Origin of the sequence: Flavobacterium aquidurense, assembly GCF_002217195.1 — a bacterium.
GTDB lineage: Bacteria > Bacteroidota > Bacteroidia > Flavobacteriales > Flavobacteriaceae > Flavobacterium > Flavobacterium frigidimaris.
In genome coordinates, this window is the sequence record NZ_MUGR01000042.1 from 1 (window position 1) to 46,990 (window position 46,990).

A 46,990-nucleotide genomic window follows, 5' to 3' on the forward strand; every position below is an offset into this window, starting at 1 on the left:
ATGATTACCGTATAATAAAATTAGAAACTGAGGAAAGAATAAACAGGCTCGAAGTAAAATTAACCTCTGGAATTAAAGGTACTGCAAACGTGGAACCCCTACTGAATAAGGCTATCAGTAATATTTCTCAACTTGCAACATTATACGTAGAAGGAACAACAGCAAGGAAAAGAAAGATTATAGGTTCGATTTTTCCTGAAAAACTCACTTTTGAAAATAATCAGGTTCGAACCACCAGAATTAATGAAGGATTGAGGCTAATGCTCTTATTTTACAAGGGCTTAGACAATAAAAAAAAAGGGACAAATCAGAAAAATTCTGATTTGTCCCAAGAGGTGACTTAGAAGGAGCGAATATGAACCTTTTACTTGAAGATTTAAAAATTTTAGCCGACTCATTTGAGGATATTTTGTGATATAATGTTTTAAAAAATAACTAATTAAACTTTTCGATAATGATATATCCCCTTACATAAATTTAGTGACTTCTACTTTCAAGATGTCTAAAAAATAATATATATATAAGTTAATTTTAGACTAAAATTATTGTCTTAATTAATACGAAAGATGATTCACAGAAGCTCTTTTTTTTTGGAAGAAATACTTTATTTTTTTTTAGACTCTGTACTAGGTGACTCTTTTTTGAGAAATTTTGAATACCTAAAACAAAGAGATCAGATTGAGAATTTCCACAGTTTAGTGCTCTATACATATAAAAAAAAATACTTAGAGTTTTGTGGCAGATTCGTGGCAGAGGAAGTCATTAATTTTATGCTAGAATTGAGGTCCTATTAAAAATTCCACACGTATTTAGCAGACTTTTTACTAGGATATTTTACTGCTATATCATGCAGTACCCAAACGATATCATACCAGCTAGAAACGTTCTGGCTCTTTGAAGTGGGAGTTAAGAAAATCTAGAGCATCCTCACCGTCGCTAAAAAAATAGAATTTTGTTTGGGTGGGAAAGTTTATCAAGTACTTCTTTTAGTATCTCCTGATCGTCTTGATCATCTTCAATAATGATTATTATGCCTTTTCTGTTCATTTCAATTGAATCTAAGATTATTTTCATGATGAAAATACATTTTTTTTGTAATAAAAACTGCTAAAAGGTTGATATTATAAAATACCTACCAAAGTTTAGGCTCACAACTTTATTAAACTGCTACAGTAAGACTTTCTTTTAGTATAGTTACATAAAGTTTATTGGTTTTCAGATATTGGTATTCACCGTCAATCTGCACATCAATGAATATTTTCTTTGGTACAACAATATTCATTGTATCACATTTTATCATTGTAGCTTTCTTAAAGCTCTCTGTAGTTCCTTTAAGAATGCTGAAAGCAAGATGTAGTTTTCCAAAAAAATTGATTTTTGGAACTATAAAAATATCCAATTTTCCATCGGTAAGACTGGCCCTCGGAGTAAGGCTCATACCGTAGCCCATTTTATTGGAATTGGCAATAAAAAGCAGCATTGGGTTTATCCACATATTCTCACCGTTAATATTCAAAAGAGTTTCTGCCGTGCGGTATTCAAAAGCAGCAACAATAGATGCCCATACATAAGACATCAGCTTTCTTCTTCTGGACTTTTCATATTTTTTAATAATCATACCATCCATAGCGATACCCATATTGCTGAAAAAATAATAATGATTGACCTTTCCTGCATCAATTCGTATGGTCCTGCCTTTGGAAATAATTTCCATAGCCTTATTAATCTGTTTGGGAATCTTCAGGTGCGAGGCCAGTCCGTTACCTGAACCTACCGGGATAATTCCCAGCATGATTTTAGATTTCACCAGACACGAAGCAACCTCATTGACTGTGCCGTCTCCTCCGCAGGCCACAATACAGTAAGGGTCATTTTGCATAGCGGCGGTGGTCAGAGCCATGGCATGTCCCTTATACTGAGTGTATTCCACTACTACATGTTGGTTGGGAAAAAAATTTCTAATCATTTGAACATTTATGTTATGGGTACCGCCGCCCGAAATTGGATTGACGATAAAATGAATATAGAGTGAAGCCATGATTTTAATGTAATAATTTATTGGTAAATAGATAATCCGCGGTCTGGTACCAGGCAATAGTTTCTTCCAGCATATTTTGGTCAATATCTACCGGTGAAAGGCTGTTGTCTTTCTTATCCCATAAATACGCCGACTGCTTTTTCTGGTCTGAGAGTATTACCACCTTATTTTTCTTCATTAAGGTGAGTTTTCTATAAGTACCCACAAGGGCGCGCTGTTCATAATTGGAATTTAAAATATCATTCCCAAAAAAAATGGAGTTATAATTCCAATGCATAAGAGAAAATAAGGTGGGAAAAAAATCAATCTGTGAGCACTGTTTTAGCACTTTGCGATTTTGATCTTCAGGCATGTTGACAATAAATGCCGGAATATGATAGTTGGCTATGTCAATTTCATCCTTACCCGCGCTACTTGCACAATGGTCAGCAATCACTACAAAAATTGTATTTTTGAACCATGGTTTTTCCTTGGCCTTACGGAAAAATTCGCGTAGTGCATAATCGGTGTATTTCACCGCCCCGTTTCTCCCAGTTCCAGAAGGTATATCAATGGTATTATCAGGATAGGTATATGGTCTGTGATTGGAAGTGGTCATCACAAAATTAAAAAAAAGCTCTTTTTTACTGTAATGCAAATCAGCCGTTTTTAGCATCTTGCTATAAATATCACCATCACATATGCCCCATGCATTTTCAAAAGTCACTTCTTTGTCTTCAATGTTGTTGCGGACTGTTTTAATTTTATCACTTAGCACACTTCCTCGGCCACGGTCATAAATGGTAAAGCCATTCCCTCCAAAAAAGGCATTCATATTATCAAAGTATCCGTCCCCTCCATAAAAGAAATTCGTAGCGTATTTCTTTTTTCTGAATACTGATCCAATAGTAAAAAGATCACTGTTTTCCGGTCGCTTGACAATGCTCTGGCCCGGTGTTGGAGGGATACAAAGTGTAACAGCCTCCATTCCCCTTACCGTTCGCGTTCCGGTAGCATACATATCACTAAAAAAAATACTTTCCTGAGCCAGACTGTCCAAAAAAGGTGTAATATTTTCCTTATTGCCGAATTCTTTCATAAATCCTGCGCTGAAACTCTCTACTAATATAAAAACAACATTCTTTCGCTGTTCTTCCTGCCCGCAGCTGTCAATTATTTTACGGCTGACAGAGCGCATGGTTTTCCCACCACTATTTCCACTTCCCTGAAGTTTGCTTCTTACCAGGGCAAATGCCTTATCGTCATCAATAGAACTGTAAAATTGCTTATATTCCATCTGGTTATTGCGAAAGGCAGCAACAAAAGAATAAATTCCTGATTTGGAAATCTCAGAATTATACCGGTTGGCAGACCATTCAGCCATGTCATTGCGCACAAAGCAGGTAAATATCACTGATATTGAAAGTAATAATGAAAACAAAACAAAACGAGATAACGGTGAAGCAGATACTGAAAGCGTATTTGTAAGGGCACCCCTTTTGAGGAAAATAAAGATAAAAAGTCCCGTGATCAAAAGCATGCTGCCAATTAATATGGGCAACGGATATGATTCCTGGATATTGGCCAATACCTCATGGGTATAAATCAGGTAATCCACCGCTATGAAATTAAATTTAGATTTAAACTCGCCCCAGAATATAATCTCTGCAAAAAAGGTAAGCACCAGAATGAATATGGAAAGTGCAGTAAAGAAAAGTATAATTACCGTGTCGGCTAAACTCCCCACCCATCTCGAAGGCATAATCATGTAATAGAATGATGCAGGCAGAATAATAAAGCTTACCGTTCCAAGATCGTAGAATAGTCCGGTAAGGAGTGTTTGGATCAGGTCAGGCAAAACCAAGGATACGTCCTGATATTCAAGTAAAAGAAAAGCAATACGAAGCAGCAGAGAACTGAATATAAACCAAACTGTAAAATGAAGCAGCAGGTCAAATCTGCCAGCGGATTTGAAATTTGTAAACATAGGTACTGAAATTTTGGAACAAACTTCAGTATGAATTTAGAAGATATTTAGAAGATTAGAAATCCAAGCAGAAAAAATGTTGTTTTTCTTCGAATCTGTAGGAGAAATTCCATCCATTAAGAGTAGCAATCCTGCTGACGATAGAAAGACCCAGTCCGCTTCCCTGGGAGCTGGTGCTCGCTTTAGTAAAACGATTAAAAATACGAAGCTGGTCAAGTGGTCCCGATTCACCTGAATTGCTGAAGCACAATGAATCTTCTTTGAGTAGTATACTTATTTCCCCTGCCTCAATATTATGCCTAATAGCATTGTTAAAGAGATTGTTGATTACAATTTCAAGTAAGACAGCATTAGCTGAAACATACAGGACTGCCTGAGGAGTATACCGTATCTCCAGGTTTTTGGCTTGTGCCTGTTCTGTAAAAAAAGGCAGGTGGCGCTCAACAATAGCGTTCACTGTCATACCTTGGGTAATATCAAACTGCTTGCTCTCAAGCCTTGAAAGCAGCAAAAGGTTCTTATTAATTTTGCCGAGCCTGGAAGCGGCTACATTTACATTTTCCAGAATTTCAAACTGACCCTGGGTAATATCATCACGTTGTTGAAGTGTCTGAAGCATTCCCTTAAAAATAGCCAGAGGTGTCTGGAGTTCGTGTGAAGCATTTTCAATAAATTCACTTTGACTTGCATAGATACTTGTATTTTTTTCCATCAGCCTGGATATTGCCGTATTTAACCTTTCGAATTCTTCTATATCAACATTGGGCAGTTCAGGCTGGCTTACTTTATCAATTTCGAAACGCTCCATTTGCTGCAGTGTTGTGTAAAAGGGCTTCCATAAACGGATTGAGAGAAATCTGGTGATGATAAATAAACCCGTCAGCAGCAAAAAGCCAATAATAGCAAAGAGACGGACTATTCCTATTATCAAAGCTTCATCTTTAATTAGATTAATCTTGGCAGAAAAAATATAATTTTTACCAAGAATATTTACTGGAGAATGCAAAACCCTGTAGCGTTCGTAAGTTTCACTCAGGCAGTTGTAATAACTGTGGTAAAAAAAAATATCATTGGCAAGCTGTTCATCGTTATCCCTAATCTTAAGATCACGGTTAAACTCATTCCAGGCAGCAATTTTATCTGGTTTGAGCGCAGGGAGAGAAAGACTTACAAATTCTTTTTTGAGAATTAAAAGTTCCCGGTCTGCATTATTGAGATAAAGCAAAGTCCCGAAGAAGTAAAAAGCGATGCCCGCAATAATTAGCATTGTAATTGAAAATACCATATAGTATTTAAGGGTCTTGACCAGCAGCTTTTTACTCATTTTTCATCGTCCATTTATAACCCATCCCATACATGGTCTTGATGTAATCATCATAACCTGCGTCAACAAGCTTTTTCTTAAGATTTTTTATATGAGCATATACGAAATGATGGTTATCAAGCATATCTGCCATGTCGCCTGAAATATGCTCAGCGATCGTACTCTTGGACAGTACCTTATTTTCATTGGCAACCAGATACAGCAGCAAATCTATTTCCGTTTTAGTAATGTCTATAAAGATGTTTCCTACTTTAACTGTTCTGGCAAGCATGTCTATAGCGATTTCATTGTAAAGGACAATGTTATTTCCATTAAACTGCTTTCTGCGCACCAGTGCTTTGATACGCACCATTAATTCTGCCAGTTCAAAAGGTTTAGTAAGATAGTCATCGGCTCCGCTGTTAAATCCTTCGATCTTATTTTCAAGTGTGATACCATTAGCGGTGATAATAATCACGCCCTCATTTCTATTCTGTTCTCTGAGTGCCAAAAGAAGCTCTAATCCGCTGCCATCAGGAAGTCCCAGATCAAGCACAATACAATCGTACTGATAGTCTGCAATTTTTTCAAGTGCAGATGCTACTTTGTCTACGCATTGGCACAGAATTCCATTGCCAGAGAGATAATCTTTGATGCTTTCGGACAAAAATTGCTCATCCTCAACTAATAAAATTTTCATACTATCACTAAGCTGCTTTAAAAAATCCTACATTACAGCTGATCAACGCAAAGATAAGATATACTTGCAAATATTATTTGTATTTATCTATGTAAAAAAATACCAAATCCTGAAATTTAGTAAGTCGCGACATAAAATAATCGTATATATGGTATTTTAAGATATCAAAGTAACAAACTGTAAAGCACTATTGAAAAAGATAACTTTACGTCTTTTGTATATTGCACTATACTATAATCTTATGCATGAAATATAAATTTTCCATAATTTTATTGGAAGGTTAAAAATAATTATTTACTTTTATTGCGTGAAAATACTAAGCTTTATACTAACTTTCTATCTGCTAAGCCTCTCAGGTATTACCTGCGCTGATACCGAGGCGTATAGTGCTGTTATAAAATCTACTGAGATATCACAATCCAATCATAATGATAGTAATTCACACAAAGGAGAAAGAGACTTATGCTCTCCTTTTTGTAGTTGTGCCTGCTGTGGAATTCAGGTAGTTAACAACTTAAATACCATTTCATTTGATTTCCCCGCTAACATTCAGGAAATTTCTCCTAAGGTATCACAATACCAATCTATCTTAATATCAAGCTTCACTGGAAGCATTTGGCAGCCCCCTCAGATTAATTCATAATATTATTGCGACCCAGGCAACTTCACATTTGTGATGTATTGTCGTATCATAATAGTATCAATTAATTATGTCAAAATGATAAAATCAAAAAAGAAGGCTGTACAGCCTAAAAAACCCTATGCGGTTTTGCGAACAATTATCACTGTTCTGATTTGTCTTTTACTGCTTTTGGGAGTCGGTGCAAGAATTTACCACTTCTTCACTGTACACCGTCCTTAAAAGACCAGGCAAGTTCATCAGTATACTGCACTTAGATCGCAGTGCTCACCCCATTTCCATTTTTTTAGCAATGCCCATTATATGGCATGCTATTAATAATGCAGATAAAACAGGGAGAGAACATCAAAAACCGCTTTTATACATTTAATTTACAACAAGATAATGTTAGATAAAATAATTCATTTTAGTATCAATAATAAGTTTATTATTGGACTATTCACTCTGGTACTTATAGCTGTAGGGAGCTATTCGCTTTACACGCTCCCGATCGACGCATTACCGGATATAACCAACAATCAGGTACAGATTATCACCAGCTCCCCTACACTTGCCACTCAGGAGGTGGAACAATTCATCACTTATCCAATTGAACAGTCTGTAAAATCAATCCCCAGAATGGTTGAACTTCGTTCAATCAGTCGCTTCGGACTGAGTGTCGTGACAGTGGTATTTGAGGAAAACGTTGATATATACTGGGCACGCGCCCAAATTGCAGAAAGAATAAAAGAAGCAGAAAACACAATACCAAAAGGTGTAGGAGTTCCCGAAATGGCTCCCCTTAGTACTGGATTGGGAGAAATTTACCAATACGTGGTATTCCCTAAAAAAGGGTATGAAAACAAATTCAATGCTACTGAATTAAAGACAATTCAGGATTGGATTATCAAGCCCCAGCTTATCGGAACAAAAGGAGTTGCCGAAGTCAACACGCTGGGAGGCGTGCTTAAACAATACGAGATTGCTGTTCAGCCTGACAAGCTCAAAAGCATGAATACCACGATAACGGAAATTTTCGATGCGCTGGAAAACAACAATGAAAATACTGGAGGTGCATATATCGATAAAAAGCCTTATGCCTACTTTATCAGAGGTATCGGTATGGTTAATAATATCGATGACATTAATAAGATCGTAGTGAAAAACCAAAATGGAATTCCTATCCTTATTCGTGATGTAGCCAAGGTTCAGATTGGCGCGGGAATTCGTTACGGAGCTGTTACCAAAGATGGTAAGGGCGAAGAGGTTTCAGGGATGGTGATGATGCTGAAAGGTGAAAACAGCGGTGAGATTGTAAAGATCGTTAAAGAAAGAATGGAGCAGATTAAAAAATCACTCCCTGAAGGCGTAGAAATTGAACCTTTTATGGATAGGACTGTACTGGTAAACAAAGCCATATCAACTGTCGAAAAAAATCTTATAGAAGGTGCCCTTATTGTAATATTCATCCTGGTACTGTTGCTGGGCAACTGGAGGGCCGGACTTGTCGTAGCTTCTGTTATTCCCCTGGCATTGTTGTTTGCAATCACAATGATGAAATTATTTGGTGTAAGCGGTAACCTGATGAGCCTTGGAGCTATAGATTTTGGTCTTATTGTAGATGGTGCCGTTATCATCGTTGAAGCTATTATACATCGACTCCAGGTTAGCAATAAAGGCAAGCTCAATACAGCAGAAATGAACGAAGAAGTATATCAGGCGTCTTCTAAAATCAGAAGCAGTGCCGCCTTTGGGGAAATCATCATTCTTATTGTTTATCTGCCAATTCTTGCCCTTGTCGGCATTGAAGGAAAAATGTTTGGACCTATGGCACAAACGGTTTCTTTTGCGATTCTGGGTGCTTTCATACTCTCACTGACTTATGTTCCAATGATGTCTGCCCTGGCTCTTAAAAAAGAAACCGGGCATAAGAAAAACATTAGTGACAAAATAATCGATTCCATTTACCGCTTCTACAGCCCTTTATTGGAAAAAGCGCTAAAAGTAAGGGCCGCCGTAATAGGCGTAGCGTTGGCTATGTTTGTTGTTGCCCTGCTTGTTTTTAATTCACTGGGAGGTGAATTTATCCCGCAGCTCGATGAGGGAGATATTGCTACACACCTTATTATCGCATCAGGAAGTTCGCTTACACAGGAAATAGAAGCCACCACAAAGGCAGAAAAAATACTGAGAGCTAAATTTCCTGAAATCAAAATGATCGTTACCAAGATTGGTAGCGCTGAAATTCCGACAGATCCGATGCCGATTGAAGCGGGTGATATGATCATTACACTAAAAGATAAAAGTGAATGGACTTCGGCTGAAACCAAAGAGGAATTGATGGAAAAAATGGAAGAGGCCCTTGAGGAGATTCCAGGAGCTTCAACTGAATTTTCACAGCCAATCCAAATGCGTTTCAATGAGCTTATGACTGGAGTACGAAGCGATGTTGCTATTAAAATATTTGGCGAAGATATCGACATGCTCGTTAGCAAAGGTGAAGAAGTTGTGCAGCTTATAAAAGGCGTGAAAGGCGTTGCAGATGCTAAAGCAGAACGCGTTGCGGGTCTGCCACAAATTACAATCCGCTATAACAAAGATAAATTAGCCCTTTATGGCTTGAAAATTGGCGACCTGAATAAAGTAGTCCGTATGGGATTTGCCGGTGAAGTCGCAGGTGTTGTCTACGAAGGGGAAAAACGCTTTGACATGGTTGTGAGACTGGACAACGAAAGCAGAAAGGATATTGACAACTTAAGAACACTTTTCATTACACTGCCATCGGGAAGCCAGATTCCACTGGAGCAGATTGCCGATGTAAATTATGAAGATGGTCCAATGCAGATCTCACGTGAGAACGGCAAAAGAAGAATTGTTGTCGGTTTTAATGTCCGAGGCGGCGATGTGGAAAGCATTGTAAAGGAAATCCAGGCCAAACTTGACGCTAAATTAAAATTACCTGACGGCTATTACACCACCTATGGAGGGTCTTTTGAGAACCTTATCGATGCCAGCAAGCGTCTTTCCATAGCAGTTCCTATTGCGCTTGGACTGATTTTGATTTTACTTTATTTTACTTTCAATTCTATCAAACAGTCACTGCTGATCTTTACAGCCATACCATTATCGGCAATTGGCGGAATTTTTGCCCTGTGGATTCGTGATATGCCCTTTAGTATATCTGCCGGAGTTGGGTTTATTGCGTTATTCGGTGTAGCGGTACTTAATGGTATTGTGCTTATCGGATATTTTAACCAATTAAAAGCGGAAGGCATGCAGGATGTATATGACCGAATTAGGGAAGGAACCAAAGTCAGACTGCGTCCTGTGGTCATGACAGCTGCTGTAGCGTCACTGGGATTTCTTCCAATGGCTATAAGTACCAACGCAGGTGCAGAAGTTCAGAAGCCCCTCGCAACGGTTGTTATTGGAGGACTTATCACAGCAACATTGCTGACTCTAATCGTGCTGCCGATCCTTTATTTGTATTTTGAAAAAGGTATAGGCAAGATTAAAAGTCCCGGAAAAGCGGTTCTTACTGTTTTGGTTTTGACTGTGTGCTCTGTAACAGCAAATGCCCAGGGACCTGTGCAGTCCATGAATTTAGGAACAGCCCTTGACCTTGGTTTGAAAAATAATAAAAGCATACAGGCATCCCAGCTCGATACACAGGCACAGTCACAATTGCAGCGCTCGGCGTGGGATCTTCCCAAAACCGAATTCCTTGGTACTTTCGGGAAAATCAACTCGCAGGCTAATGACAAAAATATTAGTGTAACACAGGGCATCAGCCCATTTCAAATCGGTGCTCGCAAAAAACTGCTGACCGAATACAGCAACGCAAGCCAGACAAGATTAGGTATTACTAAACAGGAAATAAAATACAGTATTCGCCAATCCTGGAACACAATGCTGTATTTTCAAAAGCAAAACCGCATTCTTGAAAAACAGAATGTGATTCTCCAGAAGTTTGTAAAGTCAGCAGCTCTTAAATTCCAGACAGGGGAAACCAACTCTCTGGAAAAATCTATTGCCCTTGCCAAACAGCAGGAACTGGAACAGCGTATTAAGGAAAACAGCACACAGCTGCAGATTGAAGTCTCCAACCTGAAAACCCTTATGAATCTTGACAGCGATTTTATGGCCTCCGATACCACTTTTGTGCAAATACCGTTTGCTGTTGCCGCTGACACTGCTCTTGTGAAACAAAATCCAGCTCTTCAGCTTTCTGAGAATCAGGTAAAAATTGCCCAGGCCAATTATAAAGTTCAAAAGTCTGTGCTGCTTCCTGATTTTTCAGCAGGATACTTTATACAATCGATCAGCGGAAGCCAGGATCTTTACAGCGCGGCCATAGAAGATAACTCGCTGCAGTTCCAAGGCTTCTCAGTGGGAGTTTCACTTCCTGTATTTGCCGGAAGCGGCACTGCCAAATCAAAAGCAGCAAAAACGTTTATAGAGGTGGAAAAAAAGAACTCAGAGTACCTCTATGCTCAGGTAAAAACTCAATTTGAACAATTGACCAAACAGCTCCAGACCTATCAGTCATTGATTGACTTTTACCAGAACACTGCAATTGCGAATGCTAATTCCATAATTCGAAATGCAACAAAGGGATATCAAAACGGCGATATTTCGTATGTCGAATATGTTCAAAGTATTGAAACAGCTTCCACGATACAATTAAACTATAATGATGCTATCAGCAAATACAATCAGACAGTAATTGCAATTCAGTATTTAATAAATCAATAATTTAAGTTATAATGAAAAAATCAAATATAATATATGCAGTAGGTGCTGCTGTAGTAATTGCAATAATCCTTTATTTTACACTTCGCAAGACAGATGCTGAAGTTCCAAAAGAAGAAGCGAAAACCGAAGAAAAGCAGGCTGCAGGAATCAAAGAAGTAGAACTAAATGAAGCTCAGTTCACGGGATCACAAATAGAGCTTGGAGGCTTTTCACAGAAAAACCTAAGTGATGTTATCAACGCTAATGGTTATACAAAACTTCCTCCGCAGAACCAGGCAGATGTATCTGTCTTTACAACCGGAATCGTCAAAAGTATTTCTGTCATAGAGGGGCAGCACGTAAATAAAGGACAGGTTATTGCTACTATTGAAAGTCCTGAATTCGCCAAAATACAAGAAGCGTACCTTACCTCTAAAAGTAATTTAGAGTATCTTAAACTGGAATTTGAAAGACAAAAAACACTAAGCGCTGAGGAAGTTAACTCTAAGAAAGTATTCCAGCAGACCAAATCCAATTATGAAATTGAAAAGGCCAGATTCAGCTCTCTTCAAAGACAGTTATCAACGTTAAACATTAACCCAAATGGAGCTGCAACCTCAACTGTGGCTGTAAAGGCACCTATTTCAGGATTTATAACTGAAATTAATATCAAATTGGGAAGCAACGTTGAAGCGGGAAAACCACTTCTTGGTATTGTAGATAATTCAAAACTGCACGTTGATCTGCTGGTTTATGAAAAAGATCTTCGTAAGGTAAAACCGGGCCAGGATGTACGTTTTATTCTGACCAATCAAGATAACACTGAAATTAAAGGGAAAATTTTCAGTGTGGGAAAATCATTTGAAAATGAAACCAAATCGGTTGCCGTGCATGCGGATATCATCAATGACAAGCAGCAGTTAATTCCCGGAATGTACATCAATGCCCTTATCGACATCGGTATAAAATCTGTCAGCGCCCTTCCTTTGGAAGCTATAGTTAAAGCGGACGGCCGCGAATTTATATTTGTTCTTGAAGAGGGACATAAGGAAGAAGAATCCCACGATGACAAGCAGGGGCACGCTCATGACGATGGAGACAAACACGAAGAGAATGAAGGCAAAACCTACCATTTCCAGCGTATTGAAGTAAAAACAGGTACCTCACAACTGGGATTCATACAAGTAACGCTGCTTCAGAAAATCGATGCTGGCTCCAAAATTGTGACCAAAGGCGCGTATTATATCCAAAGTCATTTATTAAAAAGTGAAGGCGGCGGAGGTCATGACCACTAATAAGATCATAATTATGAAAACTAAAATTTTATTTATTATTTTGATATTAAGCGCTTTAACAGCTTTTTCCTGCAGGAATAATGACCAAAAAATTTCTGCTCACGATGACCAAAAACATGAGCATAAGGATTCAGACCTGCACACACTGGCCTATGAATGCCCAATGAATTGTGAAAAGGGAAAAGTATATAAAGCAAAAGGGAAATGTCCGGTATGCCAAATGAAACTCATCAAAGTAAACGAGGAAAACCATCAGGGGCATAAGCATGATCCTAAAAACCATCAAGGGCATGAACATTAGGTTCCAGTAACCTAAAATTGTTGAAACGGCGCTGGAATAAATCTAAAATACCAGGTACGGCATATAATGTGCCTGGTTTTAAGGATTAAAAAAATTAGTGGTTGGCAATTAATTCGTAATTTACATAGACATGGATATTAATACAGAACTGGTTATACTTCTAAAACTGCTGGTTTCCTTAATTTTAGGATTCTTCATAGGCTTGGATAGGGAAAGGCACGGGCATGATGCCGGGGTAAGGACATACGCAGCTGTATCTATAGGTGCAACACTCTTTACTTCTATTACAGTTCATCTCGCAGCAGACCCAGGTGCCGCCTCAAGGGTAATAGCCAATATTATAACAGGAGTAGGTTTTCTTGGTGCCGGCATTATTTACCGAAACAATCACGGGGAATCTTCACATGGCCTTACAACTGCTGCTACAATCTGGTGCACATCGGCTGTGGGAGTAGCCGTCGGTCTGAACATGTATATAATTGCCGTGGCAAGTGCTGGTGCATTATATTTTTTACTTTCCCTCCATCACCAAAAATGGTATATCAGGTGGAAAAAAAAGATAAAATATGACCATTCAAGTCATAAGGATCTATAAATTATTTGGGATTAGTGATCTGGCTTTCCTAATAATCAATTTTATAAAAACCATAAAAGCTACTACTATGCTAGTTAAAAACAACAAAAGTTCCATAGTGTTTTTCATTAAATCGATTTGGGTTGATCTCGCCGCTATCATAACCTATGCTTTGGTAATCGGTACCCTTGACCATAATACCATACTGCGTGAAATTGCAATACCTCTTCCCATAACCAGCATAATGGGAACAATAGTAGGATTACTGCTTGCTTTTCGTACCGCGCAGTCCTATGACCGCTGGTGGGAAGCTAGAAAAGTATGGGGAGAAATTGTCAATGATTCCAGAACATTAATAAGGCAGATAAAACAGTTCCTGCCAGAGTCTGAACCTGAATTAAAAGAATTGCCCAGAGACAGGTTATCTGGTGTTTTGCTCTATCGGAAAGCCTGAGAAAGATTCCCTTTTCCAAGCGGGTCGGATCTTATCTTGAGCAGCACCATATAAAAGCAAATAATGTTCCCGCTGAGCTTTTGAACAGACATGCGGATCAGCTGGCACTTGTTACAAAAAAATTCGGGCTAAATGACAATAAACAGGTACAGATCGATACTACTATTGCCCGGCTCAACGACGCTATGGGAAAATGCGAAAGAATTAAAAACACCATATTTCCAAAATCCTACAGCTTACTGATCCACTTTCTGATTTATCTTCTTACCTCTATCCTTCCCTTTGGACTTGAAGACAGTTTTCCAGCAATTGAAATTGTTTTGACCATTATTATATCCTCAACGTTTATAGCAGTGGAAAAAACAGCCATCATCATGCAGGACCCTTTTGAGAACAGTCCCACCGATATACCCATGACGGCACTCTGCGCTGTTATAGAAAACAACATAAAGGAAATTTGCAGCGATACAGTCATACCGGCGATTCAAACAGACTCTTACTATTACATTAACTAGTTTATACAATAACCTTGCGGTATTTTCCAATACCGCCCTAAAAAACTACATTATGAGTGAAAACACCCAAAATACGGATTCTCCAAATAGAACTCCTGTTGGAGATCCAAAAGAAAACGAAAAAGTAACAGCTGTCCACAAGGAAGAGCAGCACTCGGATAGCGACGGGCACGACCACGGAGCCGAAGATACTGATTCAGGATGGAAAAGCCACTGGCAGCTTTTGCTGGCCATAGTTATACTTGTGATAATGCTTGTACTTGAATTCGGTTTTAAGTTTGTACCTCCTTTTCCAGCTGACCTAATAATATTTACTGCAGCATATCTCCTTGCCGGATATAATGTCTTATACATGGCTTACAGAAAGGCCATAAGATTTGACTTCTTTAATGAATTTTTCCTAATGAGCGTTGCTACAATTGGCGCCTTTGCCATTGGTTCCTACAGTGAAGGTGTTGCCGTGATGGCATTTTATTCAATAGGGGAATGGTTTCAGGACGCAGCTGTTAACCGCGCGAAAAGAAGCATTAAGGCACTTTTAGACATTAGACCCGATCAGGTTGCTGTTCAGAGGGACGGCGGCTTTGTAGTTGTAGACCCGAAAGAAGTAAAACCCGGTGAAATCATCCAAATAAAGCCTGGAGAGAAAGTAGCCCTAGATGGTGAACTTATTTCTGATAAAGCATCCTTCAATACAGCAGCCCTGACAGGAGAAAGCAAGCCCGATACAAAAAACAAGGGAGAACAGATTTATGCCGGAATGATTAACCTAAATACGGTTGCCGAAATAAAAGTAACTTCGCTTTTTCAGGACAGCAAGCTCAGTAAAATTCTTGAGATGGTTCAGGATGCCACCTCTCGTAAATCCCAGACACAGCTCTTTATAAGCAGATTTGCAAAAATATACACACCTATCGTTTTTGCCCTTGCCGTTGCAGTCTGCTTCGTTCCCTACCTCTTTGTAGACCCTTACGAGTTTAATGTATGGTTCTACAGGGCACTAGTATTTCTTGTGATCAGCTGCCCTTGTGCACTTGTGGTATCAATCCCTTTGGGTTATTTTGGCGGAATAGGACTTGCCTCCCGAAATGGTATTTTGTTTAAAGGTTCCAATTTCCTTGATGTAATGACTGAAATCAATGTAGTGGTAATGGATAAAACCGGAACGCTGACCGAAGGCATCTTTAAAGTTCAGGAAATCAATTCAAAAGATATAGAAAAGGATGAACTCCTTAAATATGCTGCGGCTATTGAAAGCCAGTCCACCCATCCTATTGGGCTTGCCGTGGTAGAACATGCAGGTAAGGACAGTATCAAAAGCATAGCAATTTCCAATGTTGAGGAAATTTCCGGCCATGGTCTTAAAGGAACTATAGATGGTAAAGAGGTACTTGCCGGAAATACCAAGCTGATGAAAAAATTCAACATCGAATATCCAGCTGAGGTTGATACTATTGTATATACTATTTTAGTGATTGCTATTGACAAACAATATAAGGGACACATTACAATTGCTGATAAAATAAAGGAAGATGCCTCCAGAGCCATCAAAGATCTTCATGCTTTAAATATACAAACCGTAATGCTTTCCGGAGACAAACAGACCGTTGTGGATGAAGTTTCCAAAAGTCTGGGAATTGACAATGCTTACGGGGATTTACTCCCGGAAGGAAAGGTGGAAAAAGTAACGGCATTGAAAAACGACGGTAAGAAAATTGCCTTTGTGGGTGATGGTGTCAATGATGCTCCTGTTGTAGCCCTGGCAGATGCAGGTATCGCTATGGGAGGACTTGGCAGCGACGCTACAATTGAAACAGCGGATATCGTGATACAAAATGATCAGCCTTCTAAAATTGTTACAGCCATAAAAATCGGAAAACTGACAAAGAAAATCGTATGGCAGAATATAATCCTTGCAATGGTCGTAAAGGTAATAGTTTTGGCATTAGGAGCCGGAGGTGTTGCTACACTTTGGGAAGCGGTAATCGCTGATGTAGGGGTATCGCTCTTAGCTATCTTAAACGCTGTAAGGATCCAGAGATTAAAAATGTAACAATAGCACCGGCATTACAAAACCAATATTTACAAAGCTGGAAGCTGGAGAGTTATCATTTATATCTATAGAACTACCATCTATATTTTAAAAACAGGTAGCAATCGTCATTCGATTGCTACCTGTTTTTTTTTGTATTTCCAGATACAGCTGATTGAAGAATCCCAGATTTAATTGACGCAAGAATTTACGCCGGCTGCGGAATCTTTTTCCAGTTGATATATCTAAAGCTTTTCTCTACCCGCTTTAATTGGCATAAGATTGCTTATTCCATTTCAGTTAATAAGAGGATCATATACAAATGATGAAATACTCTCAAGGCAGTTTCTCCCCTAGTTGAGGATTAAATTTGTTAGTTAAGCCGCTGGGTTTAGCTAAAGATCAACTGGAAAAGATCCTGTGCTGCACTTACTATCAGAGGGACAGCTGAAATGCTTTATCAGCCAGCATGTCTTATCACATCAAGCTTTTGTATTTTGCGTGATGCCTTTTAGATCTAACCCAAGATTATTTTTGAATCAGTCCTGCAATTATGTTAATGCTAAGAGCTAAAATAATGGTATTAAAGAAAAAAGAAAGCAGTCCATGGAGCAAAGCTATTCTTCGTATATGCCGGGCTGTAATATTAACATCTGATACCTGAAAGGTGGTTCCAAGCACAAAGGAAAAATAACAAAAATCCAGATAGTCAGGAGTATTTTCGTCAGGAAAATCAAGTCCTCCGTATACCTGTCTGCCTTCTTTCTGCTCCCCAACGGCATAGTAAAGATGAGCATATTTGAAAGTAAAAGTGGTATGTACAAGCCACCATGCAAATATGGCTGAGAAGATTGTCAATAAAATATGGGTAGTGAGTTCTGCGCCTTCCATTTTTTCTGAAGTTTTGTAAAATAAAATTATGGCAATCATGCTGATCAGAGAGGCCAGTAAGATTAAAATCATAATGAGTGATCGTCCCGAATCCTGCTTTTCAGCTATTTTGTGAAGTTCTTTGGGATGACATCCAAAAATGGTCATCCAGGATAAAAAAAGAAACATACCTGAGAACGCCAGCCAGGAAGCCATCCAGTGAATAGAGGCCTTCTCCAAATCCCCCAGAATAAAAAAAATGCCAATTCCAGTGCCTATTGAAATATACAGCCTTAGATGGCTGTCAATTTTGGTAATCCAGTTCTTTGTTAATTTCAAAATTTACTATTTTATAATTTATAATTTACGTTAAAATACTCTGTGATCGTTTTTTAAAGCCAAATTTCTACCACTTCATCAGGTTAAATTTATTGACTTAAAAAACAGTACCATTCCATACGGTTATTAGCTGAATTGATCCTGTTTTTATGACTATAATTCTTTAACAGAAGTAAAAGTTGCAGATTAATAATTTGTAACCCTAATTTTGTATATGGTCATGATCAGATTCAGATTTGGGCTTTCAGATTTCGTCAGCCATAAAGCCAATTCCCCTGATGGTTCGCAGTCTTTTGTCATCGGCATTGATACGGAGTTTTTTTCGTACGTTACTCATAAAAACATCAATGATACTTGCGTCATATTCGTAATCTATCCCCCAGACTTCCCGTATAATATCCACTCGTGAACAGACCTCTCCCTTATGCCGTACAAGGTAAGCCAGCAGAAGAAATTCTTTGCGGGTCAGCACTACTTCCCTGTCGGCTTTAAATACTTTGTAACTGCTCATATTTATAATAATATCCGAGAGTCTATATTCACGTTCTGACTTTTTATGTCCTTTTTTTTCGTACACCATGATCCTTGAAAGGAGTTCGGCTCGACCAAATGGCTTTTTTATGTAATCGTTAGCTCCGCACTCCAACCCTATAATGGTATCTTCCAGATAATCTTTTACTGTGAGAAAAATTATTGGTGTATGGATATCAGACACTCTTATTGCCTGGCATACTTCCATACCTGATGCTGATGGAAGTATCCAGCTTACCAGTATAAGATCATAGTTTCGTGTTGTTGCCCGCAGGACTCCCTCCTGTCCATCTTCGGCAGTATGGACAAAATGTCCCTCATCCTCCAGCCCAAGGCGCAAGAAATCTACATTTTTAGGCTGGTCATCAATTATAAGAATATTCATTATCAACTAGGTAATTAACGGTTAGAGATTTGCTTACAATCCTAAATAATAAGATTTATTTTGAAAGGCAGTTTAAATGCATATGCAATTAGTCTGCAGATCTAAAACTAAGCCCAGCCTTTTTAATTAGAAATTCATTTTAATTACTGATATAAGATTGTACAGACGCAAAGCAGAAACAAAATTTCCCCTGCCTTAGGTCAATATATAATTGCAGCATTTAAAAAATACTGAAATTTGACAAATGCCTCCTGAGGCACCTGCAAAAAAAAAATGAAAAGGAATTTGTGGCTATGCTTGAGCGTAACCTATCTGTGGAGGCTGCCATATACAACTAAGGTAATGGGAAGGAAAGGATCCGTACAGGTTGGAAGTACCTGCCTTAAATTGAAAAGTAAAATAGAAAGAAAGTTGACTTACCTCTGTAAGAGCAACAGCTCCTTTACAGCTTGCACACTGGCAAAACGAGCAGCAAACAGCTTTGTGATTATGACTATCGCTGCTTTTTTGAAGAGAAATGCTATACTTCTCAACAGTAGGGGGAAGCTCCACATCTCCACATGGAATTAACAGCAATGTCAGTAGACGTATTGCCAGTAAAATTACAAAAATGGATCTTTGATAGCTCATCATTGTAAAGCTACAAAAAAACAGACACATTGAAAAGTAAATAGTACTTAATACGAATTTTTCGAGAGAGCATCGTGATTAAAAAGGTGTTTTTTATTGATAATAAAACCTCCAAAACAAAAAAACGCCCCCTTATCAATAGACCAAGGGGGCGTTAAAAACATCTTTGGGGATTATTTGTTTTTTTTGTGGTGTTCACCTTCTGGATGGTGTTCTTTCTCTTTGTGATGCTCTTGCTCATCATGGTGCTCAGGATGATTTTTTCCTGCTTCACCTTCGTGGTGTTCTGGATGTGTGTGATGCTCCTTATGCTTGTCGTGTTCAGGGTGGTCATGTCCCTCTTTTTCCTTTGTGCTCATAATAAATAATTTTTAATTAATAAACTTAATACCTTGTTCAAGCGATCTTAATTAGCGCTTAACGATATGTTTATACTAAATTACTGCAATCAAAGTGGTGAATTCTTAGGATTTACTTAAGATTACATGAATAACAAAATATTAAGAATTTATACCTAATTAATTTTCAACCTTTGGCTGTTGTACAAGATTTCAAATTGTAGAAAAAATTCTACCTGGCGAAAAATTAATATCTTTATTTAAGAGTCTCAAAATGAAGTATTCTCAGGATCTAATTGAATCGCTTTACATCTAAAATATATTTCAATAATTTATATATGAGAAGAATTATCAGTTCATTGCTTTTGCTAATATCTTTTACAGTCTCTTCGCAAGGATTCAACGAAAGAGACAGTACCTTTACAGATACGGTTAAAAATATACAATTCAATTATAAACAGCTTATTATTCCTGGTATACTGTTAGGATATGGATTTTGGGGAATTGAAAGCGGACAGATTAAGAGTTTTAATTTTCAGATTCGTAATGAAATTACAGAAAACATAGACAAAAAAGTAACCATTGACGATTTTTCCCGATACGTTCCCGCTGTTTCAGTTTATGCCCTTAATGCATTTGGTGTGAAAGGAAAAAATAATATAAGGGACCGCTCTGTCATTTTAGCCACCTCTACTATTTTTACTTTAGGAAGTGTGATGGCATTAAAATCCATAACCAATATTGAGCGTCCGGATGGAACCACTAAAAATTCTTTCCCTTCCGGTCACGCTGCTATAGCTTTTGCAGGAGCGGAGTTCCTCTATCAGGAATATAAAGATCAATCTGTATGGTATGGTGTGGCGGGCTATGCAATTGCTGCAGGGACAGGATTATTTAGAATGTACAACAACAGGCACTGGCTTACCGATGTAGCAGCTGGAGCAGGAATTGGGATTTTAAGTACCAAAGCAGCATATTGGCTGAATCCATATGTGACCAGAAAAATATTTGGTGAAAAAGAACGCAAATCTACCTCCTTTCTGATGCCCTCATATGACGGAAGGCAATTTAGAATCGCATTTGTAAAATCATTTTAAAATAAGTAATTAAAAGTTTGCCAGCTGCAAATTAAAATGTTGGATACAGCACTTTCTTCGAAAGGAAATTTCTTTTGTTACTACTGTAGAAGTCGACACTTGATTAACTCCAATAAGCTTTCTGCTTTGATACCAATTTTGAAAACTTTATAGAAAGCAGATAATCTAAATTCGGGGGTTTAATATACTTTTGGGGTATGGCAATTGTTCGGCTTTCAGGACCTGAAAGCGGGTTTTATCATATGGAATATAGGGTATGAAGAAATAAGCGACTACCAAGCATTTTTATGAAATTGAGAACGAGCACTAAATTTTGAAAATAATATCAGAAGAATTTAAAGCATGGATACTATTTTACCCAGATATAACATAGATCTCAAAAATGATTTCGTATTCCTTGATGAAAATGACTTGCATGCATTCATGCTTTCGGATGTAAATGCACATAGCCACAATTATTATATCCTGAGTTTTTTGTATGAGGGTTCTGTCACCCATCTTTCTGATTTCGACCATGAATTAGTTGCATCTCCCGCAGTTTTAATGCTGGATATTGATCATGTACATACGCATCCAGAAATGAGTGGGTGCAAAATTATATCGGTGGCATTTTCGACAAATTTCATTTCAGATCAACAGCAGAAGTTTTTACAAAAGGTAAGTCATGTATTTTCGCGGCCCTTTATAAATATTTCTTCAAATGAAATTAATGAACTGGATGAAATTATTAAAATCATGGCAAGGGAAAGTATAAAAGATAAAATGGATTATGAATTACTAAGAGCCTTACTGAACGTCTTAATTGTTAAATGTTTCAAATTATCAGAGATTTATCCAGTATCTGTTCGAAATGAAAACGCGATATATAAGAATTTTAGAATGCTTTTAAAAGAAAATTATCAAAAGCAGCATCAAGTAAAATTCTACGCCGATAGCCTCAATATAAGTACACGCATACTAACTCAGTATATTAAATGCTCTACTTTTAAAACTCCAAAACAGCTTATCGATGAACATTTATTATTAGAGGCAAAAAGGCTGCTCTATTGGTCCAATATTTCGAGTAAGGAAGTTGCATGGCAACTGGGATTTGAAACTGACAGCTATTTTAACCGATTCTTTAAGAAACATACAGGCAAAACTACTAAGGAATTTCATAAAAAACAGCTTTAGGCTAAAATAGAAAAACTACTGATAAATTGAATTATCAGTAGTTTTTTGATAGTATTATTTTTTTAGTAAAAAACTCATGTCATTGTAACGGTCATAGACCATACCCTGAGCAATTTCATCAGCAAAATCTTTACCGTGAATCAGCTCGACGGCCTGCAGAGCTGTATCTATTCCTGAAGTAATTCCTGCACCGGTCAAAACTTGCCATCTGCTACAAATCGCGCCTCCTGCTTCACCTTTATTTTCGGATGTGATCTCAACTCATCTAATGACCAATGGTGTGTAGTTGCCGAATGCCCGTCAAGCAATCCTGTATTTGCAAGTATAAGGCCTCCAGTACAGACCAACATGGTGATTTGGGTCTTTTCATTTTGCTTTATAATCCAGTCCATCATATTTTTGTCTTTAGATACAGATTTGACTATCTCCGGAGAAGTTCCTGGAATAATAAGGATATCAGATTGTGATGCATCATAAATGGTATACATTGCGATCAAATTTACCGTTCCTCCATCCATAACTATTTTCTTTTTATCCGTAGCTGATACCGTATAAATATTATACTTTCCATTCATATTATTGGCCTTGATAAAAACATCGATTGGACCGCCGGTATCTACTATTTGTAATCCATCATAAACTAACACTGCAATATTGATCTTACGATCTTTTGGAATATTGAATTTACTATTTTGTGCGTTAACATCTATTGAGCAAAAGATAAACGAAAGGATTACCAGGGTAATTTGTATAATTTTCATGTTGAAATTTTAATTGATATATTAATTTAATACGCTATATCTTATGCCGGCTAAGCTATTTTTGCGCCACGACAAATGTAGATTAAGGTTAATCTATAAAAATTATACTTTTGGTATCTTTAATTGTACTTTATGTGAAAGCTATAAATAAAAGGCTTTAAGCCCATCTTTAGTCAAAGAAGAAAGGTCTCCTATACTGCAAAGCCGTTGTTATTTATGATAATCAAAGAAATTATAATTTGACAAACGCTTTAAAGAATATAATGTAAAGGATTATTATTTACTTGTTGGTGGTAGTAATTAACAAAAAGTAATTTATAATTATCAAAAAGACCCTGAATTGAAAATTTCACTTGATTGAAATTAAACATAAAAACAAAAGTAGCTGTCTCAAAACTGAGTCAGCTACTTTTTTTTAGTTTGTATTTTCATTAACAATTTTGTAAATTTAATCAGTGTTAAGTAACTGATTATATATGAGATTCAAACATTATAACCAACAACAAACGGTACTTTTGCCTTATTCGTTTGATGATTTAATTCCACAGGGACATCCGGTTCGAGTAGTTGATCAGATTGTCGAGTCAATAAATATCCAGCCTCTTTTACAAGCCTACAGTAAAGAGGGCAATCCTGGTTATCATCCCAAGATGTTACGCAAAGTGATGTTGTATGCTTATATGACTAATATTTACTCTTCGCGAAAGATAGAACTTGCACTTCGCGAGAATATTAATTTTAGTGGCTTACTTCTATGACTATTGTTGATCACAATACAATTAATAGATTTAGAAGTGACAAACTCAAAGAGAGTTTTAAAGAAATCTTCAAGCAGGTAGTTTTAATGCTTGCATCAGAAGGGCTGGTAAACCTAAAACAAATTTATACAGATGGCACAAAAATAGAAGCTCAGGCTGGTAGGTACACTTTTGTGTGGGGCAACAGCATTAAAACCAACAAAGCTAAAATGCTGACTCAGTTGGAAGAATTATGGAAATATGCCCAAAGCATCAATAATGAAGAGGATCCAAACCGGGAACCAACAGAATTCAAAGAAATCAGTAAAGAGATAATTCAGAAAACTGTAGCTAAAATAGATGCAAAACTCTCCGGTAATGAAAAGGCAAGTTCTAAAGCAAAAGCAAAATTACGCTATATAAAAAATAATTTTACTGCTAATCTTGAAAAGTATGAAAAGCAAGAAGCTATTCTAGGGTCAAATACTACATGCAGAAAAAAATTGGCTAAAAGTGGACTGATTACTCCGCCCTGAGGTGTGCCTGAGAGCGAAGGACTAAAATCTCCGTCTTTCTGTACAACGCCTGCTTTGAGCCACCTTTCTGCATACATCAGAATCCATTTATCCGAACAATAATGACCTAATGCTTTAAGCATAAGATCGTGGTCGATGTTGTCAAAGAATCCTTTGATATCCAAATCTATGGCAAAATCGTGGTTGTACGAATGGGCAAGAGCTTGTTCTACTGCCTGATGACAATTGCGTTTTGGGCGATACCCAAACGAATTCGGGTGGAATTTAGGTTCTAAAATTCGTTCTAAATGTTTTCTTGCTACTTGCTGTGCAATGCGATATAGAATTGCGGGAATGCGAAGTAGACGTTCTCCACCTCCTTTCTTAGGTATTGCAACTTGTTTGACGGGTTTTGGAAAGTAACTCCCAGAACTTAAGCGATTCCATAGTAAATAGAGTTCGGTACTTGCATTTTGTTGCAAGTATTCCCAACTCATTTTGTCTATTCCACCACTTCCAGCATTGGATTTTACTTCCTTATATGCCTGCCAAACCATTACTTTGGTTATTGGCTGTGATTTTGTCTCATAGTAATCAATCATCCCTTTTACGGTTGTAAATTGTTTTGAAACCTAACATGCTTAGCCCTTCGCTCCATTTTCATTACAAAAACTTCTGCACTACTACTACAAAGTCTGCCCCCTACATCTCAAGCACATCCTTTCTTGTCTGCTACCTCTAAATGATTTTACAGAATGATGTAGAGTTCACTTGTTCCTTAAAACAGCCTGAATACGTGTCCTGCCAACTTAACCCCGGATGCCGTGTACCCAATAATCAGGTTTCCGATACACTCTTATCATAGGTACAAACGTAACTACCCATTTTGGACATCTTTTATTGCGCTTACGAAGCTTCATCATTGGTTCACTTGCATTCAACTCACTATATTCATACCTACAGAAGTCATTGCTTCCGTTTTTCCTTATCGCTCACCACCAGCATGTTTCCAATACTAGCAGCATAAGGTGGTTTAGTAACTATTCCTGAAAATCGTCACTGAGAGACCTACTCTCATCTGTCTTAAAGCACCAATCGGAAAATTGCCGATTGTTCAAGTCACACACGTTTTGGCGCTTGGCGCAGTGGCGGATTTCGGAGCACTTCAATGTCAATATACCACAAAAGTTTATACGAGGTAGAATGTTCAATTAACCACTTCAGCCGCCATTGAGCCAAACGCCTGTTATGCCCTGTGCTTTTCTTTATTTCCACCATATTACAAACGTATCAAATGTCGCTGTGTCCGGGATTTTTGAAATGTCAATTTTCTTCTTGCTTTCGTCCCACCAATTGTCTAATAGCTGTTTTTTATTAATGCTAAATCTAGCATTAAGTTCTCCAACAGTCAAAACTATGTGTTCCAAGTCAGGAGCAATGTCTGTGATTTTATGATTGTTTTTTACGTCTGCATATGTTGAACCAAGTCCAATGTTTTTATTGGTTTTAAACCTATTGTCCAAAATTAATATTCAATTGATTTTGCTCTGAATGTCATCTCGTATAGTTGGTGTCAGTGTAAGCAAATGAGTCTTACTTGTGTCAAAATATTGATAGTCGTCATAAGAATTTTCATAGTTATCTTTGTCAACCACTTTTTTAATATGGACTTTAGGGACGATGTCCAACACTTCTTTGACAGTCATTCCTTTTTTAAATACACCAACATTATTCTCAGTCACTAAAAAGTCAACTTTGTCTGCTGGCTTATTCACGCAAGAAATTGTCAGTATTGCCAAAAAAAGTAAAGTCCGTATTTTCACTGTCTTGTTGTTTTTGCTTGTAGTCATAGCATTGGGCATAACGTTTGGCAGCTTGGCGATGTGGCGGATTAAGGAAGCCGAAACTTTCGATAAGCACTAATTTTCAGATACAAAACCAACTTCAAATTAAGCCTTAACCCGCCATATTGCCAAACGGCGGTTGGGCGCAGTTTTTATTCCTTTTCCAATGATTTGTTTTTCTTTTCTCTAATGAGATATACACTAATCAAAATTAATAATCCACCGACTGCATACCAAACTGTAAATTTCTCCTTGTCCAAAACCCCCCAAATTACCGCGACGACTGGTAATAAAAGTGAAATGGTACTTACAAAAACCGCAGAGGTATCTTGAACAAGCTTGAAAAACAAAAACATTACCAAAGTAGTGCTTATGACGGTTAGAAAGACTAGATAGCCTAGAGCCGTTAAAGTTTCATTTTGGCTGTAATCAATGTCTGTAAAAAAACCTGAAAAACTTAAAATTAAAAGAGATGGCACCATCCAAATAGTGTAAATACCTGTTGATATATCTGTCGATTTTATGTGATGTAATTTTTTTTCAATAATGAGTGCAGCAACGGCATAAAGTGACGAACCTATAACTAATAAAACCGTATAATAAAGATGATTTTCGCCATTTCCTGAATTGGAAGAGTAAACTAAAATGATAGCACCTATAAATCCAATTATTGCTCCAGCATATTGAATAACTTTATTTCTGATTCCAAACAGAATTGCTCCTAAAACGAGTGTGAATATTGGGTCTAATGCATTTATGATTCCTGCCAATGAGCTACTTACGCCCTGTTGTGCAATAGGAAAAATAAAGACCACTAAAAAGTTACCAAATAACCCTGATAGAGCAATCCAAAAAACGTCCTTTTTTGACATTCTTTTCAAAGCTGGGAATCCAATAAATGACAAAAGCAAGCCTGACAATCCTGCCCTAAAAGCTCCGATTTGATATGGGTCAAATACTGGTAGTATTTTTTTTATGAGTATAAAGGAAGAACCCCAGATTATAGCAATAAAGATGAGTAGAAAATATTTATTTTGAATGAATTGCCTCATAAAATGTATCTGCTTTTTTAATTCGACAAATTTAATCTTTTTATTTGTATATAACTATTCAATCAAGTATTTTTTTATTGACTTTCATCGATTTTTTAAATTGCGCCCAACAACACAATTAGCGAAACGTCATTTCGCTAAACCGCCTCTATACTCGTGTTGCGTAATGTGCATCTATAAAATTAGCAATATTTTTGTGAATCAGAAAGTTAACTATTTTATATTTGCTGGATAGCGAAACAAACTACTTAGTTTCTTCGTTATTAAGGTATGGATAGCGAAGCATTGATATTGGTGATGACTGAGCGTATGGCTTTGCAACGCTATTCGCCGAACACTATTAAGGCTTACAAGCAATATACTCAGGTTTTCCTACAAGCGATGTCGGTATCATGATCTCAGGATTTAAAAGGACAGGCAGGAACTGCCTGTCCTGATTGGTTAATTAAGAATCAAGGCATCCGAACCTTTAGTGGTAAAATCCAGACAAAGATTAAAAGCGGACTGTGTGCGAATCTGCGCTGTTCCACCCATCAAAAGGGAAGTTAATTTAGCCTCTTCATCTTTATAATTTCTCACATTCTGAAAATAGCCTGTCAAAGAATTGTATGCCCCAAAGACAGTTCCTTTGGTGGTTTCCATAAGCTGTGTCGGGTCGCTCATGGCATATTCAAAAGCACTGTCTACCATATTGGTAAAACAAGTCGAGAGTTCCTCTTCCTTACCATCTTGTATGGTTTTGAGCACTTCTTTACTCGGAACAAGGGCAGACTGTATAAGTTTTTTTACTTCATTGTCCGTGATGTGGATTTTTGTCCAGTGGTTAAAAATGGATTCCATCTGCGAAGACAGCATATCGGATATGCCCATTACTTTATGTGCCTGTTCCAAACGCTGTTTGGCATTGGAGGTATGACGAATGCGCACGGTATTGGTTTTATTGTTCATAGCGGCATTAAGGGTATTGTTGCATACAATTCGTATGGGCGTGAATGCTGCGGTAATGCTTCCGCTTCCGTCGTGGGAAGTGGTCAGGAAAAGATATTTTTCAATCAAATCATCGTTGCCAACCCTGATATAATCAGGGAGTTTAGCGGTTATAAAAATGCGTTCCCCTTTTCCGAGTGCCCCTGCGGTTTCGTATAGGATACCATCACCGCCTACTATGCTGTCAAAAAAAGAAAAGGCATCCCTGTTTTGTACGATTTGATAGTCTTTGCCGACCACACCGAGTACGGCTTCATTATCGGTGCGAACCGTACTGTAGTAATTTGGGACTTCTATATTATTGTGAATAATTTGCTTATCCAAAATAATTTCGGCTGAACTGGTTGTGAAAATTTTACGTTTTTCTACTTCATAATCCAAACCTGCGTGCGCAATTGCCTCGGCGCTTGTTGGGTAATCGGTAATAATCTGCCCCAAATTGTGCCATGCTTTTTGCTTCGTACTGAAAAAACTGTGTTTTCCTGACTGCTCGCTGTAATTTATATTGTGTGCCACTAGGGGATGATAAAGGATTTAAAAAAGATGAAAAACTTAAAGCCTTTGTGGATATCAGTAAAGTTAAGGACAAAGGGATACTGTACACAATACTTGTGAAAAAGAGTGCTGGTCATTTACCCGAATCAGTACAAGACATAGACTTTTCTAAAGTTATTGTCACAGACCTCCGAGAATACGATAATATGGCCGAGGTGGGAACGTTCACAAATTATGTGGGACTTCCTAACTATAGTCCTAAAGAAATGATAATTGGTGCAGCTATTGACAACAACACAACTCCGAATAATATTCAAGGAGAGAAAACCTGGGAAAATGGGGAGTATTATTTTGGTATCGTGTACACTAACAGCACACACAATATGAGTGCTCATTACTACATTCCACTTACAATTAGTGGATTCTAAGTATAGACCAAAATTTGTGGTATGTAATGAATTTTTGTTTAATAAAAAAAAAACGTTTTATTAAAATAAATGTAAAAATGACGTATTTTTGCACGAATAAATAAGTAAACAAGCAATTGAAAAGGGTAATTATCATAGTGCTTTCCATTTTAATTTTATCGCCATCATTTGGCAGCTTGTTTGTATATGGCTCATTCAAACTCAATCAGAAAGAGATCTCTAAAACCATTTGTGTGCAGCGTAAATTAGTATTTAACAGCTGTAATGGCCGATGTGAACTTCAAAAAAGCATCAAAAAATATTCTGATAACGAAAGAAAAATGCAGGACAGCCTAAAAGATAAATTAGAGCTTGTTTACGTTCAAAGCACTGCTGAAGTCAGCTTTGCACTTGTTGCTGCTGTTGAACCAAAAGAAAATACTTCTATTTTATCCGATAAGAAACCTGTCAGGGCTTCTAATCTTACTTTTCACCCTCCCCTCTGGTTGGCATAGATCAATATTTCAGTTTTTAATTTGTAAAAATTTGCTGTCATTGTAAATATTCAATGATTCAAAAAAGTGTGATGTATTTTTTTATTTGCCCTTTCTTTTTTTACTCCGGAAACTGTTGATCGTATTGCCGTATTTGAAAATATACCTGAACTGTATTATTTCAATTAAAAAAAACATCTATTCCAATTTCATGGCACTCTGGCTTGTTTTTGATTTTCAAAATCTGATCGCTTTGTGCTGTATTTTAAACAGTTTTTTTAACACTCATACCAATGAAATCTTTTAAAATTTTAGTCATTGCACTATTTTGTGTAATTACTTCCTGCACCATCGATAAAACAGATTATGAGGCCGAAACAGGCTCTGAAGTCCCGGAATATTATGAGTTTAAAGAAGCCGTTTCGTTTACCAGCGGTACTTATAAAATAAGCATTGAAGCTTTAAACGGAACATTTTTTAAGGGGTACAACGAACTTCATTTAAAAATTACAAATACGCAGACCAATCAGGATGTAAGTTCCTCTGAAGTAACTTTTTTGCCCATTCTGAGCAGCACTGATGGAGGTAAAACATCTTGTCCGCATGATTTCACGCTTCAATATGATGCGGCTACTAAATATTTCGCCGGGTATGTTGTATTTACAAGTGAAAGCGCTAGCGCAAACACCTGGAAATTATATGTGAGTTTTACTGCTGATAATCAGAAATATGACATTAGTAAAGATATTTCGGTTGAAAAGCAAAGCAACCAAAATCTCAATATGACAGCCTTTACCGGAAAGGATGACCAGCAATATATTATTGCATTGGTTTCGCCTCAAAAACCGACAGTCTCAGAAAATAAGTTAGTTGCCGGTATTTACAAATACAATACACCAACTGCTCCTGCAGGAACTTTTCCGGATCCTTCTCAATATTCTTATTCAGAGGTGAGCGGTTATACTTTAAAATTAGACCCAAGAATGCCGGAACCTTCAATGGGAAATCATTCTTCGCCAAATAATCAGGATTTGACACAGCAAAACGATGGTTTGTATCATGGAGTGGTCAATTATACAATGACAGGAAACTGGACCTTGAATTTAATTATGATGAATCAAAATGGGCTGATTATAAAAGGAACCGTTGTTCCAACAGATTTTACACCCGGAGTTGAAGGAGTGAAAAGTGAACTTTATATTGATACATTATTCTAAGAGCATGAGATATTTAAAAATGTTATTTTTTTTGGGAATGTCTGTAACTGCCCAAAATACACATGTACATCACGACACTATAAAAAACTTAGAAGAAGTGCAGGTAAAAAATGCCGCCAAAAAGAAAATCGAAACCGAAATGAAAATGGCAGTTTCTGTTGATGAATTTTTGTCGTCATCAGATAATATCAGCTTTATCAAACGCGGCGCTTATGCATGGGAACCGCTGCTAAATAATATGAGTACAGAACGTTCTACCGTGACCATTGACGGGATGCACATTTTTGGGGCTTGTACCGATAAAATGGACCCGGTAACCTCTTATGTGGAGAGCAATAATCTTTCGACTATTGATATAAAATCAGGGCAGGAAGGAAGTCTTCACGGCGCCACTGTTGCCGGAAGTATTGATTTAAAAAGAAAAAGTACACCGTTTGGCCTGGAAAAAAAATGGAACGGAGCCTACCAAAGTGGGTTTGAGTTTAATAACAAACAGTTTTTCAATCTTGGAAATGTGGCGTATTCAGCTGAAAAATTTGTAGCCGAAGGAAGTATTTCATACCGAAAAGCAGACGATTATTATGATGGAAACAACGAGGAAGTAAAACATTCGCAATATAAAAAATTCAACACTTCATTGGGTTTTGCCTATAAAACAACTGATTTATCAGCCCTAAGAGTTGATGCAATTTTTGATATGGCAAAAGATGTTGGTTATCCGGCACTGCCAATGGATTTATCGCTTTCAAGAGCACTTATTACATCTGCTTCTTATAAGCAGTTATTTGAAGAAGGAGTAGTAAAAGTGGTCGATACAAAAGTTTATTTTAATGCCATTGAACATTATATGGATGATACTACACGTCCTGAAAATCTGGTTCACATGGACATGCCGGGCTGGAGCACCACTTATGGACTGGTTTCTAAAGCCAACTTGAAAAAGAACCGTTATTCATCTGAAATACAACTCAATGCTTATGATAATCTCTCTATTGCCGAAATGAGAATGTATCCGCAGGATAGAAGTAAAAGAACCATGTTTGCCTACAGCTGGCCTTGGGTAACGACTCGTTATGGGGGACTTTCGATGAATAATTCCTGGGATATTTCAGAGAAAAGCCAGATAAATCTGGGCGGTTCATTGGGAGTTAATTATAATTACTCCAAATATGTAGAATTCAACTGGATTTTTCATCCCGGAGCACCGCAGGAAAAAACAAGGTTTCTGCCTAGTCTGCATGCAGGTTATAATCTGGATATTGATCATTTTAATTTTTCTATAGGGACAGGTTACGGGCACCGAGCCCCTTCTGTTTCTGAAGGGTATGGATATTACATCTACAATAGTTTTGACCGTTACGATTATATAGGAAATCCTGATTTGAAAAATGAGATTTCCTATGAAGGAAATGCCAGTGCAGGCTTTAAAAACGAAAAATTAAGCATTCAGGCTAAAATCAATTACTTCTATATTGAGAATTATATCATAGGAAGGGTTTTAAGTATGGGAAGCCCGATGAATTACCAATCAGTTGGAGTAAAAGGCTATACGTCATTAGATTATGCAACGCTTTTGAATATGTCTATGAATGTAAGTTATGATATTTTGCCGCATCTGCATTGGAAAGGCGTATTGACTTATGCCCGCGGAATGGATGATCAGGGAGGAAATCTTCCTTTTATACGTCCGCTTAGTTATCAGACTTCGCTTCATTTTTTACACAAAAATTTTGGCATCCAGACTTCTGTAAATGGTGATTTTGAACAGATTAATTACAGTCCCGAATACGGGGAAGACCTGACATCGGCTTATAAAATCTGGAATATTTCAGCCGATTATAATTTTAAAATCAATAAAGTTAGGACTATTTTTCAGGTTGGCGCCGAGAATTTATTAAATGAATATTACAGCACTTATGCAGACTGGGGAAATATCCCAAGAATGGGGCGCAATATTTTCACTTCTTTAAAATTCAATTTCTAATAAAAATGAAAAAAGTTTTCAGTATCACAATGACAATGCTGTTTCTGCTGGTTTCTTTCCAGCAGGCACTCATTATTGTACACTTTAAACTAGATCAGAAAAACATAGAACAGGAGTTTTGCGTCAACAAAACCAGACCGGAACTGCAATGCCATGGTAAATGCCACTTAAAGAAAGAATTAGAAAAATCAGATAACACGGATTTGGAACTGACCAGTATTGGCAAAAAAATAGACATGACTTTGATTTCGAATATTGAATTTAAAGTTCTTGTTTTAAAAGCCATAAATTCTAATAAAATACTATTTTATAGGGAATTTGGGCAAGTAGAACCCTGTTTGGAAATTTTTGTACCACCACCTATTTTGAGTTATCGTTACCCTGTATAAACTAATAAGTAGAATTACAAAAATTAAATCAAAAGAAATGCAAAATTTAAAAAAATACCTTTTATTATCCATTGCCTCATTGGCATTCGTATCGTGTTCAAGTGATGACGATAATCCCGCAGCAAACAATGTAACGTTAGAATTCAACAATACCTTCAAGAATAACACTATTGTTCTGGGCAATGCAGCTTCAGCAACAGCTACAGTAAATACATCAGCTACAGGGCAGGTGCATCATTTTTCAGAATTGAAATATGTGATCAGCAATATTCGTCTTGTAAAAGATAACGGAGATGAAGTGCCGTACAACGTAAATGATCTGGATAAAGGAGCAACAGTAATCGATCAGGCAAAAACGGCAACATTGAGTTATGTTTTGAGCAATGTGCCGTCTGCCACTTACAAGCAGATTAAATTTGGTTTGGGTATTAAACCAGAACAAAATACTTTAGATCAGGTAAGGTTTCCTAATTTCTATGCTGCGGCCGGAGCTAACGATACAGAAATGATGTGGGAATGGGGAAGCGGTTACCGTTTTACAAAAGTAGAAGGTTTTTATGATGCTGATAATAAAGCAATGTCAATTCATACAGGAAGTACAGTGGAAGGAACTGCGCCAAACTACACTCAGGGTGTGAATGCTTACAGAGACATAACTTTAAACCTGACAACAAATGCAGTTGTGGGCAGCAAAGCTCCGAAAATTAAAATTAAAGCTGATTTTGATAAATTATTGAGCGGAAAAGCAAATACAATTACTTTGTCAACCGGAACAGGGATGAATGATAATGCAACGCCAAATATTCATACTGCTGCCCAAATGGTAAAGTTTGTGGATAATTTAGCAGGAAACGGATCAAGTGATATCTCAGGAATGTTTTCTGTAACAAGCGTAGAAAACTAAATTCATATTCCAGAACCGTCTGAATTTCACAGGTCAGGCGGTTTTGTTTTTAAACTCATTTATAATGAAAAAAATAATCGGTATCCTATTACTTTCCATGTTGTTTGCATCCTGCAACAATGATGACTCTGATATGATTGCTATTGATAATCCCGAAATTTCGCTCAATATTCCATCGGGATTTCCTCAGTTTAATGCTTTTTTTAGCCAAAACAAGCCCACTAAATACGGTGTGGAATTGGGAGAAAAACTTTTTTCGGAAAAAAGGTTTAGTGCAGATAATTCTATTTCCTGTTCTACTTGTCATATCCAGGCAAATGCTTTTACAGATCATAATCCGAAGGCTGTCGGTATTGAAGGCAGAGTAGGACTTCGTAATACACCATCGCTTCAAAATCTGGCTTTTTTGAAATTTTACAATTGGGACGGAAGCAAACTGCAGCTTGAAACGCAGCCTCTGGTTCCTATTATCACCCATGAAGAAATGGATTCTTCTATTTTGGAAGTGATTGGTAAAATTAAAGACGATGTACCTTACAAAGATTTGTTTCAAAAAGCCTTTGGAGATGCCAATATTACACCGGATAGAATCTATAAAAGTATTGCGCAATTTGAGTATACTTTAATTTCTGCCAACAGCAAATACGATAAGGTAAAACAAAATACAGCCTCTTTTACAGCAGGCGAATTGCAGGGATATCAAACCTTTCAGCAAAAATGCGCCAGTTGTCACGCTGGGGAATTATTTACCGATCAAAGCTTTAGAAATATCGGTTTTCCTTTAAACACGAATACCAATGAGGCAGGACGCGGTAGAGTTACCGGAATTTCTTCTGATTTTATGAGTTTTCGCGTTCCTACTTTAAGAAATATAGCATACACGGCTCCATATGGGAGTTTTGGACAGTTTGCTGATTTAAGATCTGTTTTGGATTATTTTGATAATGGTGTTTTGGACGCTGATAACCTTGATCCGATTTTTAAAGATAACAGTAAACGAATTCCACTAACCGAAGAAGAAAAAAATAATCTTATTGTGTTTATGAAAACATTAAATGATAGTGAGTTCTTAGGAAATTAATTATAACTACAATTTAAAAGCTCGAAATGTTATTTTGATTAGTAGCCAAAATGTTTTTGATAGCCAGTATATGATCAGCAGAGATCAAAAAAGGAAATCTGTTTAAGGCAGAATACCAAAGTTCATGATCGGAATTCCTGCTTAATTTTATAGATGTATTTAAGAAATTAAATACTATCGCCAGTTTGTCTCATGGGCAGGATAACTTTAAATTCCGCTCCATTATTTTCTTCTCCTGTGGCACTAATGCTGCCGCCATGTCTTTTGGCTATTTTTCTGCAGAGTGCCAGACCAAGCCCGTTGCCTTCGTACTGGTCTTTGGAGTGCAGTCTTTCAAAGGCAGTAAAAATTTTCTCGGCAAAAGCCGCATCAAGCCCTATGCCGTTATCCTTGATTGTAATTTCTAGGGTAGCTCTGCGGTTAATATTTACCTCTGAGCAGGTGATAATAACCCTTGGGGGCTCATCGGCTTTGGAGAATTTAAGCGCATTTTGTATCAGGTTGTAGAAAAGCTGGCTGATCAGTATTGGTGCTCCTTCTATTTCCGGGAATACACTGGTGATCAGTATGGCGCCTTTTTCTTTTATGATCAGCTCCAGGTCTGTTTTTATGTTTTCAATTACTTCGTTGAGATCAATTTTTTCAATAGGCTGCATGGTTTTGTCCAGTGTTGAGTATGCCAGTATTCCCTCTATGATGTTGTTCATTCTCTGGGTGGACTGATCAATTTTATCAAAGTGTTTTTTGGAATTCTCATTAAAAACCATTACCTTTTCATTTCGCAGCAGCGTATTGAAAAATTTAATTTTACGAACAGGTTCCCTCAGGTCATGGCTCACTACATTAGCGAAATGCAAAAGATCATCATTGGATCTTCTGAGCTCCTGAGTGCTTTGATCTACCTTGTTTTTTAATTCCTCTTCAAATTCTTTCTGCTCGTGGATATCCTGGATAATGCCGATAATAGTGGAAGGGGTTTCATTCTCGTCCTTGATGATTTTACCATTGATCTTCACCCATTTAATACTCTGGTCCTCTTTTACGATGCGGGCCTCATAGCACATTTTTCCTGTTCTCTGTGCCTGGTGGTGCGCTTTCTCGCGCAGTGCCTGATCCTCGGGGTGCAGTTTTGCGATGAGCTGCTCGTTGGCTATTTCCCCGTCGATAGACCAGATCGTATTGAAATTTCCCGAAGTTTTGATTTTTTTGGTAGCAAGGTCTATTTCATAGGTCCCCATACCTGAGGAGTCAATGGCCATTCTGAGCCTTTCCTCTGCGCTTTGGGTCTGCAGCTTTGCCAGGTGCAGGTCCGTTACATCCACTCCTGTATTCATCACACCGTATATTTTGCATCTTTATTAAAAAGAGGGATAAAACTGTAGTTAAAGTAATAGGTTTGTAATACACCATCAACTACAAGATCCACTTTTTTGTCTATAGCATGAAAAGCTATTCCAGTTTTAAGCACACTGAGTGCCTGTCCAAAAAAATGCTGGTTTTTAATTTCAGGAAGTACTTCAAGGTATGTTTTTCCAATAACCTGATCTCCTTTCCCCTAGGCTTGTATCATAGCGGGATTGGCCAGTTCTATTTTTAGTTCATTACCTGTATAAACAGCTATTGGTAAGGGGGTATTATCCACAATGTCTTTTAAAAGCAACAAATTATCGTACATCGGAGAAAGATTTAGTTTTTCTTCGAATTTATTTTAAATTACATAATTTAGTATTATATTAATTTAATAGAATTTTTCATGATTCCAATATAGTTAATTAAATTCCGGACTTAAAATAAAATATAGAAATAAAGGCTTATTGATATTTTTCCTAACAACTTCTTACTTTTTTCTTGAGTATTTCCATGATATAAATTTATAGGGCTAAAATTGAATCATTAAAAAAGTGGTAATTGAAAATTTTGTCAGCCTTAAAATTAGAAGGCAACTGTCGTAATTTTTATAAATCCCTGATTTCTAATTTTGTAAAAACTCCTGTGCTACGTTCTGATATAAAAATCAAAGTGGCAATTTTTAAAACATTTGATCTTTTGTTTATATTTTAATGGATGGATTAGATTGCTTAAGCTGGGATTGCCTGTAGACATCTTTAAGGATTATTATAGATGTCTGAAAATAAAAATACTAAATACACAAACATCGTCTGCTATATTGCGATTGCATAATGAGCAATGTAGCTAACGATGTTGTTCCGTTTTTAAAGCGCCCCGCAATTGCCGACCAAAGGAAGCCCAATTGTGGGGCGGCGGGCTTTTCAGCCCACCATTACAGGTTCTAACCTTAAAGTGCCAAGATTCAGAAAAAATCCCCTTTGGGCAGTCATGCCCTCACGAAATAATTTCCATAATAACGATGCTCCCATGTTGGCAAGCGTGCTATTGATAAACAAATCCTGTTTTTCCAAGCTTTCGGCAAGGGAACAGCTCGGCTCATTGTTATCGGTCTGCTCTTCGAGCAGTTTCTTAAATTCGTCTGTAACCATCGGAAGATTGGAAACAGTCCTGTACAAATTGGAATTCGGCTGGTTGATTTCTCCAATAGTGGACAATACCGCTTGCCCTGTATTTTGGGCATTGCCAATATCTAACCAATACAAGGGTATACTGCGCTGAAAATCATGGTTTTGGGCGTCATGCTGTAAGTAATCTGCAATATTGAAACGAGCAGATACAGTATCCACACAGCTGATATAAATATTTGCCCTGCCACGATTGGGCAGGGATTTCAAGTTAGTGGTTGAGAATTGCTCGGTTACAGCTTTCCAATTCGTTCCAAAAAAACGGTTGGCACGATTGATAAGGGCTACGGCTTTGGCAAGTCCTACCTCAGCATCTGCAAAAAGCTGTCTGCCCTGATTGGCTGTGGTTACCACATCATCATCAAATAAATTGACGTGTAATCCTGCATGCCCCAAAGCGATAAGGCTGTGGTTCATTCTAGCGAGTTCTGTCAGCATCCTGCTTCCTGTTCCTCCTGCGCCAATGAGGTTTATCGTTATTGGATTGGCTGGGTTTATCAGGTAATTGGCTGTATAATGCATGGGTTTGAGCGAGTTCATGATAATAGACTTTTAATTGTTAAACCATTTTTAAGTAAGGATTTCAGAGGGAAACGTTTTTTTGAATTTACAAGATTCTGCCATAATTGGACTATATTAGTCCTGACGGTACTTGTATCCCCAATCAGGTGGCTGAAATAGCTGTTAAAAAAATACTGCTCCCATAAGTAAAGAAATTCTTCCAAGAGACAATCTGCCTTTATATTAACTGATACTGTACCGAGGCAGACCTTACCGTCTTTATACAAATTAAAAAAAGGGGCATGATAAAGAGCAGTGTTTTCGTTTATTTGTGTATCAGTGTCCATTGCATAAATGCATAAAGTGTTTTTTGAAGCTTTCCATAATAAGGGCGGTACAAAGGCTTTACCGTTTGCAATGCCTAAGCCCTCCACGAAAAACAAATCGACTTTTTGGGCAGGCGTGTACCAAACGGCATAACCGCCCTGCTCCGGATTTAGATACAGTATATTTTTGGGAAGCAGTCCCGATGGTTTTAAGAATCTGCGTGTCAGTTCTTCGGAAGTGTCCAAGGCACCCGCAAGCTGTGTACTTTCCTTAAGGCTTAAGGGATGGGCATTGATGGGAAAGCCGTTTTTATCCATGTCATAGGCTTCCACATAAATGGATTTTTCAGTGGAATTTTTCTGATAGACGACAAAGGCTTTTACAGGATTGTATAATGTTCCGAATTTTTGCGTTATATCTTTCATGGCATATTATTTAAGATGGTGCATAAATCATTTAGGAGCGGAAACAATCTGTACTCAAAATCAAGTGCCGTATTGGACAGTTCGTTTTGGGTATCATAGATTTGCAGTACTGTCGGTTCTTCCATTTCGGAGTATTCATTAAATTCGTCATTGACAACCCGTGCGATATTCTCGTACAATAATCCATCACTGTCGGCTATGAAAGAGATGTATTGTTCTGCCCTTACAATCCCTTCATCACTGTCAAATTCCCGATTGGAAGTATTCCTGAAAATAGTATCGCTCGGATATTCGCGAAGTAATGCCAATGTTTGTCTGCCAACACTCAGGCAGTCCTTTTCAAAAGAGTTGCTTGGTTTATAATTTCCTATACGTTTCTCAAAGGCTTTCAAATGATAGGGATTGTACAATTTACGGAGCACTATGTCCCCATAATAAACAGCCTTATTCAATTCTGAAACCATGCTGTTACCCGATTCAGACTCCTCATCCTGTAAATCCTCTAAAAGCCATTCTTCCATACATTCATAGTGATAATACAGATAACTGCTGTCTTCCCTGTAATACGGAATCCCTGCGATATGGTAGAGATAAGCAAAAACAGAGAGCAATACTTCAGCGGTTTGTTTCTGTTCCCTGTTTTGTAACAATCGGAATAACGGCAATACAGGAATATAATACAAAGTATTACTTGTGTTATAGATGTGATTCGTTGCTAATTTTACCGTGCCATCATCATCCTGTATTATTTTGAGCTGAATATCCTGCCCCGCTTTAATAAGCTGTTTCTGAATGTCTGCGTATACCAAGAGGATATTATACGGATAGGATTTGTTTATATCTATTGTTTCAAAACCGTACAGCCTTGTCAGGATAGCAAACGAATTGAAAAAATCATTTTCTACCTGCAATTGGTCGGGTAACTTTTTGCCTTTTTCGAACAATGGTAAAAAGGAATACCTTAGAAAACCATCGGCAGGAGTTCGAGCGGAGCTGAGCTGTTGGGGTTCTTTTTTACTTCCTGCGAGTCGGGTAATCGGTTTGTGTTTTCTGCGAATTCCCCTAGCTGTCTGTATAGTCTGCATAGCTTTTTGTTTTTAGGCAGTTGGATACTGCCTGTCCTACTTTTCGTTTTCATAGTTTATCCTTTTGTGCCGATTTGTGATATAAATTTATACTGCACCGCATCGTTGTTTATACTTGGTCCTTCTATGGTTGCCGTGGTTAAAATCGGATAGGTCTGCGCATAAAAGTTCAGTACCGCTTCAGGACTGAATGATGGCGATGGGTCGGCAAGGCAAATCTCCTGCTCTTTATCCCTGAAGATAAAGATGCGCTCTAAGGTGGTAGCTGTTAACATGGCTCTTCGGTTTTAGGGTCATTGAAAAGGTCTATGGGGAACTTGTCGGAGAGTTCGGCTTTGCGGGCGTGAATGATGTCCTTGTATTCAGGATACAGGTCAGCCTGTGGGACTTTCATCCATGCCTCTTTAAATTTACCTGCCGTTTCGAGTTCCTCTGCTTTTTTCATGACTGATTCGTACTGTTTCTGCAATTCGGATTTTTCCTTATCTTTTTTGAGAATGTTGTCTTTTTCCATCTTCGAACTCACTTTTGCCTGTTCCTTTTCTTTGAGGAACTGCTCCATATTGGCAAAAAGCTGTGCGGTATCTTGCACAGGCTCTGCGATTGCCTGAAAAAATCCATTGTCGAGTTCCTCTGCTGTACCTTTTAGCAGAATAGGCGGTACTTTTTTACGGGCATCATCGCCAATGGTATCGTTAAAAAACAATACTGATACAATGAGCTTGTCTGCCTCTTCTCTGGCTATGTTTATTTTCCAATTCCCTGCTACCTGCAAGGCAAGAATTGATTTAAAAAAATTGGTTTCCATTGCTTTACTCTTTATTTTGTTCTACATGTAAATTGCTAATCGCTACTAACTTTTCGTACATGTCCTGCCAATAGGCTTGCCGTTTTTTATCAAACTTTTCAAAGAGTTTGTCCGCATGGGCAAAATTTCTGAAATAATCTGCCTGCTCAATGGCTTGGGTTAAATTGGCAACCTCAACGTTTTCTCCGTTTTTATCTTCTATTTGTATCATGTTCTCAGGATTTAAAAGGACAGGCAGGGACTGCCTGTCCCCATTAGCTAATTAAGAATCAAGGAATCGGAACCTTTAGAGGCAAAATCCAGACAAAGGTTAAAAGCGGATTGTGTGCGAATCTGTCCTGTTCCACCCATCAAAAGAGAAGTTAATTTGGCTTCATCATCTTTGTAATTTCTCACATTCTGAAAATAGCCTGTGACTGCATTATATACGCCAAAGACAGTTCCTTTGGTGGTGTCCATCAATTGTGTGGGGTTACTCATGGCATATTCAAAAGCATTATCGACCATATTGGTAAAACAAGTGGAGAGATCCTCTTCCTTACCATCTTGTATGGTTTTGAGCACCTCCTTGTTAGGAACAAGGGCGGACTGTATCAGTTTTTTTACTTCATTGTCCGTGATTCGGATTTTTGTCCAATGGTTAAAAATGGATTCCATCTGCGCAGAAAGCGTATCGGATATGCCCATTACTTTGTGTGCCTGTTCCAAACGCTGTTTGGCATTGGAGGTATGACGAATGCGCACGGTATTGGTTTTATTGTTCATAGCGGCATTAAGGGTATTGTTGCATACAATTCGTATGGGCGTGAATGCTGCGGTAATGCTTCCGCTTCCGTCGTGGGAAGTGGTCAGGAAAAGATATTTTTCAATCAAATCATCGTTGCCAACCCTGATATAATCAGGGAGTTTAGCGGTTATAAAAATGCGTTCCCCTTTTCCGAGTGCCCCTGCGGTTTCGTATAGGATACCGTCACCGCCTACGATGCTGTCAAAAAAAGAAAAGGCGTACCTGTTTTGTACGATTTGGTAGTCTTTGCCGACCACGCCGAGTACGGCATCATTATCGGTCCGCACCGTACTGTAGTAATTTGGTACTTCTATTTTACTCAGAATGGTTTGCTTGTCCAAAATAATTTCGGCTGAACTGGTTGTGAAAATTTTACGTTTTTCTACTTCATAATCCAAACCTGCGTGCGCAATTGCCTCGGCGCTTGTTGGGTAATCGGTAATAATCTGCCCCAAATTTTGCCATGCTTTTTGTTTAGTACTGAAAAAACTGTGTTTTCCTGACTGCTCGTTGTAATTTATATTGTGTCCCATGATGCTACATTGTAAGTGATGATGCTATTATTAAAAAGGTACGTCTGCTGTTTTTTTTGCTTTCTTTTCCTTTACTGCTGAATTGGATTCAGTACTTTCTACTTTTTTTGGGAAAACCAAAATTTTAATATTGTCGGTGTGAAATGTCAAACTGCCCACCGCTACACCTTCGCTGTTATTGTATACACTTAAACCTACACGCCCAAAGAGCTGTACGAGTGTCCCTTTTTTCAGCCACTACGCTGTAGCAGTATTCAACCAATAGGAACATTCGATATAGATTACGACTTCCTTTAGCTCGGTACTGCCTTTTGGTTTGTAATTGTCATTGATGGCAATACTGAAATTGACCACTTGTTTGTCATTGTTCACTTTTTGAACTGATGCATCTGCTGTTAATCGTCCTGTGATTTCCATAATTTTAATTTTTAAGGATTACTATTATTTACTTTCTCTCTAATCCTGCTCCCACAAAAAATGTTTTCAAAACGAAAAAACGGGAAAAAAGAAAGCAAGATGCCAGTGGCTTAAGGATGGGTAAGTGCTATAAGTCCCGAAGGGTGGCAAGGGGAGCGCCGCCATTATGCGCACGAGGCATGCTTAAGTCACTATCTTAGCTGCCCTTTTAGTCCGTTTCGAGTGAAAGCTATAAGTAAATTTCTTAATGGACTTTGATTGGAATGTAAATAGGCTTTGGTCATTAATAATAATCTGTAAATTATTAATAGACTTAAAGAAGACTTGTGCAGTATTTTTTGAGACAAAAAAAATCTGACACTTTCGGTATCAGATTAGGAGGTATTTTTATGAAAGAAAAAAAATAGTATTTAGAAGCCACTAAATAATTATTTTATCCAGGCGTTTGTGTATATATGATATTGTTCCCATTACATCAAGTGCTTCGTCTTCTGTTATGATAAACTTTATCTTAGGCTCATGAGCAGTTGGGTTTCTTATTAATCCAAATATGCCCTTGATAAGATTGCACAATCCGATATGCTCACTTCTATCAGTATCATTTTGTAACTCGTTATTTTTATTAATGGAGTTGTCGTAGAAAAAGCTGTTTCCACCAATGCATTTCCGTCATTTTGAAGCCCTGTAATATCCCGTACTCTGTCTGCTATACTTTTAGCAGCTTCAAAGACAGAATGAAAATAATTTTCGACTAATAACTCAGCTTTGCAATAATCAAAGATAAAGCGATGAACATTTCTGGTTTCTAACTTATGTCTGAAGCGATTTGCTCTTTCTTCTGCTTCAGAAATGGTAGTTGATTTATTAATGTTTCTATATTTTCCAGTTTCTGTCAACTCAAATCCAACGAATGAAAGTCTCTTATTTAATTCTATTCTTCTGTCTTGAAATACAGCCTCTTTTCCTATGTATCTCACAGGCTGCATAGCGACTTGAATAAATTTTAAGATATGATTTGAACATTGATTTTTATTCTGCCACTGGGCAAATGCATTATACAATCTTTTCCATTTAGTATTTGAAGGATCTACATCGATCATATCACAATTACGTAATGTTTGACCAATTTCCGGACCCGTTAATCCATCATTTGTGTGCCCAATTGTTTTGCAAATACCCTCTAAAATATGAGGTTCAAACACTGGTCACTGGTCGTCGTATAACTGTTTTGTCCATAATTTTTTAGATTTAATAAAGTTTCGTTAATAACTGTTTTTAAAGACAAAAATATTTTCAAGGCTGTTCTATTTAATTATCCGGCAACTTGTAAAATAGAAGAATCTCTTATCCGGCAGTATCCGGTTTTAGAAACGACAACAAAAATAACATAAATGCTTGATTTTTAATATTTTTTTATTTGTTTAGAATAAGTAGCTGTTGGTCACTTACCAATTTTGGACATTTAGAAAAAGATTATTTTATACTAAAGAAATGGAGTTTAAGTAAATAATATTTCGTAAAAATTTAAGTAACCAAAGAGTTCTTTGTAAATAACATTGATGATTGTTCTTAGTTTTTCATTTATAAATTATGTAAATTTGCTTAACTTACCTTTTGAAAAATGATTAAATTAAAAATTAAGAGTTTTGGACCGATTAAAGATGGCTATCAAGATAATGATGGCTGGTTTGAGGTAAACAAAGTCACCGTATTTATTGGGAATCAGGGCTCAGGAAAAAGTACACTAGCAAAGTTAATTTCTTCATTTATATGGTTAGAGAAAGCATTGGTAAGAGGAGATGTAAAGGCTAGTAATATTTCTTTTGACTATTTTATTGAACTTATTGAATTTCATAGAATAGAAAATTATTTATTTGCTGATACAAAGATTGAATATAAAGGAGTTTCTTACCATATTGTTTTTGCTGAAAACTCTGTTACTGCAATAAAACTAAATAATAAATCGGTCAAGCAGCCTAAAATTATGTATGTTCCTGCAGAGCGGAATTTTTTAAGTTCAATTACTAATATCAACAAGGTTTCTGACCTTATTGTTGGAAGCTTAAAAAATTATTCTGTTGAATTTCGTAACGCTCAACTTTCTCACAAAGGAAAACCAATTGAACTGCCTATAAACGATACCAAAGTTGTTTATGACCCAAAAGAAGATGAAAACTATCTCGAATTTGATGGGGGTAAACGATTAAAACTTTCTGATGCGTCAAGCGGCTTTCACTCAATAGTACCATTATACTGGGTAACAAAATATTTAATTGAATTTGTAAAGCAGGGAGAAAAGAAATTATTGGAATTATTAAGCACAGATCAAACTATTCGCAGAAATAATGAATTAAAAGAGTTGAATAAGTTAGGGCTTGATGAAAAAACAATACGAACAAAAGAAAAAAGAATAAATGAAAAATATGTCAGTAGGTACTTTGTCAATATTGTTGAAGAACCCGAACAGAATTTATTTCCAAGTTCACAAAGATTGTTATTGAATAGTTTATTAGCGTATAATAACGGAAGTAATATGTTGATAATGACAACACATAGTCCGTATTTAATAAATTATCTAACATTGGCTGTTGAAGCAGATAAATTAAAAGATAAAGCTAAAAAATCATCTGCTGAATTAAAAAATAGATTAAATGAAATCGTCCCATTAAATTCTACAATTAATGGAAATAATTTAGTTGTATATCAATTGGAAGAAACAAATGGTATCATTACAAAACTGGAAACTTACAAAGGTCTTCCTTCAGACAAAAACTATCTGAACGATGTTCTTGCAGAATCAAATGAACTTTTTTCTAACTTATTAGATATCGAAGACGAATTATGCAAATAAACTTTTTTTCAGTGCCTTGTAATAATCAAGTTGGTAATTGTCAAACCAAATCTATTCAATGTCATTTTCCTTTTTCCAATGATCGCTTTGGGATAAGTGATGCAAATGCAAATACACGCATACCTGCAATTGTTTTATTAGACAATGAAAATCAATGGGATTTTACGATTGAAAATCCAAAAAATATAGAAATAAAATATAAAGCAATTGACTACTGTCTGGATATATTCAGGACTGGAACATATGATGTTAGCGATGACAATAGCAGTATTAATGAATTTTCTTCCGATAACGTAAATACAATTGACAGAGGGATAATAAAAAGGTGTGAAGGTTTTTTATATAAAGATGATGAATGGATATTGTTTTTTGAAATTAAAAATCGTCCAAAAGGTGACTGGCTGATTGACGCAAGAAGAAAATTTGAAGAAACTATCTTAAGTTTTAAAGAGCATCATCCAAATCTTTCTCATATAATTATTGAGCCAATTGTTTCAAATAAGTCATTCTTTCGTACACATCAATCAGAAATGATACAAAAGAAGATTTTAAAAGATAAAATTGGTGTTGAGTTAAAGGTCCAAACTAATTTTACTGTAGATTAAAATAAAATTGAAGAACACTTCATTGCGTTAAAAACAATGAAGTGTTTTTTGTTTTTTTATAAAAATTGACGTGGCTAATGATGCTATTTATCTTCCAAAATCTGGATAAATATCCGGCTCAAAAAAAAGGATTTTGTATTTAATCTTGATATTAGGTTTTAGTCTGTGATTCCTGTAATGTTGCAATTTTTGTTTGCTGATGGCATCTCCCTTAAAGATAAATTTTCTGCTTTAAGAGCGTTTGGGAATATTCTTTTATATACAGTAATTTATTTTGATGCCTATCACTGCTTCATGCATGGCAAGCAAATATATTTTCGTTTGAATTTCTAACCTGCTTCATTTCTTTTACTTTTATCGAGTTTATAGCAATAAGTCCAAGCCCATATATTTTTTAAAAATAGTGAGTTGTAAGATCTTTTATAGCATTAGAATTATTTGTTAATGATTAAATGCTTCAATTCAGGATTATTTAACAATCTTTCCTTTTCAGCATAAATAATATCCTTGATATCCTTTTTTATCTGCAGATAATTGCGCTGCACCATTGAATTGTCTACTTTACGGATAACTGGAATGTCGACATAATTATCTTGTTCTTTTTTCAATGCTTCATGGTCATTTACTATTTCAGAATGAAAAGTTTTAAGTTCTATTTTACAATCAGGGTCATCGGCTACCATACCCACGAATTCACCGGAACTAAGTCCGGAAATTTTGGACGGTGGTACAGCAGATTCTAATTGTTTGGACCGACTGATTGAAGTATCTCCGCTATTGATGGAAAGGCTTTCCCTGTCCTGCATAATTTTCCCAAAACGCTCTGATAATTGTTTGGCAGTATCACCTGTAACCTGTCCGCTGACTAAGTTCCCAACAATATTCATAATAACATCCGCCTGTTCCCGTCCATAGTCTTTACGCAATTGGCTAAAATCCTGAATACCCAAAAAAGTTGCTACTTTATTGCTTCTGGCAGTAGCAATCAAACTGTCCATATTGTTGAGGTAAATTGTTGGAAATTCATCGAATATCAGGCTGCTTTTCTGTTTGCTTTTTTGGTTCACTTGTTTTACCAATCGGTTTACATAAAGTGACAACACTGCTCCATATATTTGGATTTTTTGCGGATTATTACCCATACAAACGATTTTCGGTTCGTCCGGATTATTGATATCCAATGTGAAATCGCTGCCCGATAAAACATAATACAATTGTGGAGAGGAAAGCCGTGCCATGGCAATTTTTGCAGAAGCAATTTGACCCTCCAACTGATCCATTACGTTATTTAAATAGGCAGGCTTCAAATCGATTTTAAACAAACTGATACGTCTGGAAATTTTAAGATAAATCAGT

The 46,990-nt window shown here is 37.1% G+C and carries 45 protein-coding genes and 2 pseudogenes; 21 read left to right on the forward strand and 26 right to left on the reverse strand.

The annotated features are described in order from the left end of the window. A pseudogene (locus B0A67_RS25045) lies at window positions 1-344 on the forward strand (recombinase family protein); the annotation flags it as partial. A gap of 815 nt (window positions 345-1,159) precedes the next feature. Here B0A67_RS25045 and B0A67_RS20070 read toward each other — a convergent pair. The 4 genes from B0A67_RS20070 to B0A67_RS20085 are packed head-to-tail and all read right to left on the reverse strand — an operon-like array spanning window position 1,160 to window position 6,007. Further along, window positions 1,160-2,038, reverse strand: a complete 879-nt coding sequence (locus B0A67_RS20070; protein ID WP_072965199.1) for a diacylglycerol/lipid kinase family protein — start codon at window positions 2,036-2,038, stop codon at window positions 1,160-1,162. 4 nt (window positions 2,039-2,042) lie between these two features. Then, complete coding sequence (locus B0A67_RS20075) at window positions 2,043-4,004, reverse strand: LTA synthase family protein (RefSeq protein WP_072965198.1); 1,962 nt, start codon at window positions 4,002-4,004, stop codon at window positions 2,043-2,045. Between the two features lie 55 nt (window positions 4,005-4,059). Continuing rightward, window positions 4,060-5,328, reverse strand: coding sequence for a sensor histidine kinase (locus B0A67_RS20080; protein ID WP_072965197.1), 1,269 nt, complete (start codon window positions 5,326-5,328; stop codon window positions 4,060-4,062). Continuing rightward, complete coding sequence (locus tag B0A67_RS20085) at window positions 5,321-6,007, reverse strand: response regulator transcription factor (RefSeq protein WP_072965196.1); 687 nt, start codon at window positions 6,005-6,007, stop codon at window positions 5,321-5,323. Before B0A67_RS20085 ends, B0A67_RS20080 begins: the two co-directional genes overlap by 8 nt. A gap of 307 nt (window positions 6,008-6,314) precedes the next feature. Here B0A67_RS20085 and B0A67_RS25355 point away from each other — a divergent pair, with 307 nt between their 5' ends. The 7 genes from B0A67_RS25355 to B0A67_RS25365 all read left to right on the forward strand — a co-directional run bounded on the left by B0A67_RS25355 (window position 6,315) and on the right by B0A67_RS25365 (window position 14,499). Further along, window positions 6,315-6,650 (forward strand): DUF6660 family protein, encoded by a 336-nt coding sequence (locus B0A67_RS25355; RefSeq protein WP_072965195.1) that lies wholly within the window; start codon window positions 6,315-6,317, stop codon window positions 6,648-6,650. A gap of 381 nt (window positions 6,651-7,031) precedes the next feature. After that, window positions 7,032-11,381, forward strand: coding sequence for a CusA/CzcA family heavy metal efflux RND transporter (locus tag B0A67_RS20095; RefSeq protein ID WP_072965194.1), 4,350 nt, complete (start codon window positions 7,032-7,034; stop codon window positions 11,379-11,381). Between the two features lie 11 nt (window positions 11,382-11,392). Next, window positions 11,393-12,655, forward strand: coding sequence for an efflux RND transporter periplasmic adaptor subunit (locus B0A67_RS20100; protein ID WP_072965193.1), 1,263 nt, complete (start codon window positions 11,393-11,395; stop codon window positions 12,653-12,655). Window positions 12,656-12,668: 13 nt separating this feature from the next. Continuing rightward, complete coding sequence (locus B0A67_RS20105; protein ID WP_123887439.1) at window positions 12,669-12,956, forward strand: heavy metal-binding domain-containing protein; 288 nt, start codon at window positions 12,669-12,671, stop codon at window positions 12,954-12,956. A gap of 130 nt (window positions 12,957-13,086) precedes the next feature. Next, window positions 13,087-13,551, forward strand: a complete 465-nt coding sequence (locus B0A67_RS20110; RefSeq protein WP_072965191.1) for an MgtC/SapB family protein — start codon at window positions 13,087-13,089, stop codon at window positions 13,549-13,551. Beyond that, window positions 13,523-13,984 carry a bestrophin family protein gene (locus B0A67_RS25360; RefSeq protein WP_317044094.1) on the forward strand — a complete coding sequence of 154 codons (462 nt, stop codon included), beginning with the start codon at window positions 13,523-13,525 and terminating at the stop codon, window positions 13,982-13,984. Before B0A67_RS20110 ends, B0A67_RS25360 begins: the two co-directional genes overlap by 29 nt. Window positions 13,985-13,989: 5 nt before the next feature. Then, on the forward strand, window positions 13,990-14,499 hold the full coding sequence (locus B0A67_RS25365; RefSeq protein WP_317044095.1) for a bestrophin family protein: 510 nt from the start codon (window positions 13,990-13,992) through the stop codon (window positions 14,497-14,499). A 45-nt stretch (window positions 14,500-14,544) separates the two neighbouring features. Here B0A67_RS25365 and B0A67_RS25240 read toward each other — a convergent pair whose 3' ends face one another. Continuing rightward, window positions 14,545-14,853 (reverse strand): hypothetical protein, encoded by a 309-nt coding sequence (locus B0A67_RS25240; RefSeq protein WP_242670994.1) that lies wholly within the window; start codon window positions 14,851-14,853, stop codon window positions 14,545-14,547. On the opposite strand from B0A67_RS25240, the gene B0A67_RS20120 reads away from it, so the two are divergent. Then, window positions 14,852-16,552, forward strand: coding sequence for a heavy metal translocating P-type ATPase (locus B0A67_RS20120; protein WP_242670995.1), 1,701 nt, complete (start codon window positions 14,852-14,854; stop codon window positions 16,550-16,552). The two genes, B0A67_RS25240 and B0A67_RS20120, sit on opposite strands and share 2 nt — an antisense overlap. A gap of 507 nt (window positions 16,553-17,059) precedes the next feature. Here the strand turns inward: B0A67_RS20120 and B0A67_RS20125 are convergent. The 3 genes from B0A67_RS20125 to B0A67_RS20140 form a co-directional block, all read right to left on the reverse strand. Beyond that, window positions 17,060-17,740, reverse strand: coding sequence for a DUF1345 domain-containing protein (locus tag B0A67_RS20125; protein WP_072965189.1), 681 nt, complete (start codon window positions 17,738-17,740; stop codon window positions 17,060-17,062). 244 nt (window positions 17,741-17,984) lie between these two features. Further along, complete coding sequence (locus B0A67_RS20130) at window positions 17,985-18,656, reverse strand: response regulator transcription factor (RefSeq protein WP_072965188.1); 672 nt, start codon at window positions 18,654-18,656, stop codon at window positions 17,985-17,987. Between the two features lie 803 nt (window positions 18,657-19,459). Continuing rightward, window positions 19,460-19,645: a hypothetical protein gene (locus B0A67_RS20140; RefSeq protein ID WP_072965186.1), complete on the reverse strand. Its 186-nt coding sequence runs from the start codon at window positions 19,643-19,645 to the stop codon at window positions 19,460-19,462. 317 nt (window positions 19,646-19,962) lie between these two features. Here B0A67_RS20140 and B0A67_RS20145 point away from each other — a divergent pair, with 317 nt between their 5' ends. Next, window positions 19,963-20,721 (forward strand): phosphatase PAP2 family protein, encoded by a 759-nt coding sequence (locus tag B0A67_RS20145; protein WP_072965185.1) that lies wholly within the window; start codon window positions 19,963-19,965, stop codon window positions 20,719-20,721. 342 nt (window positions 20,722-21,063) lie between these two features. After that, on the forward strand, window positions 21,064-21,894 hold the full coding sequence (locus B0A67_RS20150; RefSeq protein WP_072965184.1) for a helix-turn-helix domain-containing protein: 831 nt from the start codon (window positions 21,064-21,066) through the stop codon (window positions 21,892-21,894). 54 nt (window positions 21,895-21,948) lie between these two features. Here B0A67_RS20150 and B0A67_RS25050 read toward each other — a convergent pair whose 3' ends face one another. Together B0A67_RS25050 and B0A67_RS20155 are read right to left on the reverse strand one after the other, a co-directional pair. Next, the gene (locus B0A67_RS25050) at window positions 21,949-22,092 is read right to left on the reverse strand and encodes a hypothetical protein (RefSeq protein ID WP_207557363.1); all 144 of its coding nucleotides are present in this window, start codon (window positions 22,090-22,092) and stop codon (window positions 21,949-21,951) included. Continuing rightward, window positions 22,089-22,655, reverse strand: a complete 567-nt coding sequence (locus B0A67_RS20155) for a DJ-1/PfpI family protein (RefSeq protein ID WP_072965183.1) — start codon at window positions 22,653-22,655, stop codon at window positions 22,089-22,091. The genes B0A67_RS25050 and B0A67_RS20155 overlap by 4 nt, the downstream gene beginning before the upstream one ends. A gap of 476 nt (window positions 22,656-23,131) precedes the next feature. On the opposite strand from B0A67_RS20155, the gene B0A67_RS20160 reads away from it, so the two are divergent. Further along, a complete protein-coding gene (locus B0A67_RS20160) occupies window positions 23,132-23,413 on the forward strand; it encodes a transposase (protein ID WP_072965182.1) in 282 nt (93 codons plus the stop codon). Window positions 23,414-23,807: 394 nt separating this feature from the next. Here the strand turns inward: B0A67_RS20160 and B0A67_RS20165 are convergent, their stop codons facing one another. From B0A67_RS20165 to B0A67_RS20185, 5 genes are all read right to left on the reverse strand, one after another. After that, a complete protein-coding gene (locus B0A67_RS20165) occupies window positions 23,808-24,404 on the reverse strand; it encodes a reverse transcriptase domain-containing protein (protein ID WP_207557364.1) in 597 nt (198 codons plus the stop codon). Between the two features lie 768 nt (window positions 24,405-25,172). Beyond that, window positions 25,173-25,430, reverse strand: coding sequence for a hypothetical protein (locus B0A67_RS20170; RefSeq protein WP_072965180.1), 258 nt, complete (start codon window positions 25,428-25,430; stop codon window positions 25,173-25,175). Between the two features lie 9 nt (window positions 25,431-25,439). After that, window positions 25,440-25,682: a hypothetical protein gene (locus B0A67_RS20175; RefSeq protein ID WP_072965179.1), complete on the reverse strand. Its 243-nt coding sequence runs from the start codon at window positions 25,680-25,682 to the stop codon at window positions 25,440-25,442. Between the two features lie 221 nt (window positions 25,683-25,903). Beyond that, window positions 25,904-26,803, reverse strand: a complete 900-nt coding sequence (locus tag B0A67_RS20180; protein WP_072965178.1) for a DMT family transporter — start codon at window positions 26,801-26,803, stop codon at window positions 25,904-25,906. A gap of 441 nt (window positions 26,804-27,244) precedes the next feature. Then, window positions 27,245-28,306 carry a DUF932 domain-containing protein gene (locus tag B0A67_RS20185; protein ID WP_089069573.1) on the reverse strand — a complete coding sequence of 354 codons (1,062 nt, stop codon included), beginning with the start codon at window positions 28,304-28,306 and terminating at the stop codon, window positions 27,245-27,247. Between B0A67_RS20185 and B0A67_RS20190 the strand changes: the two genes are divergently transcribed. From B0A67_RS20190 to B0A67_RS20220, 7 genes are all read left to right on the forward strand, one after another. Further along, window positions 28,300-28,713, forward strand: coding sequence for a hypothetical protein (locus tag B0A67_RS20190; RefSeq protein WP_072965242.1), 414 nt, complete (start codon window positions 28,300-28,302; stop codon window positions 28,711-28,713). The two genes, B0A67_RS20185 and B0A67_RS20190, sit on opposite strands and share 7 nt — an antisense overlap. Before the next feature lie 116 nt (window positions 28,714-28,829). Further along, complete coding sequence (locus tag B0A67_RS20195) at window positions 28,830-29,207, forward strand: hypothetical protein (RefSeq protein WP_072965243.1); 378 nt, start codon at window positions 28,830-28,832, stop codon at window positions 29,205-29,207. A gap of 272 nt (window positions 29,208-29,479) precedes the next feature. After that, window positions 29,480-30,403: a hypothetical protein gene (locus B0A67_RS20200; protein ID WP_072965244.1), complete on the forward strand. Its 924-nt coding sequence runs from the start codon at window positions 29,480-29,482 to the stop codon at window positions 30,401-30,403. Between the two features lie 4 nt (window positions 30,404-30,407). Further along, complete coding sequence (locus B0A67_RS20205) at window positions 30,408-32,387, forward strand: TonB-dependent receptor plug domain-containing protein (RefSeq protein ID WP_072965245.1); 1,980 nt, start codon at window positions 30,408-30,410, stop codon at window positions 32,385-32,387. 5 nt (window positions 32,388-32,392) lie between these two features. Next, window positions 32,393-32,776, forward strand: a complete 384-nt coding sequence (locus B0A67_RS20210) for a hypothetical protein (RefSeq protein ID WP_072965246.1) — start codon at window positions 32,393-32,395, stop codon at window positions 32,774-32,776. 37 nt (window positions 32,777-32,813) lie between these two features. Further along, the gene (locus B0A67_RS20215; protein ID WP_072965247.1) at window positions 32,814-33,680 is read left to right on the forward strand and encodes an MbnP family protein; all 867 of its coding nucleotides are present in this window, start codon (window positions 32,814-32,816) and stop codon (window positions 33,678-33,680) included. 64 nt (window positions 33,681-33,744) lie between these two features. Beyond that, window positions 33,745-34,761, forward strand: a complete 1,017-nt coding sequence (locus B0A67_RS20220) for a cytochrome-c peroxidase (RefSeq protein WP_072965248.1) — start codon at window positions 33,745-33,747, stop codon at window positions 34,759-34,761. Between the two features lie 167 nt (window positions 34,762-34,928). Here B0A67_RS20220 and B0A67_RS20225 read toward each other — a convergent pair whose 3' ends face one another. The 10 genes and pseudogenes from B0A67_RS20225 to B0A67_RS20275 all read right to left on the reverse strand — a co-directional run bounded on the left by B0A67_RS20225 (window position 34,929) and on the right by B0A67_RS20275 (window position 43,278). Next, the gene (locus B0A67_RS20225; RefSeq protein WP_242670996.1) at window positions 34,929-36,095 is read right to left on the reverse strand and encodes a sensor histidine kinase; all 1,167 of its coding nucleotides are present in this window, start codon (window positions 36,093-36,095) and stop codon (window positions 34,929-34,931) included. A gap of 936 nt (window positions 36,096-37,031) precedes the next feature. Further along, entirely contained in the window at window positions 37,032-37,835 is an 804-nt protein-coding gene (locus tag B0A67_RS20230) for a PRTRC system ThiF family protein (protein WP_072965249.1), read from the reverse strand. Beyond that, window positions 37,832-38,548: a PRTRC system protein B gene (locus B0A67_RS20235; protein WP_072965250.1), complete on the reverse strand. Its 717-nt coding sequence runs from the start codon at window positions 38,546-38,548 to the stop codon at window positions 37,832-37,834. Before B0A67_RS20235 ends, B0A67_RS20230 begins: the two co-directional genes overlap by 4 nt. Beyond that, on the reverse strand, window positions 38,545-39,633 hold the full coding sequence (locus B0A67_RS20240) for a hypothetical protein (protein WP_072965251.1): 1,089 nt from the start codon (window positions 39,631-39,633) through the stop codon (window positions 38,545-38,547). Before B0A67_RS20240 ends, B0A67_RS20235 begins: the two co-directional genes overlap by 4 nt. A 56-nt stretch (window positions 39,634-39,689) precedes the next feature. Continuing rightward, window positions 39,690-39,908 carry a PRTRC system protein C gene (locus tag B0A67_RS20245; RefSeq protein ID WP_072965252.1) on the reverse strand — a complete coding sequence of 73 codons (219 nt, stop codon included), beginning with the start codon at window positions 39,906-39,908 and terminating at the stop codon, window positions 39,690-39,692. Further along, complete coding sequence (locus tag B0A67_RS20250) at window positions 39,902-40,441, reverse strand: prtrc system protein e (RefSeq protein ID WP_072965253.1); 540 nt, start codon at window positions 40,439-40,441, stop codon at window positions 39,902-39,904. The genes B0A67_RS20245 and B0A67_RS20250 overlap by 7 nt, the downstream gene beginning before the upstream one ends. A gap of 4 nt (window positions 40,442-40,445) precedes the next feature. Then, the gene (locus B0A67_RS20255; protein ID WP_242670997.1) at window positions 40,446-40,652 is read right to left on the reverse strand and encodes a hypothetical protein; all 207 of its coding nucleotides are present in this window, start codon (window positions 40,650-40,652) and stop codon (window positions 40,446-40,448) included. Between the two features lie 47 nt (window positions 40,653-40,699). Continuing rightward, window positions 40,700-41,761, reverse strand: coding sequence for a DUF932 domain-containing protein (locus B0A67_RS20260; protein ID WP_089069574.1), 1,062 nt, complete (start codon window positions 41,759-41,761; stop codon window positions 40,700-40,702). 237 nt (window positions 41,762-41,998) lie between these two features. Continuing rightward, on the reverse strand, window positions 41,999-42,178 hold the full coding sequence (locus tag B0A67_RS25245; protein ID WP_242670998.1) for a single-stranded DNA-binding protein: 180 nt from the start codon (window positions 42,176-42,178) through the stop codon (window positions 41,999-42,001). A gap of 420 nt (window positions 42,179-42,598) precedes the next feature. Continuing rightward, window positions 42,599-43,278 (reverse strand): annotated as a pseudogene (locus B0A67_RS20275) (TIGR02391 family protein). Window positions 43,279-43,799: 521 nt separating this feature from the next. Between B0A67_RS20275 and B0A67_RS20280 the strand changes: the two are divergent. Then, window positions 43,800-45,029, forward strand: a complete 1,230-nt coding sequence (locus B0A67_RS20280; protein WP_072965306.1) for an ATP-binding protein — start codon at window positions 43,800-43,802, stop codon at window positions 45,027-45,029. Beyond that, window positions 45,020-45,634 carry a hypothetical protein gene (locus B0A67_RS20285; RefSeq protein WP_242670999.1) on the forward strand — a complete coding sequence of 205 codons (615 nt, stop codon included), beginning with the start codon at window positions 45,020-45,022 and terminating at the stop codon, window positions 45,632-45,634. Before B0A67_RS20280 ends, B0A67_RS20285 begins: the two co-directional genes overlap by 10 nt. Before the next feature lie 434 nt (window positions 45,635-46,068). Here B0A67_RS20285 and B0A67_RS20290 read toward each other — a convergent pair. Continuing rightward, a partial coding sequence (locus tag B0A67_RS20290; RefSeq protein WP_242671000.1) for a type IV secretory system conjugative DNA transfer family protein occupies window positions 46,069-46,990 on the reverse strand: 922 nt, incomplete at its 5' end.

What these genes read in the sequence shown, in the direction of transcription:
- B0A67_RS20070 (WP_072965199.1), bottom strand. Translation starts at nt 2,038, where the DNA reads ATGGCTTCACTCTATATTCATTTTATCGTCAATCCAATTTCGGGCGGC.
- B0A67_RS20075 (WP_072965198.1), bottom strand. Translation starts at nt 4,004, where the DNA reads ATGTTTACAAATTTCAAATCCGCTGGCAGATTTGACCTGCTGCTTCAT.
- B0A67_RS20080 (WP_072965197.1), bottom strand. Translation starts at nt 5,328, where the DNA reads ATGAGTAAAAAGCTGCTGGTCAAGACCCTTAAATACTATATGGTATTT.
- B0A67_RS20085 (WP_072965196.1), bottom strand. Translation starts at nt 6,007, where the DNA reads ATGAAAATTTTATTAGTTGAGGATGAGCAATTTTTGTCCGAAAGCATC.
- B0A67_RS20095 (WP_072965194.1), top strand. Translation starts at nt 7,032, where the DNA reads ATGTTAGATAAAATAATTCATTTTAGTATCAATAATAAGTTTATTATT.
- B0A67_RS20100 (WP_072965193.1), top strand. Translation starts at nt 11,393, where the DNA reads ATGAAAAAATCAAATATAATATATGCAGTAGGTGCTGCTGTAGTAATT.
- B0A67_RS20105 (WP_123887439.1), top strand. Translation starts at nt 12,669, where the DNA reads ATGAAAACTAAAATTTTATTTATTATTTTGATATTAAGCGCTTTAACA.
- B0A67_RS20110 (WP_072965191.1), top strand. Translation starts at nt 13,087, where the DNA reads ATGGATATTAATACAGAACTGGTTATACTTCTAAAACTGCTGGTTTCC.
- B0A67_RS25360 (WP_317044094.1), top strand. Translation starts at nt 13,523, where the DNA reads ATGACCATTCAAGTCATAAGGATCTATAAATTATTTGGGATTAGTGAT.
- B0A67_RS20120 (WP_242670995.1), top strand. Translation starts at nt 14,852, where the DNA reads ATGGCTTACAGAAAGGCCATAAGATTTGACTTCTTTAATGAATTTTTC.
- B0A67_RS25240 (WP_242670994.1), bottom strand. Translation starts at nt 14,853, where the DNA reads ATGTATAAGACATTATATCCGGCAAGGAGATATGCTGCAGTAAATATT.
- B0A67_RS20130 (WP_072965188.1), bottom strand. Translation starts at nt 18,656, where the DNA reads ATGAATATTCTTATAATTGATGACCAGCCTAAAAATGTAGATTTCTTG.
- B0A67_RS20140 (WP_072965186.1), bottom strand. Translation starts at nt 19,645, where the DNA reads ATGAGCACAAAGGAAAAAGAGGGACATGACCACCCTGAACACGACAAG.
- B0A67_RS20145 (WP_072965185.1), top strand. Translation starts at nt 19,963, where the DNA reads ATGAGAAGAATTATCAGTTCATTGCTTTTGCTAATATCTTTTACAGTC.
- B0A67_RS20150 (WP_072965184.1), top strand. Translation starts at nt 21,064, where the DNA reads ATGGATACTATTTTACCCAGATATAACATAGATCTCAAAAATGATTTC.
- B0A67_RS20155 (WP_072965183.1), bottom strand. Translation starts at nt 22,655, where the DNA reads ATGAAAATTATACAAATTACCCTGGTAATCCTTTCGTTTATCTTTTGC.
- B0A67_RS20160 (WP_072965182.1), top strand. Translation starts at nt 23,132, where the DNA reads ATGAGATTCAAACATTATAACCAACAACAAACGGTACTTTTGCCTTAT.
- B0A67_RS20165 (WP_207557364.1), bottom strand. Translation starts at nt 24,404, where the DNA reads ATGAGTTGGGAATACTTGCAACAAAATGCAAGTACCGAACTCTATTTA.
- B0A67_RS20180 (WP_072965178.1), bottom strand. Translation starts at nt 26,803, where the DNA reads ATGAGGCAATTCATTCAAAATAAATATTTTCTACTCATCTTTATTGCT.
- B0A67_RS20200 (WP_072965244.1), top strand. Translation starts at nt 29,480, where the DNA reads ATGAAATCTTTTAAAATTTTAGTCATTGCACTATTTTGTGTAATTACT.
- B0A67_RS20205 (WP_072965245.1), top strand. Translation starts at nt 30,408, where the DNA reads ATGAGATATTTAAAAATGTTATTTTTTTTGGGAATGTCTGTAACTGCC.
- B0A67_RS20210 (WP_072965246.1), top strand. Translation starts at nt 32,393, where the DNA reads ATGAAAAAAGTTTTCAGTATCACAATGACAATGCTGTTTCTGCTGGTT.
- B0A67_RS20215 (WP_072965247.1), top strand. Translation starts at nt 32,814, where the DNA reads ATGCAAAATTTAAAAAAATACCTTTTATTATCCATTGCCTCATTGGCA.
- B0A67_RS20220 (WP_072965248.1), top strand. Translation starts at nt 33,745, where the DNA reads ATGAAAAAAATAATCGGTATCCTATTACTTTCCATGTTGTTTGCATCC.
- B0A67_RS20225 (WP_242670996.1), bottom strand. Translation starts at nt 36,095, where the DNA reads ATGAATACAGGAGTGGATGTAACGGACCTGCACCTGGCAAAGCTGCAG.
- B0A67_RS20230 (WP_072965249.1), bottom strand. Translation starts at nt 37,835, where the DNA reads ATGAACTCGCTCAAACCCATGCATTATACAGCCAATTACCTGATAAAC.
- B0A67_RS20235 (WP_072965250.1), bottom strand. Translation starts at nt 38,548, where the DNA reads ATGAAAGATATAACGCAAAAATTCGGAACATTATACAATCCTGTAAAA.
- B0A67_RS20240 (WP_072965251.1), bottom strand. Translation starts at nt 39,633, where the DNA reads ATGCAGACTATACAGACAGCTAGGGGAATTCGCAGAAAACACAAACCG.
- B0A67_RS20245 (WP_072965252.1), bottom strand. Translation starts at nt 39,908, where the DNA reads ATGTTAACAGCTACCACCTTAGAGCGCATCTTTATCTTCAGGGATAAA.
- B0A67_RS20250 (WP_072965253.1), bottom strand. Translation starts at nt 40,441, where the DNA reads ATGGAAACCAATTTTTTTAAATCAATTCTTGCCTTGCAGGTAGCAGGG.
- B0A67_RS20255 (WP_242670997.1), bottom strand. Translation starts at nt 40,652, where the DNA reads ATGATACAAATAGAAGATAAAAACGGAGAAAACGTTGAGGTTGCCAAT.
- B0A67_RS20260 (WP_089069574.1), bottom strand. Translation starts at nt 41,761, where the DNA reads ATGGGACACAATATAAATTACAACGAGCAGTCAGGAAAACACAGTTTT.
- B0A67_RS25245 (WP_242670998.1), bottom strand. Translation starts at nt 42,178, where the DNA reads ATGGAAATCACAGGACGATTAACAGCAGATGCATCAGTTCAAAAAGTG.
- B0A67_RS20280 (WP_072965306.1), top strand. Translation starts at nt 43,800, where the DNA reads ATGATTAAATTAAAAATTAAGAGTTTTGGACCGATTAAAGATGGCTAT.
- B0A67_RS20285 (WP_242670999.1), top strand. Translation starts at nt 45,020, where the DNA reads ATGCAAATAAACTTTTTTTCAGTGCCTTGTAATAATCAAGTTGGTAAT.